Genomic DNA, 57,671 nt, shown 5'->3' with positions numbered 1-57,671 from the left:
CGGAAGAATGAGAATTCTCGTCCAGCACATGAGGAATAACGAACGGCACTCCCCCGTCACTGCGCTGGTCTGCCTTCAGGTCGCGAAGCCATTTGGCGAAAAACGGAGCCACGCCATAATTGAATGCGGCCGTACGGATAAAGACTTGAGCGTCGCCCGTCCAGCCAAGCCGTTCATCGCGCTGCGGGCAGTCCGTCGGAACATCGAGGAAATTGCCGCGTTGTCCCCAGATAATATTTTGCTGAAGCTTGTTTAACAGAGGATGAGAGCACTCGAAAGCACCCGAAGCCTCCATATCCGTATGAAGGACATGTCCGGTGAATTGATCCAGGTTCAGCGCGGCATCCTTCGGCCAGCCCATAATTTTCACGTAACGGAAGCCTTGGAACGAGAAATGCGGCTCGTATTCCTCTTCTCCGCCTTTGCAAATATATCGAACCGTCTGCTTCGCTTTGCGCAAATTGCCGATATAGAAGTTGCCCTCCCGGTCCAGCACCTCGGCATGCTGAATCGACAGCTCCGTACCTGCCGGCAGCTCGATGCGGAAATGCAGGCGTCCGACCATGTTTTGGCCCATATCCAGCACCGTTTCGCCGGAAGGGGTATGAATAAGCGCGATAGGCTTTAGCTTCTCGGTTATGCGGACGGGTTCGTTTTCCTGCATGACCAGGATATCCTTCGATTGGGCAAGCTCCGTTACGCCAGCCCAGGAATGATCATCGAAGTCTGGCTCCGACCAGCCCTGAATTTCCAACCGGGCATCGTAGGTTTCGCCATGATACAGCTCCGACATGAGAATTGGACCGGTAGCCGCGCGCCAAGACGCGTCGCTGGCGACTACTTCCGACGATCCATCGTCATAGTCGATATGAAGCTGAAGGAGCAAAGCGCGAATGTTGCCGTAAATGCTTTTCTGATTGTTCCAAGCCAAGTCGCCTTTGTACCATCCGTTCGCGAGAGAAGCTCCTATTGCATTGTTCCCTGCCGCAAGCTGCTGCGTCACATCATAAGCCTGTACTTGGAGTCTGCTGGAGTAACTCGTCCACCCCGGCGTATATTCCCAATCGCCAACTCGTTTGCCGTTCAGCTCCAATTCGTATAGTCCAAGCGAGGTCGCGTACAAGGTTGCGCGGCAAATGTTGCTGCGTGCCGCAAAGCTTTTGCGGAGCATAAAAATCTCCTCCGACTGCGGATCGATAGCCGTCGCATCTGGCGTAATCCAGGACGCCTCCCAATCCGTGGTTTGGAGAAGGCCCATTTCCCAATATGCAGCGTTGCTCCATTCCGACTCGTTGCCCTTGTTATCCCATACCTTCACCCGGTAATAGTAACGGCCTCGCGCCTGCAGCGACTGCCCGCCGTATTCGATCAGCGTCGATTGCTCCGATTCCACGCAGCCGGTGTCCCAGACCAGCTCCAGATCATCAAATCCTACCAAACCGCAGGATACCTGAATCTGATAAGCGAGCTGCATCACATGGACGTCATCCGATTGAAGCTGCCAGCTGATGCGCGGCGATATCGCTCCGAGTCCAATTGGATTATGCTGATATTCACAACGCAAATGGTTTACTTGCAACAAAGTCATATACGAATTTCCCCTTCCGGCAATCTTGTATGCTATGCAGCATCATTAACTTGATTGTATGGCAAGAGAGATCGACATTCAGGGGATGATCCGGACATTTTCATGGGTGGATCTGGACATCTTGCAAACGGTTTCGTACGATAGAGACAAATAGCTTTAGTCGCTGAAAGGAGTATGGACGATGAGCATCAAACGAAGCTCCTATGTGATGTCAGCCGCGTCTTTTTTCGAGCCCGGCGTACCGCTCTACGTTAACCGCGCCTACGAAAGCTTTGACATGGATGAGCATTCGCATGAATTTGTCGAGATTACGTACGTCAGCGAAGGTGCCGGCGTCCATTATATTGCAGGCGAAGCCGTTCCGGTTGAGCATGGAACGTTATTCTTTATCCCCGTCGGGCAAAGCCATGTCTTCCGGCCGAAAACGCCTAAAAAAGACCGGCCTCTAATCGTCTACAACTGTTTGCTGCCGTCATCTTTCATGAGCGAATTGCGGGATGGCTTCCCTTATGCCTCTGAAATTTTGGACTGCTTTACGGATGAGAGTCTATCCTGGTTCTCAGTCAAGGATTCCACGGGAGAGTATCATGCGATGTTCCGCGAGCTCTATCAGGAGTTTGCCGCCAAGCCGCCGGCATATATGGTTGTGCTTGCCTCACTCGTTATGCGGATATTAACGGGACTCTATCGGCATAAGCAGCAGATTATCGCCCCGGCCGGCGACAGGCCGCAATGGTTAAGCGTGGACGAAGCCATCGCTTATATTGACCGGAATTATTCGTCTGAGCTTAAGCTAGGCGAGCTCGCGGCCCAAGCCAGGCTTAGCGAAAGGCAGTTCAGCCGCCTGTTCCGCCGCCATACCGGGATGAGCCTGATCGAATACGTGCAGAGCATCCGCATGGATGCCGCATGCCGCCTCTTAACCGCCGGTCACGGCAGCGTTGAAGAGATCGCAGGTGCCGTCGGTTATGCGGACCTAAAGTTCTTCTACCGTTTGTTCAAGAAAAAAACCGGGGTTACCCCCCGGCAGTATCGCGATGCTATGTTGAATAAGTAAGCCGTATAGAAACTGAAGCGGAGGTCAAATGAATTGACGCTTCAAATTTCCTTCTTTCTTAAAAGCTCGTTATATATTTCGGTTACTTCCGCGTAACCTATTAATCGGGCACCTTCCTGGAGGTTAATGATTTTCCCGATCCAAAGACTTTCCGGATACACTTCAGGCGTAATAAAGGTAATTGTCCCTTTTACTGTGTCCCCTGGTTCAACGATGTCGGTTTCATACTTGTGAATACCTGTCGTCAAATAATCAGGTCGCACTAAATGGGCTGGCCGGTATCCCGAAGATACCGGTCTATTTTTGCCGATGTTTCCATTCGCACTAAGAATCGTAATAAGAGCTTCTATATCAGCCATAATCTGGACACCTTTAATAGTATTCATTAATTAACGCATGCTACCTAATCCGGAACGTATCCCCATCATCCACCGCATCATACAGCTTGCAGCGGGAATCGGGCATCTTGAACGGAGAGTGAAGGATCAGCTTCCACTCCCCGTCAAAGGTCTGGAAGAGCATGCCATGTCCGCTGTCGTCGAAAACAAGCGGCTCCAGCTGCTCCCACGGTCCTTCCAGCTTGCCGGTTGCCGATCTTGCAATCGTCTGGACATAGCTGCCTTTATCGTAAGTCGACCATAACATGACGAGCCGGTTCTCCTTCGTCCGGTACAGCTGGCAGCCGTCGGTCACATAAACAGACGGCGCCCCGCCATCCTTATGCTCGCCATTATCCCACGGAGCGTCCGAGCCGTTAAACAGATGGATTGGATCCGATGCCCGATCGGATAGATCATCGGTTAACCGCACGGCCTCAACGGTTCCATCCGTCGTCTGCACCCACTCATGGCAATACACCATCCAGGGCTTCCCTTCTTCGTCTATATACAAGGAGCCGTCCAGCGTCATATGCTCTTCGGGCGGAACCGGAGCATCCCGCTTGATGATCTCGAATGGCCCCTCCAAGGAATCAGAAACAGCGATAACGGAGCCGCGCCATTGAAGCGGATAACCGCCGTTCCCCTCTCCTTCCAGCTTCTTGTCGTTATTATGTAACGTAACAAAGAGATAATATCGGCCGTTATAGGCATGAACCTCCGGCGCCCATGCGCCATGCTTCGGATTCGCCCATATTCCGTCGGGAATCGCGAAAACCACATATGGTCCTTCCCACTTGGAGAGATCCTTGCTTTTATATGCGAGAACGCCATAACGGTCCAATCCATGGATTCTCGGGCCGCCGCCCGTATACAAATAATAGGTTTCCGTAGTCTTATCCGCTACTATAAACGGGTCATGCGCCGGAATATCGGCAAGCGAGTGGCCTGTACTCGGGTTTGCAACATCTGAAGCCGTGTTATACGCGTTCATATCAACAATCCCTTCCTATTGGTTGTAATCCCTCTGAACATTTCTGTATCATATCGGCTATTCCTCTAAAGGTACCCAAGTTTAACTCGAACTTTTAGTCCAGATGCCGTCTCCTGTATTCGCCGGGCGGCATCCCCATCTGGTCCGTAAATACGTTCGTAAAATAATGAACGGATTGAAACCCCGAATCCGCCGCTATTTCCTTCAGCGAAGCAATAGAGGTTTTTAATAGAATCTCCGCATGCTTTAACCGCTCATTACGCAAATAAGACAGGAACGTGTCTCCACCGTCCATCTGAAACAAGCGGGATAACTGCCTGGTCGACAGATTCATATAATCCGCAACCTCCTCTATCTTAAGCGGCCGGGAGAGGTTATCTCTAATGTATTGCTTAGACTGGCGCAGAACCGCATAACGGGTTGAATCCGTCGACCTGGCTGGGCTCGGCGCGGAGACATTGCCCTCCTGACCAAACGGCTGGACCAGACTCGTGAGCAGGATGCCTGCCATCATGGTCAGATCCTCGATTTCATTGTATGGCTGGCATGAGGCATGATGGTACAACCCAAGCCAGTAATGGATAGACCTTGTATAGTCCGCATTTTTAAATACCACATTGCCCGTCTCCAGATTACGGCCATAGCGGCGGAAATCTTCTTCGCGCGAACTCTCCGGATCAAGCTCGTAAGCTACATACATGAGCCCCATTCCGTTCTCGCTTCGGATCTGATGCCAGACACCGGGCCGGGATACGAACAATGTCCCCGCCTCAAGTCCGTAAACGGTATCCTCATCCTGGTATTCGCCTACGCCCGACAACACGTAGCAAACTTCGTAGTAAGAATGCTTATGGATGTGATTGCTGTAATGCTGCGGGCGCAAGTCCCAGTAGTGGACTTTAAAGGCAAGTCCGCTTGCCTTGCATTTCGTAAGCATTTCATTCAAAAAACGGCTGCCGTTTTCAATGGCCTCTATGTTCATCTTGTCACATCCTGGCGTAAATTCTTAAAAGGATGGCTTTTTTAGCTAAATACACCCGATGCCAGCAATCCTATAATCAGAGTATAAGTAATCGCTTACCAATCCATCAAGCAGAGGAGCGAATAAAATTGATTACTCAAAACGATGTAGAATTTTACAAAGAAAATGGCTATCTGTTAGTCCAAGGCTTATTCTCGCAGCAAGAGGTTGAAGACATGAGAATAGCCATTGACGGCATTCTGAGCCGTGCCGCACAATCGAAGTTTGACTCTAACGCAGCCTGGCAAGGTGACTACCTTCCGCCGGAGCAGCTGAAAAAGCTTGTCTTGAAAGGCTTCCATGACGTTCAATACCATGATGCGGCATTCATGCGCGCGGCTATTCATCCGAATATGGCTGCTGTTTTGTCCCAATTGATTGGCCCTAACGTTCAGCTTCACCATAGCAAAATGCTTGTTAAGCCGCCTGAAAACGGCGCCGCTTTCCCTTTGCATCAGGACGCGCCATACTTCCCGCATGCAAGCCACACCATGCTGGCGGCAAGCGTTCACCTGGATGACGCCGATATGGAGAACGGCTGTCTCTGCGTTATTCCGGGCACGCATAAGAACGGCATGATGCCGCATGTCGGACGCCATTACCTCGATCACCGGGAATATCCGATCTCGATGGCGACGCCTTGCCCTGCCAAAGCCGGCGACGTTCTGTTCTTCAACTATTTGACGGTTCACGGCTCGGACGTTAACCGCAGTACCCGCAACCGCCGCAACGTTCTGTTCCAATACCGCGATCCGATGGATGTCCCAACTTTAGACACGCATGTCAACTGGGGACAAGGTCTTATGATATGCGGCGAAAATCCGATCTACCGTGAATATCACGCGAACCATACCCTTCAAGCGAAATAAAAATAAAATCGCAAAAAAAGGCAGTCCATCGGACTGCCTTTCCTCTATTCCTCAATTTCTCTATTCCTCTATTCAGCGCTAGGCTGTCCCAATGCTTTACGCACCTCATAAAGAGCCGGATCAATTTCTAGTTCCATCCCTAAAGCGAGCTTCGCAAGCTGGCTGCCGATAAACGGGCCTGCCGTTAGGCCGGAAGCGCCTAATCCGTTGCCCGTCAGTAGATTATCCCAACCCGGAACGGCACCAAACACCGGCAGGAAATCTGCCGTAAACGGCCGGAAGCCCACGCGCATCTCCAGGAATGTACTGTTTGCAAGCTCCGGGGCAAGAGTAAGTCCCTTATCTAATATCTCTTGCATACCTCCGGGCGTTACCCGCGTATCATAACCGGAAATGTCGTTTTCGTGAGTCGCTCCAATGACGATCCTTTGCTCGTCAAAGGCCAGAAGATACTGATCCGTAGGCGGCATAATAACTGGCCAGCTTCCGGTCTGATTCTCTTTGTTCTGCAGCTCTACATGCATGATTTGTGCTTTTTGATAGCTGACTTGGAAATTCAGGCCAAGAGGCTGCAGCAAAGCCCCCGCCCAAGCTCCGGCGCAAACGACAATCTTATCTGCCGGGTAGAAAGTCGATCCTATCGTTACGCCTGTAACCCTGTTCGTCTCGTATTCCATTCTGGCATCACCGACAATAAATTCCGCCCCGTTCCGAATCGCCGACCGGATAAGCGCATCGCGAAGCGCCCGGCCGTCCACCCGCGCAGCTCCGCCAATGTGAACGGAAGAATAGCCTTCCGCCAGCAGCGGGAACCGTTCCCTTGTTGCTTTCTCGTCAAGGGTAGCGATACTGCCGATTTCGGGCGCGTCTTGCCGCTTTGCGTAAGCCCGCTCCGACATTTTTTCGATTTTATCCGGATCCGTATGTATGCTGAGGGCCCCAACCCGGGCGTAGCCGGTATCCGTTTCCCCTTCTGCTTCCAATTCCACAATTAACGCCGGGTAATAACGCGCCCCGCCTTTGACCAGCTCGTACCACGCTTTATTCCGTCTTTGTGACAGCCATGGACAGATAATGCCGGCCGCGGCATCCGTAGCTTGTCCTTTGTCTTTGCGATCTATAATCAGAACCTCGGCGCCGGACTTCGCCAATTGGTAAGCCGTCGATGCCCCAAGAATCCCTGCTCCAATAACGATAACCTTCACGAAAACACTCCTTCCACCTTATCTATTATAACGGTCCGCAACGCAAAAACGACAGCAAAGGCTGCCGTTTCGCACGTCAATTATCGTTTTTGACATTTTACCATTAGAAAATGGAAGGAAGGTTTATCGGGAGCGTGTTTGTTGGGCTCTGCAATTTCGGTTATTTCGAACAGCCCGTAATGCCCGAACTCTTGCCGAATCGAATCAGCATCGTAAAAGAACATCCTGAGACCTTCCATGATCTCGTAATAGTCCTTGTCCAGCTTCTTGCCCTTTCCGTACATCGGAGCATCCTTGGATATGGTAGTGAAAACCATATATCCGCCCGGTCTTAACTGGTTATAGCAGTCCTTGATAAACTTTTCTCTCGCTTCCGGACTTAGCAGATGAATAAGCGCGTAGCTGTATATCCCGTCATACAGCCGGTTATCATAAGGCATTTCCTCTACCGAACCGTGATAGACGGGAACGGGCAGCCCGGCTTCTTTTGCAAGGTTAATGGCCGTTTCGGAAATCTCGATCCCCGTTACCTGAATGCCGTTGTCTATAAATATTTTTGCGTTTCTCCCATACCCGATACCGGGTATCAAGATATCCTTTACGTTCTTTTCAAGGAAAAAGTCCTTGGTCAGGATAGACGAGTCGGAAGGCTCATAGCCCCACATCGCCTGATTCTCCATAAAGCTTGCTTCCCAAAATTCGGTCATTCCTCGATCTCCTTATAGCCTCTAGATTGCCAGCAGCCTCCGGTAAGTCTGCTCATCCGATACGACAAATAATCTGGCATCCTCCGGAATCGGATCGTTTAGTTTACGGTTTATGCCAAGATCCCCCCGATCGGACAAGAGCGTTGCTCCATACTCCAATGCCCCCTGGAAGGCATCCTTATAGGTTTTCCATTCCGGCCTGACCGGAATTTCATAAATATCGTCTCCCACTTCACGCCGGATTAACTGGTTAATAATTTCCGAGCTTCCTTGCTGAAGAGCTGCCCGGACCGCCAGCCTGGAGACGGCATCGTAGGATAGGACAAAATCATTGACATGAACATGCCGGAAATTTTTCGTATTCTTCTCTTGCGTAATCTCCACCGTTGTATGGATGGCGGGATGGAGCCGTTCGATGCTGGAAGCGATCAAGAGCGTCTTGCCGTCCGCAAGCGCCGGCTCGTCGATCCTTGTATCCGCAAATATAATAACGGCTTTCGCCTGTTTGAGCATCGCCTTCTCCAGGATCTCTTCCGAGGAAGGGTCTCCGCTTATAAAATGAATCTCCTGACGATCGGTAACCGGGTGCTTGTCGGATTCATCGATTACAACGATATGGGAGGATGGCGAGAAGGACAAAATTTCTTCAATCGCATATTGGGCTTTCTTGCTCCAATTGATAAGGATGATGTGATCTTTTCCGTGAAAATTCAATTTCCCTGCCTCCCAATGTTTGTATACCGTTGATAAAAGATCGATAATTTTGCCGATAACCAAGCTGAGTAGACCGATGCCGAACACGTAAATAAACAAAGTAAAAATTTTGCCCCATACGGTTTTGGCGAAATAATCGCCATACCCTACCGTCGCCATCGTGGTCATGACCCAATATAGCGCGTTAAACCAAGTATGAAAGGTTGTTGGCTCTATGGCATATGCAATGCTGGCGCTGCCGAGTACAAAGGCGATGACCACGAGAAAGATGGTTCGTTTGGGTACCCGCAGCACCTTCATCATTGTCCTCAAAAAGAAAGGCAAAACGCAGTCCTCCTCCGAATAAATTGGGAATAGTTATCCCGAATGTATTCGGCAAGGACGACAAAAAAACCTTTACAGTCGCTTCCAATTCTCTTCCGTGAGATCCGCCATTACGGCCATGGCCGCCTTGCTGCCCGAAGCTGCGGCATAAATCAATTGCGAAGGCATCACATAAGCGGTATCCCCCGCCGCATACACGCCTTCAGCAGTCGTTTTCCCCATCTCATTCGTAATAATCGCCCCGGTGTCATTCGTTTCGTAACCCAATGCCTTTTTAAAGTCGAGGTTTGGAATCTGGGCCGGATCAATGAAGCCTCCGCTGCGTTTAATCGACGTACCATCCGTAAAATGAACCCGCTCCAGCATGCCGTTGTTACCGGATAAAGCCGAGATTGGCGTATCGATTACGGAGATGCCTCTGGCTGCAAGCTGCTCACGCTGTTCAGCATCCAGGGCTGCTGCTGTTCCATTCGTGCATACGATACAATCGCGGCTCCAGTTCTGAAGCAGCTTGACTTTATGGAAGGCATGCGGTTGATCCGAAATGATAACCAGCGCTTGATCTCTTAACTCCCAGCCGTCGCAGAAGGGGCAAGCGAATAAGCTTTTCCCGTAATAATCCTTGATATCTTTAATCTCGGGCAGTTCTTCTCTTAGTCCTCCCGACAAAATAATTTTGCCCGCTTGAACCTCTTCTCCTGCCGGAGTGTCAATGACGAATCCATCTTCCGTCCTCCGGATATCCGTCACAGCAATCTCCCAATGCTTAACAGTCGGATAACCAAGTACTTCTTCATACGCAATGCGGCGGAATTCCGCAGGTTTAACCCCGTCCCTCGTAATAAATCCATGGGAAGCATGCGTTACTCTATTCCTTGGCTGCGCGTTGTCAAATAGAGCAACCGTCTTTCTTGCCCTGCCCAGCACCAGTGCCGCGTTCAGGCCAGCCGGCCCGCCTCCGATAATGGCAACATCGTATCTCATCATTGAATAATCCTCCTTGTTAACGATTTTCACAGACTTTATAGACTCTTAATATCCGTAATTAAAATAAATAAAGGACATTGCCTCGATAAAAGCCAAGGCAATGCGGCTTTATTTCATCAGATCCACAAGCTTCGTATTTCTCAAATGCTGATCCATGGCATCCTCAGCCGACAGCATCACCTGATGGATACGGCATTCCGGATTCTCGTTGTGGGAGCATTCAAAGATCGAAGTGGTCCCTTCAATCGCTTGAATAACGTCCAGAAAAGAAATGTCTTCCTTTCTCCCTCTCGCGCGGTAACCGCCATTTGCTCCGGAAGCCGACTCAATCAACCCCGCTTTGACAAGCTTGGTCAGAATCTTCGAAAGGTACGTAGGCGATACGCCTTGCTTATCCGCAAGCTGTTGAACCCCAACCGGTCTGTCCGGTGCAGCGGCAATGAGAAAGGCCATGGTGTGCAAGGCGTAGTTCGTCGCTTTTGAATATTTCATGCTGATGAGCTCCTAATCACAGACTTAATGTGTCTATAATAGCTTTGATTAGAATGAACCGTCAAGCGATTTTTTATTCGCCCGCAAACAAATTTCAAACCGTACGGAGTAAATAACCCAAACCAAATACGCTTAGCAGGATGGCCGCCATACTAAGCGCAAGGGCGATAACGAGCATTTTGGAAACGGTTGTTCTCTTCATCTCTACCTCTCCCCGGTAAAACGATTGCCATCCATTACCCTTTTAACGTGAAGCAGGCAGTAATTGTTGCTAGCGGTGCTATACTAGTACTTCTTATTCTTAATGCGATTCATAAACGGTTCACCCCTGATGCCTGAGCGCTGAACATTGACGTGAACGACGACCTCAACGGCAGCACCGGCAAATTCATCGTCCCACCGGTCCTTCACCTCTTTGAACTTCTTGTAATCGGACATTCGCAGCTTCTCGCCAAAGCCGAAAATATCGGATTTATACTTTTTCTGCACTTTATCGATCGTGGAAGCTAATTCCTTTTCGATGGTTTTATCCAATTCCTTGTTGATCCTTATATAGTCCTTGGACTTTCCGGTAAAGTAATTCGCGCATTGTATCGAGTTAATCGTCCCCGTGGCATGCATGTATACCTTGAGAATGGGTTTATCCGTTTGATAAACCACTTTTTTCTTAACGGCAATATACTGCAAAGCAATGCTGATATATTTATTCGGACTGCAGCTGTAATTATAAATCGTGTTTTTTGCTTGATTCTGAAGTACAATCACATTCCTGGCTTCTAGGTCCTTCAGCTCGCCAACCATCTTTTCTTCCCGGAAAACGGCAATGGAATGCAGGTCCATGCTCGTCTGTTTATTAAGTTCCTTGGCATAATCCATCGTCTCGGCCTTCTCGCTTGGATTCTTGATCTGCACGAGCGGAAGGACCGGATTGCTGCCGGTTTCCGTCAGACTCTTCATGAACCGCAGCAAGGTAGTCGGATAGTTGCCTCCCACCTTCTCATGCAGCTCATTAAGCTGCATGAGAATACCAAAGGAGGGAATCGTTAAACCCGGTGAAGTGGTGGAGAAAACATGCCTCAAATCCTTTCCGTTTACGGCAACAAGAGTCAAGTTGTTGCGGATTTGGTCGAAACGATCCATAAAATCCAAATAACCGTAGTCGCCGTTTTGCAGAAGCTCCCGGTCTACAGCCATTAATTGCATATGGCTGAACTCCGGCTTAAGCGGTATTTCCTGCGAGATTGCGCTGATCGCTCCTGACAGGGCATCCGCTTCATTGTCGAACAAAAAGGAATTGGATATGCTCTGCCGCTTGGTTTCCGTAAATTCGGAAGGATTGATTCCTTCGAAATAAAAGTGGTATTTTCCTTTATCGCCCTTTGTCACTCCAACCGCGGTAACAACCAGCAAATGGCCGGGTTCAACCCGGTCACCGCATCCTCCCAACAACGCTACCAATGTCAAGCTAAGCAGGCCGGCCATCATCTTTTTGAATGGGTACATGATTAAGACCTCTTAGCATTCAATTGCAAATAAGGATATCCGTATGAGCGCTGGCTAACGAGATACGCGAATAGAATGATGCATCCCAGAAATACGCCGTAAATCCCCAGCATGCTAGCAACGCCTATGAAGATAAATCGCAGCAATCTGACGCTGAACGCAAAATTATAATACGGAAACGCGTAGCTGCTTAATCCCGTAAAGGCAACGACGATAATCACGACGATTGAAACAATTCCCGCTTGAACGGCCGCATCCCCGATTACCAATGCCCCTACTACGGTTAACGCATTGCCAACAATCTTGGGCATCCGGATCGACCCTTCTCTCATAATTTCGAAAGCGGCTTCAACCAGCAGCAATTCGATGACCGACGGGAACGGCAGGTTGCTGCGAAGGCCCGCAATTTCAATCGCAAGATTAATGGGAATGATCTCGTAATTGTAATTGATCACTCCGATATAAATTCCGGGAAGCAGCAGTGCGATGAAAAACGCGCAATATCTGAGGACTCTCAAAAAAATCATCATCGGCCTAGGCAAATAAGCATCCTCGGACGACCTGAAGAAATCCTGGAAGACGGCCGGCAGGATAATTCCGCTCGGGCTTCCGTCAATAAAAACAACGGCCCTTCCCTCCATTAGCTGGGCGATGCAAGCATCCTGACGTTCGGTAACCATTAAGGTTGGAAAAAAATTCGTCTTTTTATCATCCCTGAGCTCTTTCATCAAATGAGTGGAGGTCGTTACTTTCTTGCCTTCCAAAGACTGAATTCTTCGTTTGGCTTCATTCAGCAAATCCGGTTCGATTACATCCTCCAAGTAGACCAGAACGGTGCCTGTCACCATATCGCTTGAAGTGTCGAAGGATTCCATTTGCAGCGATTTTGTCCGAAGAACTCTTCGCAGGATGCTGATATTGGTCACAATGGATTCCGTAAACGCGATCTTGGGCCCGTAAATGCTAGGCTGAATAACGGGCTCGCTTATGCTGCGCTCCGCATATCCGCCAATTTCAACCGTAAGAGCCTCCTGCTCCCCTTCTGCCAGAATGCAGACGGAGTTTTTGTTCAATTGCCTAGCGATCACGATCCAATCATTAATATACATGTAGTTCAAAGAAGCTAGCGCGGTTGCGCGAAATTGCTCCACATTTTCCGATTTTGCCGCATGCAGATTAAATGGCAGCATCAGAAGGCTGGACAATTCGCTGCTGCCGACGAGGCTGGAATAGTACAGGATCCAGCATTTTCGCCCGTTGAACAAGACGGGTACTTTTACGAAGTCCGTCGTTTTTCCAAAGGTTAGTTCGAACGTTTCCTCCAGCTCATCCCATGTTTCATACAGCGGTTTGGTCATCTCGTTTCCTCCATCGGGATCTCATCTTGATGAAGACAAGCAGTATAGCCGGCACGGCAAATTGAAGCGGGATATGGATATAAATCGGAACAAAGCTCAGTCCGACCATGATATGATCCGACATATTGTTGGATACGTAATAAGAAATTTCGGCAGTCAGCAGCACATAAGGAATTATAAGGCTGTTATAGGATTTTCCCGTATACCAGACAACCCCTTGCAAGGCTGCGTAAGCGAAAATGCACACCTTGACAATGGCGGCGAGCAAAATGGCAAATATGACAATCATCTCAATGCGTTCAATGAAGTTGCCGATGGATATATTCCTCGATGCGCTGACAAGCGGAAACATGGCTCGTTCGCGTATCGAAGGTCCAAACGTCACAAGCTCTACGATAATCGTTACCGTCAAGACCATGCCTGCTGCGAGAACGGAGAGTAGGCTTGCGCGCATCACTTTACCGGAGAGATTCGGATACAGCATGCCTGCAAAAGCAGTGAAGGCAATAAGCTCGCCGAATGGAAATTCGAGCACTTGCGTAAAGGTTGACGGGAGCATGGGACCGATGCCATCGCCCATAATCGGCAGCAGGTTGTGGAAATCAAGCTCGCCATCCGCGATGACGAGAACGAGGAATACGACAAAAATAGCTGCAAACACGTAACCGAAAAGGACAAAAAGATTAACGAAATTTTGAACGCCGCAGCGCAGCACGTAAATAACCGTTACCGTAAAGCATAAAGTGGTCCATTCCAAGGGAATGGACGGAAGCACGGCATTTGTAATCAATTCGGAGAAATCCCTCATATCTCGCGCGCAGATATAGATGAAATAAGTGATATAGACAACACCAACAATCGAACCGCCTATCTTCCCCAGACCTTGCTGGAGGACGGCGTAAATATGTCTCTGATTGGTATTCCGAAGCAGGAAGAAAAACCACCAGATCAGAAACATGCCGATAAAGGTGCAGAAGAGCGTTGCAATCCACGCATCCCGTCCCAGATCGGGTGCCAGATTTATTAGAATTGCCGTTCCTTCTAGAAACAAGAAGATGACAATGAAAATTTGCAAGGGAGAATAACCGTCCATTTTTCTGATCATGTCATTCGCTCCCCTTCGTATGAGAGTTTCTCCCGTCTTTCCAATCCAACACTATGGAATAAACGGTGGCCACCAGAATTAGCAAGCATGCAGCCACCAGCTTTTTGCGTTGCGAATACATCACAAGAAAATTCCATTGCTCGTTATGGAACAAGCACAAAATATCCAATGCGCTCACCATGACTAAAATAAGAATAAAAAAGTACGTTCGTTTCATGTCCGCTCTCCTCGCCTTGATTTCCTTAGGATGCCAATGGCTTGGAAAAAACATGCACAGCCTAAAGAGCCGTGCTAGGGATAGCACGGCTCTTTACCAACCAATTTAAGCGTTTTTCACTTTACCTTCGCCCCATGCGACATCGCAAATAAGACGGTTTGCTCACGATCCATTCGCAAGCCGGCAACCGAGAGTGATTTGAAATCCACACCCTCCATCTTTGCCCCTCTTACGTCGGTATCTTGCAGCTTCGCTTTGGCCAGCACGGCCATCGACAGATCGGAGTCCCGAAGATCGGCTTTCTCCAAATTCGCGCCGGACAGATCGGCCTCATGAAACTTGATCCCCCTCAGATCCTGCTTCGCCAGCCGAACATGACGCAGATTGGTGTATGACCAATCTCCTTGGGTGATGCTGATCCCGTCCATCGTGGAGTTGGTGAAATCCGAGCCCGTCATTTTGCAGGCGTCAAATTTCACGACAAACAAATTTGCCCCGCTGAAATTGCAATTCTCGAACGCGGATTCCTTATGAATCGACCCGTTTAGCATAGCGCCGCGGAAATCGCATTCGACGAACCTGCAGTTTACGGAGCTCAGTTCTTCCAGCGAACCGCTTGCGAACGAGCAGCGGACGAACGTACAGTTGATCAGCTCGCCGAATCTTAAATCTTGCGTGCCAAAATTAACGCTTGTATAGGTTTGATCATTGTATTGGAACATTTTTTCCTCCCATGAAACGTTCATTCGCTTCTTACTATAGCACACGGTTGTCAAGCCCCCGTATGAACGCGGCGGTAAGTCAAGCGATTTATTTTTCTATGCGGAGCAAAACAAAAAAACCGCATGCGCGGTTTCTTTTTAATGGGTTGGGGCTTGATACAGCGTTCTGAAAATATAACTCAACTGCTCGCTCATATGCTCGGGCGTCTGGCTGAAGCCTTCTTCATTCCATTGAATTAGCAGTCCCATGATTGCATTTACCTGATAGGCAACGATAAACGCATTGCTCTGTCCGCTAAGCCCCGTACTTTCAACGATAAGTGCCTTGATCTTCTCGAATAAGGAGTAGTAGTAGGAAATGGAAGATCTTTTGTCAAACACGATTTCATAGAAGGGCTGGTACTTCTTCACATGGTGGAAAATCCGGATGGTTCCAGGATCGATCATGCTGTGATTGAGTTCGCTCACATGCCGGTAAGGCTCGTAATAAGACTCCTCCAGATCCTTGAGCAAGCTATTCAGATGCTCGTCGAATAATGCGCCTACATCGTTGTAATGCAAATAAAAGGTCCCCCGATTCACGCTGGCTTCGCGGCACAGCACGGAGACGGAGATGGACTCCAAAGTCTGCTTTTTAAGCAAGGCTAGCAAACCCTCGTGCAAAGCCCTCTTCGTCTTTATTATTCTAAGATCATTCTCGTTCATTGTCCTACTACACCTCATGACTATCTATTTATCGCAAGTTCCAGTCCTATTAGTATAGCATCATCTCGGCAGAAAAAAAGTTGCAAACCTAACGGATAATAGACAGCTTGTCAAATAATTAGAGCTGACGCTAATACGGGGTAAGCATATCGCGTCACTCCGCGAATGAAATTGTATCCCGCGATCACAGATTTTTCCTCCTTGAGAGAAACCTTTTGCCATTTCATAATAGTCCTGCAAGATAGTTCAGTTTGAATAGGAGGAATTCATGATGAAACATGCTAGCTCCCCTCATCAAGCCTTCACCCGCAGACTACTATTCTTAGTTTTGGCTCTCTCCCTGCTGCTGACGTTTATTCCAACGGCGGCAACCGCCGCAGACCGCGGTACCTGGACTCCGAATGTGTCCTATGCCGTTAACGACACCGTTACATACAACGGCACCACCTACAAATGCATTCAGAGCCACACCTCCCTCACCGGTTGGGAACCGCCTGTTGTTCCTGCCTTATGGAGCCCTGTGCAGGGCGGAGGCGGTGGAGACACCTCTGCACCAACCGTACCGGGCAATGTCAGGGTTACTTCGACTACTTCATCCAGCGTTTCGATCGCCTGGAATGCATCCACCGATAACGTCGGAGTAACCGGCTACGATGTCTACCGCGGATCCGCGCTTGCGGGCAGCACGAACGGCAGCACTCTTACATTTACCAATACGGGACTTAACGCCAATACTTCCTACTCCTATACCGTAAAAGCAAAGGATGCGGCCGGCAACGCCTCGGCAGCCAGCACGGCGGTCAGTGCCACAACCTCAGCCCCGGCGGCCGACCAGACGGCCCCTTCGGCCCCTGCCAGCTTGCGTTCAACGGCAACCTCTTCAACCAGCGTATCGCTTGCATGGAATGCTGCCACCGATAACGTTGGCGTAACCGGCTATGATGTCTATAGAGGAACGACGCTCGCCCTTTCCGTTACAGGCACAGCCGCTACGGTTACGGGTCTCACCGCTTCTACGGCATATAGCTTTACGGTCAAAGCAAAAGACGCGGCCGGCAATGTATCCGCGGCAAGCAACACGTTAAGCGTTACTACAAGCCCAGCCAATACGGGCGGCGGCAGCCTGCCTAAGCATACCTTGACCGGCTACTGGCAGAACTTCGTGAATGGAGCTACTAACGTAAAGCTTGGCGATGTGCCAAGCGAATACGATATTATCGTTGTGTCCTTTGCCGAAATGGACTCAGCCAAACCCGGCGGAGTCACGTTCAGCGTGGATTCGGGCTTGTCCTCGGCGCTTGGCGGCTATACCAACGCCAATCTTATTAACGATATTAGCCAAAAGCATGCGCAAGGAAAAAAAGTCATTTTGTCCGTTGGCGGCGAGAAAGGCAACATTAATTTGAATAGCGCTTCGCCTAACGTAACTAACTTTGTCGACAGCATGTACGGTCTCATTACCCAGTTTGGTTTCGACGGCATCGACATCGATCTGGAGAACGGCATGAATGTAGCGAATCTCACCTCCGCGGTCCGCCAGCTTCAGCAAAAGGTCGGCTCCGGCTTTGTTCTGACCATGGCGCCGCAAACCATTGACATGCAAAATGCGAATACCTCTTATATGCAGCTTTATAACAACCTGAAGGATATCACTTCGGTCATTAATGTTCAGTACTATAACTCCGGCTGCATGCTGGGCCGTGACGGCAAATGTTATTCCCAAGGCACCGTTGATTTCCTGACCGCCCTTTCCGACCTTACGCTGCAATGGGTTGCCCCATCGCAGCTAGGTATAGGCGTACCGGCTACGACATCGGCGGCAGGCGGCGGTTACGTCGCTCCCGCGGTTGTGAACCATGCGGTTAAATGTCTGGCTACTGGAAGCGATTGCGGCACGTATAAGCCGGTTGCGAAATATCCGGATTTCCGCGGCGCGATGACCTGGTCGATTAACTGGGATGCATCAAGCAGTTATTTATTGGCCAGAACCGTGAAGCCGTATCTCACAACTTTGCCATAAACCATAAAGGAGCTTATGCCAACGAGATATCGTCGGTCATAAGCTCCTTTTGCTTTCCCCTATTCAAACCATTCGCTGAAATGCTCGGCTAGATAGGCCAGTTTCACCTCGGTCTGCCTGCCGCCTCCGCCTTCATGCCCGTTAAACGGATAAATGACGATCTCTTTCTCCGTTTGAATGCGATTGTAGGTGGCAAAATACATTTGGGCTGGGCAGGTTTCGTCCTTCAACGCAACCGATGCCAGCACCGGGCAAGCAATCCGATGAGCCAGATTCATCGTATCGAAATAGCTTAAGTTGTCCATGACAAGATCGGTTTGTTCCGGATGCCGCTTCAAATATTCGGCTACCGCGCCAAACGCCCCGTGATTCCCTTCAATGCGGGCTACCAGATTGCTGTTGCTCGGAACATCCACCATGGCAAGCTTCGGACGGTTGTCCAGCGCAACAACTGCCATGCCGAGAGCCCCGCCTTGGCTTCCGCCTTCGATGATCAATTTGTCGGGGTCAATATCCGCCTGCGCGCATGCAAAATCGATAGCTTTCAGACAGTCCATATAAGCATACCGGTAATAATATTCCCATTTGTTATGTACGCCTTTGCTGGCGACATTCGAGAGGAAGCCATGCGTATAGCTCACGCTGTTGCCCGTCGGGCCTCCCTGGTCCCGGCAGTCCACTGCAAGAACAGCCATGCCCATCATCACCCAATGCATATGGCCGGCAGGCTCTCCCCGGCTTCCCGAGAAGCCATGGTAATGGATAAGGCACGGATATTTTTCTTGCTTCAGAAAGGCGGGGACAATTAGCCAGCCGCGGATTCTCGTCTCATCCAAGCCGTTAAACGCGATATCATATACCTTGACATGCTTGCTGGAATAATTAATCTCTGTCCGTTCCGGCTGAAGCGGCACTGACTTTGCCTGTTCAATCGTCGCGCTCCAGAACGAATCGAGGTCATCCTTGCCCGTTAATGGAGGAAGGTAATGATATAAGTCCTTGGTTACTTCTTCGATATAACCCATCTCTTAGGCGAACTCCTTCGTTATTCGTGTGATTAACAATTAACTTCGTTAATTAAAAATTTAACCTATAATTAATGGAGTTAATTAAATTCAATCTCAGATGCTTCGATGAGATTTACTCGTTCGGCAAATGACTGGTTGTACTCGTCAACGATCTGCGCCGCAGTGCGGGAGCCTTGTCCGCATGTGCTGTGAGCATCCTTGACTACCGTCACGTCGTAGCCCAGTTCAACCGCTCGCCGGGATGTCGCGTCAATGCAACAATCCGTCTGCAGACCGGACAGAACCAGCTTATTAATCCCTCTGGTGGTCAGTTCCTCCTGAAGATTAGTCTCGTGGAAAGAATCCGGCACGTATTTCTGAATAACAAGATCTTGAGAAGCCGGCGCGACCGCGGAGTGAATCTCCCATCCCGGTGAATGAGTCTCCAGCGGTGTTCCCAGTTCCTCGTTATGCTGCACATAGATAACCGGAATCTGACTTTCCCGCGCTTTGGCGAGAAGCAGGTTAATACGGTTTAACAGCCTTTCCTCTTCGTGGATGGGATACTCCTCCAGAAACATGCCGTTCTGAACATCGATAACCATTAACGCAGTATCCTTGCTCACTAGCATTTCAGCCCCCTTTAATCGCATTAGGATAATAAGGAGTTCGCTGCAACCCTTCCGGAGTCCTTTTTAAAGGAGCAAAATCGCAGCACCAAGCATTGGCGTCAGCACCATGCAGGTTTTGAGCATAACCGCCGGCACGCGTTTCGTGAATTTCGCTCCGGTATAAGAGCCAAGCATCGTGCCGATCACAACGGCGATAAGCAGTTGAATGTCCAGATAACCGACAGAGTAATATCCGGCTCCCCCCGCTAATGCGATGGGCATAATAACGAGCATTGTCGTTCCTGCCGCGAAACGCATGGACATGCCAAGAAGGAGCATAAGCCCAAGCTGGATAAAGGGCGTTGAGCCAATCCCGAACAGTCCGGACAATGCCCCTGTAACTAATCCGATTGAGACAGCAGATGCATAGTACTTCATGCCGCTGGTTTTCATTTGTGCGGACGAGCTTTTCCCGCCATGCTTAGCCTGATAGACCATTCTGAACCAGAGAGCCAGACCGGAGCTGAACAGCATGCCCGAAGTCATCCAGCCTAACTTGTCCTCCGGAATAAAGGAAGACCAGCCCGAGCTGACCCAGGCGCCTGCCGCGCCTGCCAAGCCAACGATGGCGCCGGTCTTCAGAATCATATTGCCTTCGCGGTAATGGCTGACAGACCCGGATAACGAAGAAAAGAACATAGCCGCAAGAGCCGTGCCAAGCGCCGTATGAATCGGATAACCGAATGCAACCGTTAAGATCGCAATAATAAAACCCGATCCACCTGCCCCAACGAATCCAAGCAATAACCCCAGAAGCAGCATTGCGGCTGTTACTTCAACAAATATCATTTCTTACGTCCTCCAAACCTGATGCTGCACGGAAATCCCCATTGGCGGCGTTAAGTTTTCTTGAACAAAGCTATCCGGTTGAAGCATCATGACGGATTGATTAGGACCATATTCCGGCCACGCAGGCAGCTCAGGGGTGTTAGGGTCACCGCAGCGGATGAACGCGTTCCACGCTGAGCGCATGCCGGAAGCTAGACCTGCGGCTTCATCCGCAATGAAATAAGGATCGTTTGCATCATTGGAGAGAACTCGCGCTTTGTTTTCCGCATAGTTAATCAAGCTGCCTTCGTAACCGTGAGTAGCCCCAAGCCAGCCTCCGTACGTTAGCCTGTACATCCATACCGGAGCACCCGAAGCCGCAACCGCCTGCGCGAGCTGCATGCAGCCAATCGCGTACAAATGCTCGGTCAACGCTTTGCTCCATGCCTTTTCCACGGGTAACGTCTCGGAATGACGGAAGAAGGAATGCCATACTTCCTGCTGATTCTCGCCAAACAGTCTACTTAACGTGTCTGCATCAGGCTTCTGTAAGCCCGGATCATAATAGATAAACATTGCCGCTTCGTCTTCGTTTGATCCGATCAAGAGCGGCGGCAGCTTCTCTGCTTCTTGGAGATAATGGATCGGATCAATTGGAATAAGAACCCCGTCCGCAACGGGGCCAAACATATGAAGATTTCCCGCCGTGTCCGGTCCTACTTTCATTTGAGCCTGGATGAGCTGCTCTGCGGGCAATTCGAGAAGCTGCCTCGCATCTTCCGGCTTCAACCCTAATGCCTTAAGAAGTCGGCTTGCTGTTAAAGCAGCCGTCTTCTTGTCTCTTATGGATTGAGTTGCCCCGCTCTGGGCTACCGCCCGCTGGAACAGTCCTTCGCCAGCCTTCATCGTATACAAGGTTGCCGTACACTTGGCGCCGGCGGAGTTCCCCATCACGGTCACGTTGGAGGGATCGCCGCCAAAGGCAGCGATATTGTTCTGCACCCAGCGCAATGCCGCGATAATGTCCAGCATGCCGTTATTTCCGGATGACGCGTATTCCTCGCCAAGAATCTCTTCCAAGGCAAGAAAGCCTAGCGCTCCAAGCCGGTAGTTCAGCGAGACGAATACGAAATCTTCTTCCGCGGCATAACGGCTGCCGTCACAGTCCGCACCCTTCCCGCCTATAAATCCCCCGCCATGGATATAAACAACAACAGGACGAAGCTGCTCCGCAGGACCGGACGTCCAGACATTCAGATTCAGACAGTCCTCGGAGTACGCAAGCTCCGGGAAAGTACGGTTAGGGTCAACATTCTGATAGGCGATTGGCCCAAAAGAACGGCAGTCCCGAACTCCCTCCCATGCCGGAGGGGCTTGAGGCGGCTTGAACCTCAGCTCCCCGACCGGAGCTTGCGCATACGGAATTCCTCTATATACATAACATCCGTTTAATTGAACGCCTTTTACGTGTCCAGATGACGTTTGAATAATCACTAGAGCCATTCTCCCATTCGTATTGTGATGTGACCATTATAGTCTTGAGAATCCATGAACTCTAATATATATTTAGGCATAGCAACCATAATCTACAGGTTATAACAAATAAGAAAGACAAGGTGAGTCCAATGGAGCTCCTGCAATTAAAATATTTTCAGACGACCGCGCGTTTGCAGCATATGACGCAAGCTGCACGGCATTTGCATATTTCCCAGCCTGCTCTTAGCAAAATGATCGCTTCCCTCGAAGCGGAGCTGGGAGTTAAGCTGTTCGAGCGCACCAACAAATCAATCCGGCTAAATGAGCATGGCATTCATTTTCTGAGCAAGGTGGATATCGCGCTTCAAGCTTTGGAGGATGGAAAGCGGGAGCTGCAGGATCTAGTTGAATCTCCTTCCGAATACATCACGCTGGATGTACGCGTCTCCTCTCATCTCCTGCCGGGTCTCCTTGCCGAATTCCGCAAAAGCAAGCCGGATACGCAATTCCATTTGCTTCAGCACGCGTTGCCAAGCGAACACGCTTTTGACTTTGATTTATGCCTGTCAGACGGCGCCGTTCCTCCTCCCGGCTGCCATTCGGTCGCTTTGCTGCGGGAGAAGATTGTCGTCGCGCTGCCTTCCGAGCATCCTCTTGCGAGGTGCGACCGGATCAGCCTGGAGGAATTGAAAGAGGAACGATTCATCAGCCTTCCTCCCGGCAAATCGCTGCGCGAGACAACGGATGCCTTCTGTCGGCTTACCGGATTTACGCCGCGCATCCAGTTCGAAAGCGACGATCCGGCTACTGTCCGCGGTCTCATACGGGCTGGTCAAGGCCTTGCTTTTCTTCCGGCCATCACCTGGGGAGGTTCAACCGGACCCGATGTGGTCACCATCCCTTTGAAGGAAGGGTACTGCGAAAGATCCATCTCGCTTCATTGGCCCAAGGGACGGTACCTGACTCAAGCGGCCGCATCGTTTCGGGATTGTACCATCCGGTACTTCTCGGAACTGTTCGAGGCTTATTCCAAAGCCTGAAGTTCATACAGCTCTCTGCTCACGGCATTCAGATATGGCGCCCATTCCCCGCAAATATAGAGCTGGAGCTGATGCATCGCGCGAGTACATGCCGTATAGAACAGCTTTCTTTCGCTTTCGCGGTTATAAGACTCCAACGATGCGTCGTAGATTGCGACGGCGTCGAATTCCACTCCTTTGGCCAAATAAGCCGGGATAACCATAATTCCGGACTCGAAGGTCAAGGTTTCCGTCGTTACCAGGCGAATAGCTTCCATTCCGCTTGAGGTTAATGCCTCGTAAGCTTCCTTGCTCTCGGCTGCATTCTTCGCGATAACGGCGATTGAACGGTTCCCTTCCGCCTTGAGCGATTCCAGATCATGAACAAGCTGGCGAAGCAGCGCTTCGCGGCTCCCAGCCGTTGTAATCAACGGCTTTTTGCCATGACGCTCGAACGGAATAATCTCTTCGCCGCCAGGGAGCATCAGCCGCGTGAACTCCACGATCTCTTTCGTCGACCGGTAGCTTTGCAAGAGCGGAATGAGAGTGGTGTTCTCTTCCCCGTACAGCTTAAGCAGCGGAGAATCTCCTCCGCCCAGCTTGGAAGATTGAGTAAAGATCGCCTGGCCGAAATCACCAAGCACGGTCATGCGGGCATTCGGGAAAAGCTTCTTAAGGAACGCATACTGGAATGGCGAATAATCCTGGCCTTCATCCACGAAGATATGGCGGACAATCGTATTCATCCGGGAGCCTTCAATTAATTCCTTCAAGAACAGATAAGGGGTTGCGTCTTCGTAAAACAACTCTTGGTTGCCCAGCTTCTCCTTCGTCTGCCTGCAAATCTCCGGCCAGTTAGCAGGCACATCGGTACCTTCGGTCATTCGGCTGTAAGCCGATCCCTCTTCGTCAAACAGCTGCGCGTAAAGACCGTTCACATCCACGAACTTCATTTTCTTCACCATCCGGCGCAAAGGCTTGAAATGCTCCTTCACGATCATCTGGCGCAGCAGGTCTTCCTGCTGCTCGGAGAAGTCGAAGATTTGATCCTCGCCTTGATTCGTAAACTTGTTGGCGCGATCCAGCGCTTTCGCATAACGCTCGGACACGTCAAACAGCTCTTCGTCCCGCTGGAACTTCTTCAAGATCTCGCTGTAAGCCTCCACGTATTGCTCGTTATCAAGGTAATCAAGCTCTTTATCGACCCATTCCGCGGACAGCTCGTTGCGCGCGAATTTACGCAGCTCCTTCAATACCCATTCCTGCAGCAAGATAATCCGGTTAGCCAGGCGGACAGACGCGTCATAACCGTAAAATTGCTCGTATAATTGCTTCGAGGTAATCAGTTCGCGGTCCCGGAAACGTATACTCTTAAACAACATGCCTTCCTTGCTTAACCATCCCGCGTATTTCTGCAGCGCAATCAGGAAAGCTTCGGATGCTTTGTACCGGATACCGTCAACCCGCGCTTCGTATCCGACCGCCGACTCCTGCGTCAGCACATATTCGATTTGCTCGAACGGATCTTCCAGCTTCATGGCCGCTCCGAGCCAGTAGTCCAAATATTCCTGGAAGGTCGTCTGCTGCATGTTTTCCTCGCCAAGCTCGGGAAGAACGGTAGAAACGTAACTGTTGAACATTGGATTCGGCGAAAAAAGAACGATCTGGTCAGCCGTCAGACGCTCCCTATGTTTATAGAGCAAATACGCGGCCCGCTGAAGAGCTGCCGAGGTTTTCCCGCTTCCGGCGACTCCCTGCACGATCAGCATTCGGCTCGTATCATTACGGATAATCGCGTTTTGCTCCTTCTGAATCGTCGCCACGATGCTTTTCATCTGGTTATTGGCGCCTTGGCCAAGCACCTGCTGCAGCATCGAATCGCCTATCGTGACGCTGGCATCGAAGAAATTAAGCAGCTCGCCGTCTTTAATCTGATACTGCCGTTTAAGCTCCATATTTCCTTTAATCTGTCCGCCTGGCGTAGCGTAGGAAGCCGGTCCCGGAGAATAATCGTAATAAAGGCTGGCGATCGGCGTCCGCCAATCGTAGACCAGGAAGTTCATTCCGTCCGAAGCCAAGAACGACGACAAGCCGATATAGACCTGTTCTGCCTCATTCAAGCCGTCCTCTTTAAAATCAATACGTCCGAAATAGGGAGACTGTTGAAGCCGTTTCAGGCTTTTCCATTGCTGGCGCCGTTTCTCGTGAGTTCGCTCCCGCTCCGATAACAGCGCGGCCTGCTGATTGATGCTGAAGAACGTTTCTTCGAAATCCTCATCCGAGCTTGTGTTGACGGTTACTTCCTCCCAGAAGTGCCTGCGTATATTCGAAGCCTGACCGTACAGCGTATCCACTTCCGGTTCGAGCTCTGCAATCTTTTCTTTAAGCCTAACCTTCACTTCATCTAGACGGTTTTGCTCCTGGTTCCATTCTTTCTGTTTCATAAATATAAACACACTCCTTCTCGATTTTTAAAAAAATCTCGAAAATAAACGTTTGACATTTGACAACCGCATGCGCCGCATGATATTATATAAGTGTAGATAAGATGTTCTAACTACGCCCTTACATAAAATTATCGTGCACAGGTTTTATTACTATAGCATGATTTTTTTTGATACGCAATCGTAAATTACGTCCCGTTGTCCATACGGGGCTTTTATTTTTTATCCGTCATCAAACAAGGCCGTCCTTCGAAACCGAAGGACGGCCTTTTCTTTTTCATTACAGCTCAACGAATTTGGTCGCAATATTTTCGCAGAAAGCCCGGTCATGCTCGACAAACAAAATAGTTGGCGAATGCTCCAGCAGCAGCTCTTCGATCTGCATGCGGGAGATGACATCGATAAAGTTCAGCGGTTCATCCCAAATATGAAGATGAGCTTTTTCGCTTAAGCTTTTCGCAATCAAAACCTTCTTCTTCTGGCCTCCGCTGAAGGAGGAAATATCCTTCTCGAACTGAATTCTGGAGAAATCCAGCTTGCGCAGAATAGCCTTAAAGAGACTTTCGTCAATTCCGTGCTCTCTCGCGTAATCCGTCAGGTTGCCCCGCAAGTGGGAGGTATCCTGGGAGACATAAGAAATCTTGAGGTTGCTTCCCTTGCGGAAGGTCCCGGTATAGGACAGGTCTTCTCCGATGATCAGCTTAAGAAGACTGGATTTGCCGGAGCCGTTACGGCCGGATAGCGCAATCCGTTCCCCCTGCTCGATCGTAAAGCTGACGTCCGTGCATACTTGCTTATCGCCGTAGTACACCGAGACCCGCTCCAGCTCCACAAGCTGAGGCTTATGGTAAACGAGCTGCTCCAGCTTCAGGCTGTCGGAAGACTCAATGTTTTTCAGCAGCGTGGATTTCTCTTCGATTGCCGATTGCTGACGCTGCTCCATCGACTTCGAACGCTTCATCATTTTGGCTGCTTTATGTCCGATATAACCTTTGTCTACCTTGGAGCCGGAGTTTCTCGTGCCGTTCTTAGTCTTCTCAACTTCATGGGACCAGTTATTCGTGCGTTTCGCCGCCTCGGACAACCGCTTAATGTCTTTCTTCAGCTTATCATTCTCCGCCAGCTCGTATTGGTCCTGCCGTTCTTTGTTCTCCCACCAGTCAGAGAAATTGCCCATCTGAATTTCGATATTCGTTCGGTTGATGGAAAGAATATGATCAACGCAATGGTCAAGGAAGGTGCGGTCATGGGAGACGAGAATAAATCCGCTCTTGCTGTTCAAATATTGGCTGACCAGCTTCCGCGCGTTCATATCCAGATGGTTGGTCGGCTCGTCGATCAGCAGGAAGCTATCCTCTTTCAGAAATAAGGCGGCAAGCAGCACCTTCGTCTGTTCCCCGTTCGACAACGTATTAAACGGCCGGTAGAGGACATCGTCGGATACCTGCAGCAGCGTCAATTCGCGCACAAGCTCCCATTGCTGGTAATCCGGACAAATCTCCTCGACGACATCCGTCGTCAGATATTCCGGATGCTCTACACGAAACGGGAAATACTCGAACGTTACGTTGGCCGAAATATGTCCGCTGTATTCGTATTTCCCTAGCAGCAGGTTCATAAAGGTCGTTTTTCCCCGGCCGTTTCGTCCGGTAAAGCCCAGCTTCCAGCTCGTATCAAGCTGAAAGCTTACATTCTCGAATATATTATCGTAGCTGCCCTCATGGGCAAACGTAAGGTTCGATACATTAATCAGTGACATATGAATTCCCCCCGTAATCAAAAAGAGCTGCAAGAAAGTTACCTTTCCCACAGCTCAAATGAATACGGCAAATCCAGCCCTTGGATTACCATCTAACGGGTGGACAAGAATATTCGCCTGAGTGAAAAAGATGCAGTAACTCTCTTGCGCATAGAAAAATAAAACAATCGAAACAGATCGTTATCGCTCGTTTTATTCTCGTATACCGTCGCAAGAAAATCCTACATATCTTTTTCATCCCCAATCCTTAAATTACAGGTATCTTAACATAGCCAATTTTGATTTTCAACCAATGGATTTGAGAAAATCCACCATTTGACCAAAAGCTTCATCTGCCGACGCTTGGACGTAACGCTTCGAATAAGGATCGCCAAAGCCATGGTTTCCGCTGAATTTGCGGATGTGAACCTGCGGTTTAACTCGTAAAACAGCCATTAATTGGTCCACGTCAAACGACGGCTCGGCCTCCGGGTAAAATAACAACACCGGACAGGAAGGATTGAGCTCTGTATAGCTGCGAATTCTGGAGCCATAATAACCCACCACTGCCGAAATGTCCGGACTGGCGCAGCACATCCAGGATGCCGTTGCACCAATACTGAATCCAATCAGGAATATTTGGCGATATTGCGATTTGAGCTCTCCCGCTAATCTTAGTATGGCTGCGGATGCTTGATCGAATCCGACATGTTCCATAAAATATCCGTAAGCCTCTTGCTCTTGCTCATAACCATAAGGCTCCTGTCGATTGAGCAAATCCGGTGCATACACGTCATAGCCCTGCGCCGCAATTGACGCACACAACGCCAAGATATGACGGTTCAAACCGTAGATTTCATGGGCTACGATAATCGCCTTATCCGAATGCTGCTTGATCTCAATCATCGTCATTTTTATCTTTTTTCCCTTTCCCCTTACCTCGATGCTCTTCTCCCGGTCCCTTTTTCTTGTCCTCTTTGTGCTTATCCTTCCCGGGTTTTTCGTGCTTTGGCTTGTCTTTGTCCTTGTCCTTCTTATCTTCTTTCTCTTCCTTAGCTTTTCCGGTCTCTTTTGGTTTCTTGGCAATCGCCGGCATGTTAGCGAATGCCATGACCGGTTCGTCTTGAAGAGCTTCGCTCATCAGCTTCTGGAATACGGCTGCTGCGGCCTTCGAGGTTGTCGTCAAGTAATGGCTGGTATCCGTATGGTCATAGCCAAGCCATACCGCTCCAACCAGCTGCGGCGTATACCCCACAAACCAATTGTCCTTCATCCCTTCTCCGCCGGTTCCAGGCATCTCGGTTGTGCCCGTCTTACCGGCTACCGGCCGATCACCTAGGGATGCAGCATCGCCTGTGCCTTCCTTGACGACACCTTCAAGCATCGCCGTCATCGTCCGTGCAACCACAGGCTCCGTCACTTTCACGCTGACGTTGGAATCGTATTCGGCAATGGTCTCCCCTTCAGCCGAATCGATCCGTGAAATGGAATGTGCCGGGATCCGTGTTCCGTCATTTGCGAATACGCCAAAAGCTTCAGCCATAGCGAGCGGCGAGACTCCTTCCTGCAAGCCGCCTAAAGCAAGCCCCAGCGTCCGGTCCGTATCCGTAAGCTCAATGCCGAACCGCTTGGCGGCTTCCATTCCTGCATCAATCCCCATCTCGTTAAGCAGCGATACCGCAGGCACGTTATACGAATGAATCAAAGCTTCATAAATGGATACTTCGCCATGATAGCTGCCGCCCGCATTTTTAGGCTGATAGCCTCCGAAATTGACCGGTTCGTCCATTAAGGTGCTATCCGGAGTATAACCCCGCTCCAAAGCCGGCGTATACACCGAAATCGGCTTCATAGTAGAGCCAGGCTGGCGTTTCAGCTGCACCGCACGGTTAAAGCCGCGGAACGGCTGCTCGCCTCGGCCTCCGATAAGAGCCCGGATCCCTCCGTCCTTAGGATCTACAAGCACGGCCCCGCTTTGTATCAATTGATCCGAACTGCTCGCCGGAAAGAGGCTGTCCTGCGAATAAACGTCCTCGGCAGCTTCCTGCATCTTCGTATCCATGGTCGTGTAGATCCGGAATCCACCGTGAAGCACTTCATTTTCCGTTAGTCCGTACTTCTGGCTTGCCTCGCGAATGACCTGATCGATGAAATAAGGGTACTTAATGGCATCGCTGCTGCTTGGCTTTGAGCTTTGAATATGAAGCGGCTCCTTCACCGAAGCCTCGTATGCAGCCTGATCAATCTTGCCTTGATCCTTCATAAGCTTCAGCACCACGTTCCTTCTCGCTTTCGCTTCCTCCGGATGGCTGTAAGGCGAGAGTGCCGAAGGCGCCTTGACAATCCCGGCTAGCAGTGCCGATTGCGTAAGCGACAGCTCGTTCACCGGAACGCCAAAGTACAGCTCGGAAGCCTTCTTGATCCCCCAAGCCCCTTCGCCGAAATAGATTTGGTTCAAATAAAAGGTTAGGATCTGCTGCTTATCGTAATTCTTCTCGATTTTCTCGGCGAGCAGAAGCTCCTTCCACTTCCGGGTCCATGTCCGTTCCTGGCTGAGAAAAACGTTTTTCGCCAGCTGCTGGGTAATGGTACTTGCCCCCTGCACCTTCTTGCCGTTTGTCAGATTGGTTACCATCGCCCGGCCAATCCCTTGCAAATCCGTGCCTTTATGCTCGAAGAAACGTTTGTCCTCTACGGCAACTACCGCTTCGATCAGTTCCTCCGGCAAGCTGTCATAGCTGACGGCTTCGGCTTTTTTCGGCGAAATGCGAAGCGCTTCTTCCTTGTTCTGATCGTAAATGATCGTAGCCGCCGGCAGCGGCTCCTCCAGCAAGGATACATCCTGCCGAGCAACCATTAATTTAAAAGCAACCACTCCAATGACAGCGATAATTACGCCGGTAATCATAATAAAAAGGACAAGCTTCTTCCAAAGTCCCCGCTTTTTTGCTTTCTGATGGTGAATTGCTGATCTCATACAAATTCCTCCAAGCTTGGTGCAACAACCCGTTACTTTTGTCTTGGATAATCATTCGTAGAGAAGACCCGTTTTCTGTACGTAGGACCTAATTTTACGATAATAAGCAATAAGGTCTGCGATTTACGCAGACCTACATAATCAATCGAAGCAGCATAACGCTTATTACGCCCGTGATGATTGTGCCGAGAAGACTGCGCGTAAAGATGGCTACCAGGAAGGTAGGCAGAGCGGCAAATAACTCGATGTTTTCCTTCAATGAAGTTAGTTTGCCATCGGTCATCAGCAGTTCGTTGCCTAACAAGGCTGCCATAACCGCAACGGGGATATAGCTTAGCCAACGCATCGCCAGATCGGGAATTTGCAAGCGACTGAGCACAACAAGCGGCAGGACCCGCGGAAGAAAAGTAACGATTGAAGCACCTATTATAATTGCAAGAATATCCCATCTTATTTCCATCGTTCAATCAACACTCCTATTGTTGCCGCACTTACGGTTGCGATAATAACCGCCATGCTTCCCGAAGTGACCATGCTTGCACCCACAACGATAATCACCGCGCTTACGACTACGACTAAATCTCTGAACAGCTTCTGACGACCTAATAATTGCAAAACAAGCAGTCCAATAAACATGGCGGACAACGCGAAATCGAGACCAAACCTTTCCGGATTCGTGATCCATTGCCCCAGAAATGCACCCGCCATCGTAGCAAGAATCCAATTAAGATACGCCGTTATGTTTAGTCCGTTCATCCATGATTCGCTGAGTGCTTTTGTATTGGCCGCTCTGTTAATCGCCACTCCAAACGTCTCATCCGTCAGGAGCGTGCCTATCATCATGGTCTTAAAAGCCGTCAAATGACGGAAATAGGGGGACAATGCCGCGCTAAGCAGCAGATGCCTTAGATTAACGATAAATACGGTAAACACGATTGCTGCTATGGAGCCCTGCGCGGCTACCATTCCCGCGATGATAAACTGTGCGGAGCCTGCGTAAATAAGAATCGACATCAAGGTAATCTCCAGCACGCTTAACCCCGAGGTATGACCAACCACTCCCGCCGCGAACCCGATGCTTAAATAACCCAATAACGTTGGTACGCAGTCCTTCACCCCTTGAAGGAAGCTGTTCTCATCACTTTCCATTCTAAGCTGTACGTTCTCTTGCTGCATATACTTCCCTCTCCTACCATTAAAGCTATCCTCTTATCTTAGCATAAAAAGAAGCCGCGGAACGCGGCTTCACTAATCCTCCTTGAGATGCATTTCCATCCAATCGTTAGCTTCCTGAAATCCAAATTTCTTATAATCCGGTTTTCCAAGCTGTGAAGCCGCAAGCCAAACGGTCTGTACTCCTGCTGACTTAACTTCTTCAACTAAACGGTTCAGCAACTGGGTTGCGATACCGTGCCCACGAAAACGAATATCCGTATACATATTTGTGATATAAGCTTTTTTTCCGCTTTTATTCGTAAATGACGGAGGAAAATCATAAAAGATTACGGCCGCGGTTGCGACTATCTCCGAGTCAGCTTCTACAACCCATTCCATAAGCGAACCGTCCGTTAACTTGTTTGTGAAAAAAGTTCGGAGCTCCTCATCGATATCTTGGTCTGGAGCAATTCCTTCATCAATAAGTTGTTGCTTTCTCAATGACATTAATGCCTCAATATCCTCAATCACTGCTTTACGATAGTTCATGCCGCACCTCTCTATGCTGTTTATTCTCTTTAGGCTTCGACTTGAACAAAAGAATTCCCGCCAGAAGCGCCGCAACTCCAATTGCCTTCTGTGGCGTGAAGGTCACTTGCTCGAGTCCAAACCAACCTGTCGAATCCCACCATAATGCGCAGAGCAGCTGGGAAGCCATTACGATGGTTGTCCCATAGCTCGGGCCTAAGAGCCGTACCCCTTTCACGACGCAAGTGACAACGCCGATCCCAAGCAAGCCGCTGAACCAGAACCAGACGGGCATCGGCTTCCAGCTGAGCAGATCCGCTCCCTCAAACAGCAGCCCCATGCCTAACGAAGCCATAAAGCCCATTCCAAGCACCAGAGCTGTCGTGGTATGCGAGTTCGCAGCCGCATTGACTTTATTGTTAAACAAGTTCTGTACGCTGACAAGCGAGCCCGCCATCAATGCCAGTAATATGCCTGTTAACATCATTTATGCTCCTTCCGGTCTCCATTCTCGTAAATATTTCTTCCGGCTGCTTCTTCAAGCCCCTTGCGGTCTTTCACGACAAGCGTGCCCCGGCTGCGCTCGATCAAGTTCGCACCGGTAAAGCTAAGAATAATCCGGTTCAGATGCCGGTAGCTTGTGCCGATGAGATTCGCCATATCCTTCAAATGAACCGTGCTGACCCTTGCATCCTCCGGGGTCGTTACGGACAGCAAATAACTGGCAAGCCTGATTTCGACCGGGTATAAGAGATTGAAGCTGAGCGACACCGATTTGTTATAAAACTTTTCGGTGACAAGATGCAGCATAAATTGCAGGAACGGCACTTCTTCCCGATATAGCTTCAGCCAACGCTTGTGAAAAGCAACCGTCTCCACCGGCGTAACGGCCGAAACGGTATTCAAATTCTCCAGCTCATTCAGGCATTCGATCTCGCCAAGCACGCCAAGCGGGGACGTAAAATTAACAAGCAGCGTCTTCCCGTCCGCCGAGGCGGTATATACCTTCACTTTTCCGCGCATGAGAAAGAAGATATATTCCGGTATTTCGCCTTGCTTGCATAACGTATCGCCAGGTTCGAACCGATATAACGCCAAGTGCTGCCGCAGCGAGCTTGGGAATACATCGTCTAACGCGTATTGGGCCAGATATTGATCAATCCGGGCATCATCCAAAATTTCTTTCAACTTGACGGCATCCCCTTTCTAATGGATATTTTATCCTGTCAGAACGATAAACATAAGATCCCGGTTATCATCAGGGCTATGCCGATCCATTGCGGCGCTCTTAACCGGATTGCCGCATTCCCGAACCAACCGGCTTTCTCCATTCCCAAAGTAACGAGGATCTGGGCGATCAGCACGGACGATACCGTAATGGCTGCTCCGTTATGATGAAAAGCCGTAATATTGCTGAATATGATAAACGCTGCAAACGCTCCGCCAAACCGGTAGCGCAGCTTCACCTGTTTGAGCTGTTTCCACGATCGGTCGCCCGTCAGCCATACGATTAGCAGAGCGGCTGCAAAACCCGTCCCTTGCGTCAGCACGGCGGCCTGCCAGGTTCCAAGATGCTCGCCAATCACTGCGTTTGCCGTACCTTGCAAGGTCAGAAATACTCCGCCCAGCACCGCATAGAAAATGCCTTTCATTCCTCGTCATCCTCCTCGTTCATTACGCTCTTCTAATTAAACGACAGGAGGGTAAAAACAAAAAGGACATATGTCCTGAATCTATCCATACAAATAAAAAAAGCATCATTGCCTCTTAAGCAGCGATGCTTTCCTTATCTTTTTCCGTATGATTTTCATTCTTGCCCTGCTGCATTTGCTTGTTCATGTCGCGAAGCTCCTGCAGCATCGTATCAAGTTCGCTGCGCAGCTGATGAAGCTCGCTTTTGCAAAGGAATTGCAGCTTATCCAGTTCGCTTGTGCTCATATTGCCCATTCGGATCTGGTAAAGCAGCTTGTATTGCATCGATTCGCTTTCGCTGATCCGGTATTCAGGCATTCTCGCCGGTTCTGTTTTTTGTGCTTTCATTGCTTTATCGGCTCCTTTATCTTTGTTCTACGGTAATAATAAAGGAGCTGTATTAAGGATGTATTTATCGAATGTTAGATTAACATTAATTTTTGAACCGAATGTTATTTCCGTGCTTTTATAATCAGGAACCATGGATTAGTCATTAATCGTTCGTACCAGCGCTTATACCAGTCGCCGGCTCCGGGAAGCTCCCTATATTCCTTAGCCGGCTGCGGCTCGATCATTTGATCAAGTGTAAAATATTCCGTCGTTGCGTTAACAATATCCATCATCGATTTATGATAAAAGGTTACCTCTACGGGACCTGTTTCCTTCTTATTCCATACATCCGTCAATAATTCGCGGGCGAAATAATCCGTACGATCATACTGCCGGAACACCATGAACGGATGATGTACGGAGAATTGCAACGTACCGCCCGGCTTCAGCACGCGCCGCAGCTCGCGGAACACGGTTCCCCAATCTTCAACGTAATGCAGGGTAAGCGAGCTGACGATAAGGTCAAACGATTCGTCCTCAAACGGCAGCGTCTTGCCAAGCTCACAGACCAATACATTTGCTTTATCCCCTACTCTTCTTCTGCAAGCCGCCACCATCTCCGGGCTGAGATCTATAGCCGTCACTTGCGCTCCCCGTTCGGCGAATTGCGATGTATACCAGCCTGCGGCACAGCCCGCATCCAGAACAGCCATTCCGGACATCTCTTCCGGCAGCAGCTTCATCATCGCCGGCCGTTCATAAAAGGCGTTATGCCCGCTGTTATGATCAACGGATTGCTCATACGCGATGGCCAGTCGATCGAACGCCTTCGAGACTCTTTCATTCATTTATGACGCATCCTCTCTTGGACCTTGCTTTCTTAAAAGCGGTATTTCTCGTGTCCTTTATTCACAAAAGCTTGAACGCCTTCCAGATGGAGCAGCTCCTCTTTCAATTGAAGTCCGCCTCTGAAGCCGGTTAGCGTATTATTCTTGCCGATTACCCGGTGACAGGGGACAACGATCGGAATGGGATTCATGCCGTTTGCCGTGCCTACCGCTCGAACAGCCTTCGGATTCCCTACTCTTTCCGCGATTTCCGCATAGCTTCTCATTTCTCCGTATGGAATTTCAAACAAAGCCTGCCAGACGGAGTTTTGAAAAGCGGTGCCGCGAAAATCCAAAGCGAACGTAAAGCTCCTTCGACTGCCGTCCAAATATTCCTGAAGCTGCTGCTTGTACGGAGCTACTTGAGCCAAATCCCGCACCAATATCGCATTCGGTATTTTTTTCTTCACCCATGCCTCAACTCTTTCCATTGTAGACTCATGGGGCAAAGTAACTTGCGCTAATCCGTTGTCCGTTGCAACCAGATAAATAGGCCGATTATGTAACACGGGATGAACCAGCGTATCCCAATAAACCATTGTAGTTTGCAAAGCCTTCATTTCATTCACCTCATTCAAATAAAACAATCTTACCATTCCTCAAACAAAACAAAAAGCCGCGAAATCGCGGCTTTCGGTCAATACCTTTATTCAACAATGATCTTGCCTACCATCTTGCTGTGGCCTGCGCCGCACACCACCGAGCAATGGAATTCATGCTCGCCGGCTTTATCGGCTGTAAATGTCGCAGTTCCGTTATTTTCCTTGATATCGACGTTATAATCCGGAATCGCGAAGCCATGGAAGCCCTCTGCGTTATTTAATGTAATGGTCACTTTATCGCCTTGCTTAACACGAATTTCCGGCTGATCGAATTCAAAGTTTTTCGCTTTGATTGTAATTGCCTTAGATCCGCCGCCGCCTGCAGCATTATTGCCAGCATTGGTCCCAGCGTTTGTACCTGCGTTTGTACCCGCGTTATTGGTTGCTCCTGTATTGGCATTATTGTTGTTCTTCGAGCTTGATCCGCAGCCTGCAGTCGTCCCCATTACGGTTACGGCCAGGGCAGCGATCATAAGCAGCTTATTGATCTTCATAGCAGCTGTCTCCTTTTGATCTTCAATTAATTTTTAGTTTGTTCCAGTTCGATAATGTTCGATTTAACTTCCGGTTCATCATCGGCAATGCCTTTTGTTGAATTCCGGAACTCGCGCAGCGTATCGCCAAAGGCACGTCCCAGCTGAGGCAGCTTTGCCGGTCCAAATACAATCAAAGCGATAGCCAGAATAATGATCAGCCCTGATATTCCTACGTTGTTAAACATATTATCCCTCCACAATTAAGTCGTTTGTACGGCAAACTTCCGCCTATAGTAACGCGCCGAGATAAATGCGCTGATCTCGAAGAGCAGAATGAGTGGAACGGTCACGGACAAATGGGATACAAAATCCGGAGGTGAGATAAGTGTTCCCACAACCGCCAGACCTACATACGCAAATTTTCGAACCTGCTTCATTTTGCCTGGAGTCAGCATCCCGATTCGGGTCAGAAAAGTCATTGCCAGCGGCATTTCGAAAGCAACCCCCATAGGCAGCAGGAAGCTGATCAGAAATGACATGTAATGCTGGATCCCGTATACCTCTTGAGCTCCCATCGATTGATTCAGCTTAATCATGAACCGGATCATCATCGGCAGAGCTACGGTATAACCGAATAACACTCCGCTTACGAACAGCAGGGACGAGGTCGGCACATAGACCAGGGTGCTTTTTGCTTCGGCATCCGTCATGCCCGGTCTTGCAAATGCCCACAGATGGTACATGAGGAACGGAAGCGTCAGGATAATCCCGACGAGCAGCGCGCATTTCATATACACTGCTATTCCGTCCGAAAGCGCAAACACGCTCCACTCTACTTCAATGGCACCCAGATGTCCTTTGACGAAGGTCAAAATTTTAGGCGCTGCATAGAGGCCAACGCACAAGGAGGCCAGAAACCAGCCCGCCACATAAATGAGGCGTTTACGGAGCTCGGTCAGATGACTGATCAGATCGCTGCCGACAGTCTCAGCCGCTTCGCCATTCTGATTGCTCACACGAGTGAACCGCCTTTATCCAAATATTTCTGCACGCCTTCAGCCGTCCGGTATGCCAATGCGCCAACGGTGGCCGTCGGATTGTATCCGCTGTTATGCGGGAAGTTGGACGCGCCGCAGATGAATACGTTTTCCGCGTCCCACATTTGCAGATAGTTGTTAACGACGGAGGTCTTGGGATCGGATCCCATAATCGTCCCGCCCGTGTTATGGGTAGACTGATAAGGAACGATGTTGTATTGCTTGATCGAATCATGGATCTCCGTCTTGGTTCCGCCCATCTGATCCGCGATTTCCTTCGTCTTCTGGGCAATAAACTTCACGAGCTCGCGATCCTGGTCTTCGAAGTCAAAGGTCATTCGGATAAGCGGCTGTCCGAACGCGTCCTTGTACTCCGGATCAAGATCGAGATAATGATACCGGTTCGGCATGCTTGCTCCTTGTCCGGCAACGGATAATACGCGGTTCGAATTATGGATCGTCGCTTTCTTGAACTCCGCGCCCCACTTCGGCGTACCTGCCGGAACCGGCTGATACTGAATCGGCCGGAGCCCCGTCTGCGTGAACCGGATATTCGCGCCGTGCAAAAACTTCAGATCGCTATGGTCAAAGTTATCGCCGTTAAAATCATCGATGCTGCTGCCGAGTGCCCCCGCCCCCATTGCCAGGTTGAATTCGCGGTCCTCGTAGAAGGCGCTGGTGCTGGCACCGTTCACCTGATATGCATAATTCCGGCCAACCGCGCCGGTATCGGTCTCTGGATTATAAGGCTTGCCTAGCTTGGAGAGCAGCAGAAGCCTGACATTGGTGAACAGATAACCTGCAAGAATAACGATATCGGCAGGCTGCGTGTATTCTTCTCCGGTTGGCGTATGTACATAGGTGACGCCGGTTGCTTTCTTGCCGTCATGAATGATTTGGGTCACGTTGGAATGCATCCGAAGATCAAGCTTGCCCGTTTGCTTCGCAACCGGCAGGACGGTAACGACCGGATCCGCTTTGGCACCGTATTCGCAGCCGAACCGCTCGCAGTAACCGCAATATTGACATGGCGCTCTTTCGACACCGTCCGGATTTTTGTATGGCTCGGACAAATTGGCCGAAGGAATAACGTAAGGATGGTAACCCAGTTTTTTGGCAGCATCCTCAAACAGCTTCATGCCCGGAGACTTTTTCATCGGCCCCGTTGCAAACGGCTTGGACATTTTGCCGATATTCGGAGGCAGCTCGGTTTCGCCGGAAATACCCGCCATCTGCTCATACTTCACGAAATACGGTTCTAGCTCCTCATACGTGATGCCCCAGTCCCGAATCGTCATGTTCTCCGGAATCTTCTTCTTGCCGTAACGTTCAACCGTCTTGCTGTAAATCTCAAAATCATATGGAAGGAACCGGTAATATTGACCGTTCCAGTGAACCCCCGCGCCGCCCAAGCCTTCGCCCAGCAAGAACGACCCGTACGTCCGCATCGGCAATGCTCTCATTTTCATCGTGTTGCGGAAGGAAACCGTTTCTTTGGACAAGTCCTGCATCAGCTCATAGCGGGATGCATAGCGGAGCTCGTCGTGAACATGGTAATAATCCTGCGTATCCCTGCTTTTGCCCCGCTCCAGACCCACAACGGAAATACCGGCTTTCGTCAGCTCGGAAGCGATAATGCCGCCAACCCAGCCCATCCCGACAATTACAACGGGAACCTTTGGAAGTTTAGTTGCCATTTTGCTTCACCCCTTATCTACCCAAGCTCAAGATGATCATGCAAGCTTAATGGTTCTAGTTTTACGAACTCTTCTTTCTCGATGTAATCGGTATAGCTCATTTGATTGCCAGGGAAATTCCTCATCTTCCAGCCCGCCATATTCCGGTTGCCGCCGTACAGTGGGTCAGCGTAAGCTCCCTCAAGCGTCAGATTAAGGAACATGGCGAAAAAGTTGGAGGAAGGCACATCCTTGATCTCCGTCTTATCCGTCTCAAATGCGGTCAATACCGCATCCTGCTCTTCCGGCGCGATTTCCACGAAAGGCTTCTGATATTTCGTATTGCTGTATTGATTCATGGCGTCAAGCCCAAGCGCAATAAGTTCTCTGCGTTTAAAAACCAACTGATAGCCCTGCGTGGCTTCCGCTTTGTAATAGGGCGGCTGCATATAGTCCCGGGCATTGGTGCCAAAAGCGCTTGCCATCTGATGGTCGATAAAAAAGGCAACCCCCAGCTCTTTCGCGCCGGGTCCCAGATCATCCTTTGGAAACAGCCTTTCGGCAGCAGCTTCCGCCGTGAGGAATTGATCTTGGTTGAAGAACATCAACGCTTGGTTATAGTCTTTATTCTCCGGTGCGGTCCCCGACTTGCCGGGTTCAGGAGCTGTTTCCTTCTCCGTCTGTTTCAGATTCGAGCCTACAAGTCCTCCGATGACCCCGCCTAGTACGACCCCGCCAAGAGCCGTACCGGAATATTTAAGGAACCTTCTGCGCGATTCGTCCTGCGGCTGATTCGGTTTGTCATTCGCCATTATCATTCTCTCCTTGCTACCCCGATTTAGTAGGTTTTCTAATTTTCTTCCAATAGGTGAAATTTTATTCATGAAGCGAACGCTTCGCTTCTACAGAATCATTCGAATGCTCCGGTTGCCTTAACCTATTTGGGAACCAAAAAAGCCTATCCGATAAACAGGATAGGCTTTAATGAGATAACAGATATTCAAATACACTAAATACGAGGTACAAGAACGTTCACCGGCGAGCCGGCCAAATAAGCTTCTATATCTTCCACAATCCCTTTGTAAAATCCCCGGTACGCCGCTTCCGTTACGTAACCGATATGCGGGGTTGCTAGGACGTTCGGGAGCAAGCGGAAAGGATCATCTTGAGGCAGCGGTTCCTGCTCGAATACGTCAATTCCGGCTCCGGCGATTGTGCCGCTGCGAAGAGCTTCCAGCAAGGCATCGCGATCAACAATAGGGCCTCGCGAGGTGTTAATGAGAAAAGCGGTCGGCCGCATCCGCTCTAGCTCTCGCGCGCCAATCAAGCCCCGAGTACGATCTCCGAGCACCAAGTGTACGGATACGATATCGCTGCTCTCCAGCAGCTCTTCCTTGGAGCTCGCCAGCGTAACGCCGGCTGCTGCCGCTTTCTCGGCGGTCAGGTTCTGGCTCCACGCCATCACTTCCATACCGAAGGCTTGTCCGATTCTTGCCACGTTGGTTCCGATATGGCCAAGCCCCAACAATCCGAGCCTCTTGCCATGAAGGTCCACTCCGATCGTGCTCTGCCAGCCGCCGTCTCGGACCGATTCATTCTCGAGTACCAGCTTTCTGGCTAAACCCAGAATCAGCGCCCAGGTCAGTTCGGTAGTCCCCTCGCCTCCGCCTTTCGTGCCGCATACCGTAATCCCCTGTTCCGCAGCTGCGGCCAGATCAATGGATGCATTGCGCATTCCGCTGGTAACAAGAAGCTTCAGGTTAGGCAGCCGCTGCAGAAGCTCCTTCCGAAATGGCGTTCTTTCCCGCATGATGACAATAATCTCGCAATCCTGCAAGGCAGAGACAAGCTCGTCCCGATCCTCGAAATGATGGTTGTATACTTGCAGCTCAACACGCTCCTGAACAGACGACCAGTCGGCCATGCTTAAGGCAACATTCTGATAATCATCCAATACGGCACATTTCATTTGCTGTTCTCCTCCTTGTCTTAGAAAGCAAAACAGCAAGCTCCTTACCCGCTATTCTGGGGGAGCTTGCTGCAACATCTCAATTATTTCGGTTGAATATAGCCTTCCGCTTTGAGCAGTTCGGCGATCAATACGGCACCGCCGGCTGCGCCGCGAAGCGTGTTATGCGACAAGCCAACGAATTTGAAATCGTACAGGGAATCTTCGCGCAGACGGCCAGCCGATACGCCCATGCCTTTTTCAATGTCGCGGTCGAGCTTCGTTTGCGGTCTGTTCTCTTCTTCGAAGTACGTAATGAATTGTTTAGGCGCGCTTGGCAGACCCAGCTCTTGCGGACGGCCTTTGTATTCGGACCAGCGTGCAAGAATCTCTTCCTTCGAAGGTTTGTTCTCGAAGTTCACGAACACCGTTGCAAGGTGACCGTCCGTTACGGGAACGCGGATACATTGCGTTGTGATCAGCGGAGCGCTTGCTTTCACGACTTCGCCGTTCTCAACGCTGCCCCAGATGCGGAGCGGCTCCTGTTCGCTCTTCTCTTCTTCGCCGCCGATGTAAGGAATAACGTTATCCAGCATATCCGGCCAGTCCGTAAAGTTCTTGCCGGCACCGGAGATCGCTTGATACGTCGAAGCTACAACCGTCGTAGGTTTGAAATCGCGCAAAGCATGAAGAGCAGGTACATAGCTTTGAATCGAGCAGTTCGGTTTTACCGCGATAAAGCCGGTTGTTGTACCCAGACGTTTTCTTTGAGCCTCAATAACTTCAAGATGCTCCGGATTGATCTCGGGAATAACCATAGGAACGTCCGCCGTCCAGCGATGCGCCGAGTTGTTGGACACGACCGGCGTGCCTGTTTTTGCGTAAGCCTCTTCGAGCGCCTGAATTTCTTTCTTAGGCATATCCACCGCGCAGAATACAAAATCAACGCCAGCAGCAACCTCTTCGACCTTCGAAGCGTCCTGCACCACGATATTCTTAACCGCTTCAGGGATTGGTGTGTCAAGCTTCCATCTGTTCTGAACAGATTCCACGTATGTTTTGCCTGCCGAGCCTGCGCTTGCGGCAATAACCGTTACTTCAAACCAAGGATGCTGATCCAGCAATTGTACGAAGCGCTGGCCAACCATGCCTGTTCCACCAACAATACCAACTTTAAGTTTTTGTGACATTTATTCTTCAAATCCTCTCAGTCTGATTTTGTATGCCGACCTTATACCTTACATGTATGCGGTATAAATCCCTTTGCTTGCTGCGAAAATAAAAAAATCCCACCCCCAAGACCGTAGTCTCAGGGACGAGATTTGAATACCCGTGGTACCACCCTAAATTCGCGGATATGTCGCCATATCAGCCTCTTCAAGTACGGCATTGCCATCGAATGCTTATACTCTAGCTCTATAACAGGAGCTCCTGTCACACCATCCCCGGCCAGACCGGTTCCGATGCGCTGCTCGGAGTCTTTCTTCGATAAATAACTCTTTACTCCTTTTCAGCATACCGGAGCTCTCTGGAAAAGAATTGATTTACCTACTCGTCTCGTCATTGCATTTCATATTGCAGTTATAATAACAAAAAACGAATCCGAGGTAAACCCATTTTCGCAAAAAAATTAACGGCCTTCAGCCGCTCTCAGATTAAGCCTCTTATACGCTTTCGCGTAGACCCACAAGGCGTTGAGCAGCAGGATGGCTCCCGTCGTCAAAAAAACGGCCCGGATGCCTAACCAAGCCGATATTTGCCCGCCAAGAATCGAACCGATAAAGACGCCGAGGTACCCCGCCGACATCGTAAAACCAAACACTCTGCCCGTGAGAGCATCCGGCGTAATTTTTTTGATTAGAATATTAACAGACGGGTTAAGTCCCCCTGCCGCCAGACCCAGCAAGAATCGAAGCACCATAAGCTCCCAAGGCTGATGGACCAATGCCTGCGGTATAAACAACAGCCCCGCAACAATCAAAGCGATAAGCATCACCTTGTGCGCGCCAATCTTATCCGACAGACTGCCGAGCCTTGGCGCCGCGATCATATTGGCCAGTCCGGAGGCGGAGAATATAAACCCGGCCAGCAGTGCAACATGCTCGGTGCTGCTCGTTAAGCTTGTGACATACACCGTTAAGACCGGTTCAATGGAATACATGGCAAGCGTTAAGGCAAAATACGTCACGAACAAAGTGATCGTCAGATTCTTCTCGGGGATACTGTCCCACACTTCCTTCATTCTCTGCGCTTTTTTATCCACGCGGGTGAAATTCTCTTTCACGAACAGCAAGGTTGTAATAAAAGCGAACAATAACAATACTCCGGTAATAAAAAACACATTCCGCATACCGAAATGCAATTCAATAAATCCGCCGATGGACGGACCTAACAAGGAACCCGCGATTCCCGCCGTGGACAAGGTTCCGAGCGCCCACCCGGCGTGGGCTTTCTCGGTCTGCGTTGCGATAAGCGCCGTGCAAGCGGAGGCGTAACCCGTAATGATCCCCTGCAGCAGGCGAAGGCCAATCAGCTCATACACATTTTGGGCGAAGCCCATGCTGAAAATAACGATGGCCATGCCGAGACTAGCCCGGAGCAGCATCGGCTTCCGCCCGTATTTATCCGCCGCGATTCCCCATATCGGAGAAAACACGGCGGACAATATAAAGGTAATCCCAAACGCTAAACCGGAATACTGCTCTACCATTCGGGTATCGGAAACGCCCAGATGATTGATGTACAAAGGCAATACCGGGGCGATCTGGCTCATGCCGATGCTTGCGACAAATACGCCAAACCAACAGACGAACAGGTTTCTTTTCCATATTGGCATACCTGTCATCCTCCTTCATTCTGTTCCTTCCGGGTGCTTTAAGCTAAGGATTCAATCCAGTCTTCCACCGTTTTAACGTCCGCCTGGCGCGGGAACACCTTCTCGGTAAGGACGCGGTGCACTTCGGGATCCGCATCCAGGCAGGCATCCTTTAATACGGTAATGGCATAATCCTTGTCAGCCGCCTCGCGCACCGTGGATAACACAACTCCGCTTGTCGAAATGCCGCAGAGAATAAGATTCTCGACCTGCTTCGCGCGAAGGATAACCTCCAGGTTGCTGCCGGCAAAAGCACTGATCCGGAACTTCGTTACTACCGGCTCGCCTGGCAATGGCTTCACCGATTCGTGAATTTGCGTGGCTTCGTCATGAATCGTCATGCCGCCATGCTGCGCAACGACCGAAAAGGATTTATTGCGGGGGCTTACTTCCGGATATCCTTCATTAAAGCCGACACGGACAAAAATCACCGGGATCTCGTGCTTTCGCGCAGCCTCTAAAGCCTTCCGAAAAGGTTGAATGACTTCGGGGTTATTCGCAAAACGGGATACAATGCCGTTCTGCAAGTCCATGATTACGAATGCGCTTCTTTTCGCGTTCAACATCGGTTTTACACACTCCTTACGGTTATGATAACATTAAGCGGAGAACTCTCCTCTTGATATTAAGCGGAGATCTCTCCGTTTGTCAACCAAACCTAAAAACATGCTTTGAAGATAGGAAGTGATCCGGTCATGAATGAAGATTCAACAACTACTCCGTCTAAGCCCGAGCGCCGGGATGCTGCCGAGAACCGTCAGCGTATCCTTAACGCCGCTCTCCAATTGTTTGAACAGCATGGCGTGGAACAGGTCAGCATGAATCAGATAGCGGCTGAAGCCCAGATCGGACCGGGCACTCTTTACCGCCGGTACCGTAATAAGAGCGAATTGTGTCTGGACCTCATGAAGGACAATCTGGTCATTCTGTTTGAGGATATTTACGCCTACCTGGAAGATAACCATGCTGACTCTCCAAGCTCCAGACTGAAAGGAATTCTTGGCCTGTTTATCAAGTTTCGGGAAAAGAAATCCCAGCTGCTCCGGGGCGTAGAGGATTCTTCGCAAGCCAACCGGCCGAGCACCCGGCAAAAAGGTCCGCTCTACCATGAGCTGCATGAAATTCTTGTTCAGCTGTTTGACGAGATGCTTGCCGCTTCGGGAAAATCTGAACCAAACAGCGTATTCCGTGCCGATATGCTGCTCAACGGCGTAAGCAGCGAATCCTATCTATTCCAGCGGGAGGTCCGCGGTTATTCGCCGGAAGTGATTCTCGAGCATCTTTGCGCTACTTTTATCGCAGACAAATAGACGGCACGAAAAAACCAGCCCTATCCCTTTAACAAGGAATGCAAGCTGGTTTTCGTTTGTTTTATAAGCGAACTAAAGGCTTTTCCGCCGGACCCTCAATAACTTCGCCGGTGATCGAGAAGCGCGAGCCGTGGCAAGGGCAATCCCAGGTCCGTTCCCCGTTATTCCATTCCACCTCGCAGCCCATATGGGTGCAGGTCGTGTCGATAAGAAAGAGTTGACCGTCTTTATCCCGATATCCCCCTGCCCGGCGGCCTTGAATTTGAACAACGCTGCCTTCGTCCTTCTCAAGGTGCTCCGGACGTTTCTTGACATACTCCAGCTTCCCGGAAATCAAGTGCTTCGCAACATCCGCGTTATCCGTTATCAGCTTGCCAACGGTTTTCCAGGACAGAGAACGGGAAGGCGTAAACAGCTCCGCATACGGATTATCCCTTTCCAGAATAAGATCCCGGATAAGGAGGGCAGCCGCGGTACCGTTCGTCATCCCCCATTTGCGGAAGCCCGTTGCGATAAAGACGTCGGGATGCGAAGCCGTAATGCGCCCGATAAACGGTATTTTGTCTCCCGTAACAAGGTCCTGCGCGGACCATCTGTAGGAAATTTCTTTTATCTCGAACTGATTCTCCGCAAACTTCCGCAGCTCGTCGTAATGGTTGATCGTGCAGATCCCTTGTCCCGTCTTATGGCTCTGTCCGCCTAGAATAATCAGCTTATTCCCGTCATCGAGCGGAGCGTAACGCACGGAACGCTTCGGGTCCTCGGCACTCAGATACATCCCGCCCGGATATTCGTCCTCCACCCGTAAGCCAAGTACATAGGAACGATCGGCGTGCATTCTTGCAAAATAAAAGCCTTGACCGTCGTAAAAAGGAAAATGGGTGCAGGAAACAACGTATTTGCAGCCAATCCGATGGCCGTCGCCGGTCATGACTTTTGGCGAATCGTCTACGCGTTCCACGTCTACGGCCGTTGTCTGTTCATGGATTTTGCCGCCAGCCTTCAAAAACTCCTCAACCAGCTTCAATAAATAATTGAGCGGGTGAAACTGTGCTTGTCCGTCCATCCGGACAGCTCCAAAGAGCGGCAGGTTAAGCGGAATGGTGTCCAGATAGGCCCCTGGAATGCCAAGCTCTTGATAGGCTTTCGCTTCCTTTTCCACCTTGAGGATATAATCCACATGATGGGTGTAAACATAAGCGTCCTGCTCCGTATAACCGCATTCGATCTGATGCTTGCCGATCGTCTCATGGATGAAATTCATGGCCTCTTTCGCGGCTTCGTAATAAAGCGAAGCCTTTTCCTTGCCTTCCGAGCTAATGAGCTCGTCAAAGATCAGATCATGCTGCGCCGTGATTTTGGCGGTCGTGTGAGCCGTCGTACCATTCAGTATTTCTCCCGCTTCGAGCAGAACTACCCGAAGACCCTCCTGACTCAGCAGATACGCCGTTGTTATACCGGAGATCCCGCCGCCTACTACAACAACATCGGCTTCCGAGTCCTGGTCTAGCTTCGGAAACTTGCCCTTTTCATGCTGGGAGGCAGTCCAATAAGACTCGGGAAACTGTGGCAGATCTTTATGATATGGCATGGTTATACTGTAACCCCTCTCAACGGCAATTGGATTTCCTTAATTTGCACGTTAATAAGGAATTTATGTGTCTGCCTTCCCTATTTGCCCGATTGACGTTCCCGGAGCTTCAGCAGGATTAGAACGCCAGCCATGATGAGGAGACCGCTTAAGCCATAGACGGCGAATAACGACAATGCACCTTTCAAATAGCCCGACAGAGACATGCCGATAACCATCATCCCCATAAACACTGGCATAATCGCTCCGGAGACGCGGCCTATATAAGCCATCTCCGTGTTCCGTACGATGAGCGTTTGAATGCCTCCTTGAATAGCCGGATATACCAACCCGCTGATGATCAATAAGAGAATGGTCAGCCAAATCATCTTAGATGCGCCGATCCCGGTCGTGCAGACTGCCGTAATGAGCAGCCCCGCTACGAATAGACGCTGCGGCGGTATTTTTTTCGCTGCGCTCATAATCGCAACTCCTCCAATCAGCATGGCTGCGCCGTTTGTCATGACAAGCCATTGCAGAAAGCTCTTCGCTTGTCCAAGCTGCTCCACCGCAATAAAGATTTGAAGCGGCTGCGTTAGACCGGAAGCAAACCCGACAACCGCAAAGCTGAGGCATAAGGTTCGAAGAGCCTGATTCGACCAGACGTACCGGATGCCGGCTGTCATCTCGCTCATAAAGCTGGATTTGAGGTTTGAATGCTGCTCGCTTGCGTCACGGGGCAGCGTTGCCAAAATAAGCGAGGAGCCCAGGAATAAGACGGCCGTCAAAATAAGGGATACCTGGATACCAAGCTTCAGGAAAATAAGCGTGCCGATAACCGGCCCAAGAACCATAAAGACTGCGACAAGCGTTTGGGACATTGCCATCACGCCCTGCAGCTGTTCGCCGGGTACATGGCGTTTGTATAGCTTCATTGCGGAAGGCTGGGAAAACTGGGACAGGCTCGCCGATAGAAAAGTTCCGATCAGCAGGGCTATCCATCCGCCGTTAATGAGTGCCAGCAATACGCCTGCGACGGAGACCGCCGAGAGCAAATCGCTCCCTGCCATCGTCCGCTTCGGCCGCCATCTATCGGCGAAGGTCCCGCCGATTAAGGCGAATAGGAAGATCGGCGCAAATTCCGCCACCGAAATAAGCGAGACGTATACCGGATCGTTGCCGGTTAGATCGGTCACATACAGCAACACCGCGTAATTCCGGATCCATATTCCTAGGTGTAGCAGCACCCGGGAACAAATGATCGTACGTACATAACGATTGGAAAACATAATAGATACCTCGTGATTAGTAAGATTTTTTGATTTTGGCGGCAAGACCGTTGTCACGATCTCGCAGTGTCATTGCGGCGGTTAAACGGAGCTGCTGTCCTCACCTCTTTCAGCATGGTTGATTCTAATGAAGCCAACTAATTGAAAGCATCAAGCTTTACACTAAATTTCCGCTTGAAATAAATTAATCGGCTGATCTCGTTTACTTATTTACTAATTTACTAATTTACTAATTTACTAAATGACTGGTGCTAGTGTAATCCGAAATAGCGATCCACGTCAATGCATTTTTTCTATAATGACCCGCAACCGGGGCAGCACACTGCCTTGTCATGCTTCCTGTTTCACCGTCTGCAGCATGTTTTTTTCCTCCTATTTGGCCATCGGCACCATCACGTTCTCCGCTCCACCGTCTGCAGCACGGTTTTTTCCTCTTATTGGACACTCCCCCCCATCACATTCTCCGCTCCACCGTGTGCAACACGTTTTGTTCCTCTTATTGGACACTCCGCCCCATCACGTTCTCCGCTCCACAGTCCACAGCACGGTTTTTTCCTCCTATTTGGCCATCGGCATGCTCCGTCACTGTGTGCGAAGATGAGGATCAAAATAATTAAATCTTTTTTTCTTATCACCTGTCACAAATCCGGCTGCTGCATTGTCTTAAATAACGAAACCGACGCCATACGAGCTGCGCATTCTGTCTCGACATGCACACGGCCGATGCCCGTAAGCTTGGCGAATCCGAGCAGCGGATCAACCTGGGTGCGGTATGGAAGGAAGCTCCGCAATTCACGGAACGGGAACGTGCCGCGCTTGCTCTTACAGAGGCAGTGACGCTGATCTCGAATGCCGGCGTGCCGCAGGACGTCTACGATGAGGCCTGCAAGCATTTTACCGAAGAAGAATATGTGGCACTTATCTTAGCCGTTAACGCAATCAACAGCCGGAACCGCGTAGCGATTGCAACCGGTATGTTCCCTGGCTGTTTCGAGTCTTAGGCGCCTCTTTCAATAGCCAAAGAAACCACTCCTCGGGATGAGGGTGGTTTCTTGCGGTTCGTTACGGTATGATCAAAACAGTTAAATTTTGGAGGTCGATAGGACTTGACGGCAAGCGATACAGCTTTGGAAATTGAACAGCTCTACCGGGAGTATAAGCCGCTCCTAACTTCGATCGCCTACCGGATGCTGGGCTCGATGAGCGAAGCGGAAGACGCGGTCCAGGATGTGTTCGTTACCGTCAGCAGGCTTGATGGCATCGAGATCTCGCACCCAAAGGCGTATCTGGTCAAACTGCTCACCAACCGGGTCTTAAACGTGATGAAGTCGGCTCCGCGCAAACGCGAAAGCTACCCGGGCCAATGGCTGCCCGAACCGGTCAGTGACGGGGCTCCGGAATCTTCGCCGCTCGACAATGTTATTCAGCATGAACAGCTCGGTTACGCCCTTCTCGTTCTGCTTCAGAGCTGTACGCCGCCCGAGCGCGCCGTATTTGTCCTGCGGGAATCCTTCGGCTATGAATATGCGGAAATCGCGGCTATGCTGGATAAATCCGAAGCGGCTTGCCGGAAAATTTTCAGCCGCGCTTCCGCCAAGATCGGTCACTCCTCCTCCCTTAACGAGGAAAATAAAGCGACGCTGGATGAGTCCATGACCCGCTTTGTGCAGTCCTTCTCCGAAGCGATCTACACGGGACGACTGGAAAGCTTCATCCATCTTCTTACCGACGACGCAGTAATGCTGTCGGATGGCGGCGGTATCGTACGCTCTGCACTTAATCCGATCCTTGGTCCGCACAGAATTATTGCCTTTTTGGAGGGTATTGCGAGGAAGGGTGCCTTTGAAGGAAGCTGGCAGCCTATAGTCGTCAGCGGACAACAAGGCTTGATGCAAATCCAGGATAACAAGCCCGTCAAAGTCTATCTCTTCGAGCCCGATGAACAAACGGGAAAAATACGTTCCGTGTACGCCATCTCCAATCCGGAGAAGCTTACAAGAATTCATTAAATGCCAGACCGTTTTCCGCAAATCCGGGAAATGGTCTTTTTTTATTGCAAATGTATCACTTTAGGGGTAAAATAACCAAACATCCTACGTTTGAACGTTTGGAAAGGAGAAACGCTATGCTAAAGCAAACAAAACGGCTAACGCTGGTTGAACAAGTGGCGGAGCAGATCGAAGGTCTGATTGCTTCCGGTCAATGGGCGGTTGGCACAAAAGTCCCCCCGGAGCCTGAACTGATGGAGCAGCTTCAAGTCAGCCGCAACACCTTGCGGGAAGCCATCCGCGCCTTAACCCATGCGGGATTGCTGAAAACAAGGCAAGGAGACGGTACGTATGTCAGCTCTTCCAGCGCGCTTGGCCCCGTACTTAAGAAGCGGATCCAACGAGCAAGCTGGCTGGAAACGCTAGAGGTTCGGCATGCCTTGGAAAAGGAAGCCGCGAGTCTTTCCGCCCAGCGGCGGGACGAGGAGGATTTGGAGCGGATGGCTTATTGCCTGGATCAAAGTAAAGAGGCTATTCAAAAGGCGGATGCCGACAGTTATGCCCGCTGGGATATGGAGTTCCATCTGGCCGTAATTGCTTCCTCCCGCAACGGGCTGCTTATCGAGCTGTACGATTATATTTACGACAGCGTGCCGCCTATTCTTGTGGACATGTTTAACAAGGATCGGTTCCACGGCTTCCATGATAACCACGTACGGCTGATGGAGGCGATTAGGGAGCAGAACAGCGCCAAAGCAGTAGAGATGGTTCAGCAGTACATCGGGGAAACACAGCAGCATTTTCAGAATGAAGACATCACCGGAGGACTAGACCAACATGGAACAAATCAGCAAAATAGCGAAAGCTGACCTTAAGAAAGCATCCGGTCTGCTGCTCGCTTTAAGCATTATTTTCGTAGCCGCCAATCTTAGGGCGCCTATCACGTCGGTTGGACCGTTAGTCAGCTACATCCGCGAATCGACCGGAATATCCAATTCCGTTGCCGGGCTCCTGACAACCGTTCCTTTGCTCGCCTTTACGTTTATGTCTCCCTTCGCCCCGCAGCTCGCGCGGCGTTACGGAGTCGAACGCGTCATTTTTATCGCTTTGATTTTTATCGGGATCGGTACCTTATGCCGCTCGATCTCCAGCTCCGTTGCCCTGTTTGGCGGAACGATCCTGATCGGGTTATCCATTGCCGTCTGCAACGTTCTTATTCCCAGCCTTGTAAAACGAGATTTTTCTAGCAAAATCGGCTTAATGACCGGGATTTATTCGGTATCGATGAACCTTTGCGGCGCTCTTGCCTCCGGCATTAGCGTACCGCTTGCCCGCGATGCGGGCTTTGGCTGGCAAGGCGCCTTAAGCTGCTGGCTTGTGCTGACAGCCGTGGGCATCGTCTTCTGGCTGCCCCGAATGAGTCAAACCCGTCAAGCGGCAGCAGCCGTATCCCAAGTGAGCACGGCTGCGGGTGAGCCTTGGCGTTCCTCTCTTGCTTGGCAGGTTACTTTATTTATGGGACTGCAATCCTTTATCTTCTATAATCTTGTCGCTTGGCTTCCGGAAATCTTGAATAGCAGAGGCATGACGGACGATACGGCCGGCTGGATGCTGTCGCTTATCCAATTCTCGATGCTGCCGTTTACGTTTGTGATCCCCATCATTGCAAGCCGGATGAAAAGCCAACGGATACTCGTGATTATTACAACGGTTCTTTACCTGATCGGCATAGGAGGATTGCTGCTGGACGGGAACGGCTTGGTTCCGTTATGGTCGGTGTTTATCGGGATTGCCGGCGCGGGCTCGTTTAGTCTCGCGATGCTGTTTTTCACGCTCCGTACCCGCACTTCCCATGCCGCCGCGCAGCTTTCCGGAATGGCGCAATCGGTTGGTTACCTGCTGGCGGCAATTGGTCCGCTCGTATTCGGCATATTACACGACATGACCCATCACTGGACGGTATCGATTGGCATGCTGATTGCCGCAAGCCTGCTCATTTTTATTTTTGGCATGGGTGCTGCAAGAAACCGTTACGTAGGCGATGCGCAAGCTTGAATCAATAAAAAAACCAACTCCAATGCAAGAGTTGGTTTTTTTATTGATTTTTCGCTATCTCATTAACCTTCCACAATATCCGCTTCAAGCTCGCTCGCAATTTCGATCATTTTCGGAACGACCGCCTCATTGCTCACTGCCACATAGAGATCGCCGCTGTACAGCCGGAAAGGGATTTTAGCTTCCCCGCAGCTCCACATAAAGAAATCGCCTTCGATGGACATCGTGCTCTCCGGGCCTTTTACGGTAAAGACCGAGGTGTATTCGAAATCCGGCTTGGACGCAAATAGCTGCTTGCACTCGTCCAAGGTCATATCCTGAACATTGCCTGTTTCCTTCAAAGATCTAGTAATGCGGTAACGCTGACTCATCGTAATAGGCCTCCCAATAATCATTTGCAAGTGCCTACTAGTATACATGACTTCCGACCCGCCTTCAAAACGAAAAACCGGGCTACCCGCTTAGCGGCGGCAGCCCGGTTCATTAATAACTATAGAATAACGCCGTCTTTAAAAATCGCAATTTCGCGGAAGCCGTTACGTTCGTTGTTCGTCTCCCTCTTGCCTGAAGCAAGCTCGGCAATCTGATGAAGCAGCTCTTCCTGAAGCTCCTCCATCCTCTTCCCTTCAATCAGCTGACCCGCGTTGTAATCGATCCAGTTCTTTTTTCGTTCCGCCAGCTGCGTATTTGTCGCAATCTTGACGGTTGGAACCGGACCGCCAAAAGGCGTGCCTCGTCCCGTCGTAAATAATACAATATGGGCCCCGGCCGCCGATAAAGCCGTAACCGACACCAAGTCGTTGCCCGGTGCTTGAACAAGGTTGAGGCCCGGTTTTCTCGACGGTTCCCCGTACGGAAGAACGTCGGTTACCGTTGCATGGCCGCCCTTTTGCGTGCACCCAAGCGACTTTTCCTCAAGCGTCGTAATCCCGCCGTCCTTGTTGCCTGGGGATGGATTCTCATAGATCTCCTGTCCGTGACGGATAAAATAACCTTTAAAATCATTAATGAGGTTAACTATCCCGTTAAATACCTGCTCATCCGCCGCCCGGTCCATCAGAATCGTCTCCGCGCCAAACATCTCCGGCACTTCCGTCAGCAGCGCCGTACCGCCGGCACCCGTAATCGCATCAGCGATACGGCCCACTAGAGGGTTCGCCGTAATGCCGGAAAAACCGTCCGAACCGCCGCATTTCAGGCCAATCCGCAGCTTCGCAAGAGGCAGCTCCTGACGTTTGAATCCTCCGGCGTACCGGACAAGCTCTTCGATCAGCTTCAACCCTTCCTCCAGCTCATCCTCCACCTCTTGGGATTTCAGGAACTTGACGCGGTCCGGATTGTAATCGCCAATCGCTTTCTTGAAGGCCTCAATCTGGTTATTCTCGCAGCCAAGTCCGATAACGAGCACGCCCGCCGCATTTCCGTGCCGGACAAGGGCGGAAAGCAGCTTCTGCGTCGCCGTCAAATCATCGCCGAGCTGGGAGCAGCCATACGGATGCGGGAAATGGTATACGCCGTCGATCCCTTGCCCCTCGAACTGACGTCCGGCAAGCTTGGCGAGCGTCTCGCAGGTCTTGTTAATGCAGCCAACCGTATTAATTATCCAGATTTCATTCCGGATCCCGATTTCCCCATCTTCCCGGACATAACCTTGGAAGGTTGCGGGCCAAGACGGACTGACCACAGCTTCGGTTGAAGCCGAATCCGTCTTAGGCTTGTATTCATACTCCAGGACCTCTCCTAATCCGGTTCGGAGATTATGGGTATGAACCCAGCTGCCTGGCGTTATGTCTTCTTTGGCGACTCCGATCGAGTAACCGAATTTATGGACATGCACGCCGGCCGCAACGGGATGAATCAAAATTTTATGGCCGCGCGGCACCGCTTTATCTACCGCTACCGACTGCTCGCTTCCATCGGCCGACGGCCATCTGACGATCTCGCCCGGTTCGATATCCCGCAGAGCGATAACGACATCGTCTTGCGGGTGAAGCAGCGTTGCGTTCGTAATCGTTGCATTTCTCATGCTTGTTCCTCCAATTGAGCAATTTCGGCCGTTAACCGGTCAGCCAGGCCGGCTATTCCGTTTAGATCCGTTCCCCACCAAACGTCGCGTCCGAGAACATCCTCCAGCAGCTCCTTCAAGCCAAGCTCGCCGTTATCCGCTTTGTTCCAAAGGGAGGCAAGCTCTCCCAGCATAACCGCATCGTCTCGAATGAGCAGCTGGCTTCCATCCAGACGCGTGCCTGCATAAGCGCCTTCCTCGGTTAGCTTTACGCGGTACAGTTTAAGCAAGGAGGCAAACGCCTTCACGATAAATGGCGGCAAATCGCCTGTACGCTCGTAATAGGCTATAAGAGTCGGCAGCAAGCGCGCCTTGAATTTGGATAAACTATTCATCGCGATATCCGTAAGCTTATGCCGCACGTACGGATTCGCGAACCGTTCGATAACCTGCCCGGCATACGCTTTCATTTCCCCTTCCGGAAGCGGTACGGACGGTACAATCTCTTTAAAAACAACTTCGCGCAAATGCGCTCCATAGACCGGGTGCTCAACGACTTCGCGTACTTCATTTAATCCGTTCAGCAGCCCGTATGCCGCCATCCAGCTATGAGCACCGTTCAGGATCCGTACCTTGCGAAGCTGATAGGACTGCAGATCGTTTGTCCATACGACATTTAATCCGGCTTTTACAAACGGAAGGCGCTCGTCTAACTCCTCTTCCCCTTCTATCGCCCAGATATGATAAGGCTCAGCCGCGTTTAAGAGACGGTCCTTGATCCCCCATTCCGCAAAACGCTCATTCGCTTCTTCGGCCGGGAAGCCCGTGACAATCCGGTCCACCAGCGAATTCAGGAACCGGTTATGCTCCCGGATCCAGTCCGCGAACGCCTCAGGCAGCTTCCAGTCCGAAGCATGCTGCAGCACGATGTCGCGAAGCTTATCGCCGTTGCGCTCAACAAGCTCGCATGGCAGCAGGAGAAGACCTTTGCCCGGATCACCGCCAAAATGCTCGAACCTGCGGTATAAGAGCAGCGTCAGCTTGCCCGGGTACGATAGGATCGGCTGATCCGGCGCCCAGTCCGATGCCTGGTAGACCAGACCCGCTTCCGTCGTATTCGACACAACCAGCTCCAAATCCGGATTTGCCGCTTGCGCAAGGAAACGGTCCCATTCCTGATACGGATCGATAAAGGCTGAGAATACCGAGATCAGCTCGCGCCGATCGACAAGCTCCCCTTCATGCAAGCCTCTAATCCATTGATAGTACAGACCGTCCTGCTCCTTAAGCTCCCGCAGCTTCGCCGCGCCCGTTGGGCGAGGCTGGGATACCGCAATGCTCCCGTTAAAAAGCCCTTGCTCATTGCAGCGGTGAATCATCCAATCCACAAAGCCGCGGAGGAAATTGCCTTCGCCGATTTGCAGCGCCTTGACCGGATAAGACTTCATCCGGTTATAAGATGAAGCCTCTCCTTCCCGCAGGATGGCAGAATTCAAGTTAGGTAAATTATTCGTCATAGAACTCATTGGGTAACCTCCGCTTGAACCTTAATGCTCGCCGAGTCTGATCCAAAACGGAAGTATTGCTCTGCGTTACGGTAGCAGATGCCTTCTACGATAGAGCCAAGAAGCTCCATATCCGCGGGAACTTGGCCGGATTCCACCCAGTCGCCAAGCAAATTGCACAGAATCCGGCGGAAGTATTCATGCCGCGGATAAGACAGGAAGCTCCGCGAATCGGTCAGCATGCCGACAAACCGGCTGATCAGGCCCATATTCGCAAGAGATTTCATTTGGGCCAGCATGCCGTCAATCGTATCGTTGAACCACCATGCCGAGCCAAGCTGGATTTTACCCGGGATCGTGCCGTCCTGGAAGCTGCCGATTATGGAAGCAAGCACGTCATTATCCGAAGCATTCAAGGAATATAGAATCGTACGCGGTAGGTTATTTTCCATGCTGTCAAGCAGCCGGACAAGCGGTCCTGCCAATGAACCCGTGTTAATGGAGTCATAGCCGGTATCCGGACCTAGACGTCCCATCATTGCAGTATTGTTGTTGCGATGGGCATGAATATGAAGCTGCATCGCCCAGCCATGATCGGCATACAGACGGGACAGGTAAACCAGCGTAAAGGTCTTGTATTGCGCTTCTTCCTCCAGGCTTACCGGTTCGCCGCGGAGAGCTTTCGCAAAGATCACCGCCGCCTGCTCTTCCGTCGCGTCCGCATACAGAACCGTATCGATGGCATGGTCGGACAGCAGACAACCGGTCTTGTGGAAGAAGTCCACTCTCTCCTTCAGCGCTTTCAGCAGCAGGCTGTAATCGGATACCTCATAACCGCTTGCTTCCCCCAGACGATTGATCCACGGAAGGAATGTCGCACGGTTAATCTCAAGCACCTTGTCCGGACGGAACGAAGGACGTACCTGGAAGCCATGCCTGTCTTCTTCCATCAGCTTGATATGATATTCCAGCGAATCCGCCGGGTCATCCGTCGTGCATACGACGCGGACATTCGATACCCGCACCAGCTCCTGCGGCGTCATCCCGCTGCCTTCAAATACTTGATTCGCTTTCTCCCAAATAACCGGAGCATTCTTCTCGTTAATAATGTCCTCAATACCGAACAAACGTTTAAGCTCCAGATGGGACCAATGATACAGCGGGTTGCCGATCGCCATCGGAACGGTACGCGCATAAGCGAGGAACCGGTCATAATCGCTGACGCCTTCGCCGCCGGTCACATACTCCTCTGCTATGCCGTTAGCCCGCATCGCGCGCCATTTGTAATGATCGCCGTACAACCATACCTCGGTTAAGTTGCTGAACGGCTTATTCTCGTAGATTTCCTTCGGATCCAGGTGGCAATGGTAGTCGATAATCGGCATCGGCTTCGCAAACTGCTCGTATAACAAGGCAGCGGTATCGCTGTTCAATAGAAATTGATCATCCATAAAAGCCTTCATCCAAAATTCCTCCTATTCGTAAAAGCGTACCAGGTCATCGACTTTCACCGATTGGCCCGTGCGGATCGATTTGTTGGCTGCAATGCCCGTCAGGATTGAACGCGCGCCGTCAATGTGGTTAGCCGCGCGATTAAAGCGGTCTTCCACCGGTACGCCGAAAATATCGTTGAGCAGAACCGGATCGCCGCCGCCATGACCGCCTTCGCCTTCTTCGAACTCCGCCGTGTAGGCTTCGCCAAACATCGGGAATACGATGATGTTAACGCCTTGAACCGCCCCTTCCAAGGCTTTGTCCCCGCCGGAGTTGACGTAGGACTGTTCGATTACCGTCATTTCGATGCGGCCTTTTGTACCGTTGAACGCAATCCGGTAGCCTTCCCAAGGCAGGTATGCATTAAGCGAATACGTCAGCAGAGCTTTATTCTTGTAGCGGACCAACACGCTCATCGTGTCTTCGATCGAGATGCCGTCGCCGAATACGCTTTGGTCGCGGCGGTAGCCGTCTTCTTTCTCCGCGTCGTAATACATCGCTTTCAAATGCTCGTTGTTGTCGAGCGGCAACGCAAACGGATCGTTCTCCGCGTTTGGATTGCCGGTCGCGCGGTCGTAGAACTTGGTAACGCCGCGCTTCTCGGCATTTTCACGGCCGTAGAACAGCAGGTCGCCCATCGCGAATACCGTATCCGGCTCGGAGCCAATCCAGAAGTTCACGAGATCGAAGTGATGGGTCGACTTGTGGACAAGAAGTCCGCCGCTGTTGCGTTTGTCGCGGTGCCATCTGCGGAAGTAATCCGCGCCGTGCTGCGTATTGAGCAGCCATTCGAAGTGCACGGAGGTTACGTCGCCGATGGTACCGTTTTCAATAAGCTCGCGGGCTTTGGTATGATGCGGAGCATAGCGGTAGTTAAACGTTACGCGCACCTGACGGCCCGTCCGCTCAACCGCATCCAGAATTTCTTGGCATTTGTCCTCGTCGACCGTCATCGGCTTCTCCGTAATCACATCGCAGCCAAGCTCGAGAGCACGGATAATATATTGATGATGCGTGCGGTCAACGGACGTAACGATGACAAACTGCGGCTTGATCTCCTCGATCATGCGTTCGAACTCGTCGCTCTTGTATGTCTTCACGGCCGGGTAATCGTACTTGTCCTTCAGGAGCTTGTTCGCATAGTCCATGCGGGTCTGGTTAATATCGCAAAAGGCAAGCAGCTC

Annotated in this window: 56 protein-coding genes, 1 pseudogene and 1 other annotated feature (2 of these 58 cut by a window edge); of the genes and pseudogenes, 9 read left to right on the top strand and 48 right to left on the bottom strand. The window is 50.6% G+C overall.

What is annotated here, in order from left to right:
- Window positions 1-1,588: the 5' portion of a family 78 glycoside hydrolase catalytic domain gene (locus tag PGL01S_RS05505; protein ID WP_127492246.1), read on the bottom strand. 1,100 nt of this gene lie to the left of the window's left edge; 1,588 of the gene's 2,688 nt are visible here — the first part of the coding sequence; its start codon is at window positions 1,586-1,588; the stop codon falls past the left edge of the window.
- A gap of 181 nt (window positions 1,589-1,769) precedes the next feature.
- Between PGL01S_RS05505 and PGL01S_RS05500 the strand changes: the two genes are divergently transcribed.
- Window positions 1,770-2,645, top strand: coding sequence for an AraC family transcriptional regulator (locus PGL01S_RS05500; protein WP_127492244.1), 876 nt, complete (start codon window positions 1,770-1,772; stop codon window positions 2,643-2,645).
- 41 nt (window positions 2,646-2,686) lie between these two features.
- Here PGL01S_RS05500 and PGL01S_RS05495 read toward each other — a convergent pair whose 3' ends face one another.
- From PGL01S_RS05495 to PGL01S_RS05485, 3 genes are all read right to left on the bottom strand, one after another.
- A complete protein-coding gene (locus tag PGL01S_RS05495; RefSeq protein ID WP_244935516.1) occupies window positions 2,687-3,004 on the bottom strand; it encodes a hypothetical protein in 318 nt (105 codons plus the stop codon).
- Between the two features lie 40 nt (window positions 3,005-3,044).
- The gene (locus tag PGL01S_RS05490; protein WP_127492239.1) at window positions 3,045-4,016 is read right to left on the bottom strand and encodes a glycoside hydrolase family 43 protein; all 972 of its coding nucleotides are present in this window, start codon (window positions 4,014-4,016) and stop codon (window positions 3,045-3,047) included.
- A 94-nt stretch (window positions 4,017-4,110) separates the two neighbouring features.
- Window positions 4,111-4,998, bottom strand: a complete 888-nt coding sequence (locus tag PGL01S_RS05485; protein ID WP_127492237.1) for an AraC family transcriptional regulator — start codon at window positions 4,996-4,998, stop codon at window positions 4,111-4,113.
- A gap of 128 nt (window positions 4,999-5,126) precedes the next feature.
- Here PGL01S_RS05485 and PGL01S_RS05480 point away from each other — a divergent pair, with 128 nt between their 5' ends.
- Entirely contained in the window at window positions 5,127-5,906 is a 780-nt protein-coding gene (locus PGL01S_RS05480) for a phytanoyl-CoA dioxygenase family protein (protein ID WP_127492235.1), read from the top strand.
- A 68-nt stretch (window positions 5,907-5,974) separates the two neighbouring features.
- On the opposite strand, the gene PGL01S_RS05475 is transcribed toward PGL01S_RS05480, so the two are convergent.
- The 11 genes from PGL01S_RS05475 to PGL01S_RS05425 form a co-directional block, all read right to left on the bottom strand.
- Window positions 5,975-7,111 (bottom strand): NAD(P)/FAD-dependent oxidoreductase, encoded by a 1,137-nt coding sequence (locus tag PGL01S_RS05475; protein WP_127492233.1) that lies wholly within the window; start codon window positions 7,109-7,111, stop codon window positions 5,975-5,977.
- An 80-nt stretch (window positions 7,112-7,191) separates the two neighbouring features.
- Window positions 7,192-7,818 (bottom strand): class I SAM-dependent methyltransferase, encoded by a 627-nt coding sequence (locus PGL01S_RS05470; RefSeq protein WP_127492231.1) that lies wholly within the window; start codon window positions 7,816-7,818, stop codon window positions 7,192-7,194.
- Between the two features lie 21 nt (window positions 7,819-7,839).
- Window positions 7,840-8,856, bottom strand: a complete 1,017-nt coding sequence (locus tag PGL01S_RS05465; RefSeq protein ID WP_127492229.1) for a potassium channel family protein — start codon at window positions 8,854-8,856, stop codon at window positions 7,840-7,842.
- 72 nt (window positions 8,857-8,928) lie between these two features.
- A complete protein-coding gene (locus PGL01S_RS05460) occupies window positions 8,929-9,840 on the bottom strand; it encodes an NAD(P)/FAD-dependent oxidoreductase (protein WP_127492395.1) in 912 nt (303 codons plus the stop codon).
- Between the two features lie 111 nt (window positions 9,841-9,951).
- Window positions 9,952-10,335: an Rrf2 family transcriptional regulator gene (locus PGL01S_RS05455; RefSeq protein WP_127492227.1), complete on the bottom strand. Its 384-nt coding sequence runs from the start codon at window positions 10,333-10,335 to the stop codon at window positions 9,952-9,954.
- A 285-nt stretch (window positions 10,336-10,620) separates the two neighbouring features.
- On the bottom strand, window positions 10,621-11,838 hold the full coding sequence (locus PGL01S_RS05450) for a Ger(x)C family spore germination protein (protein WP_127492225.1): 1,218 nt from the start codon (window positions 11,836-11,838) through the stop codon (window positions 10,621-10,623).
- 2 nt (window positions 11,839-11,840) lie between these two features.
- Complete coding sequence (locus tag PGL01S_RS05445; protein ID WP_127492223.1) at window positions 11,841-13,196, bottom strand: spore germination protein; 1,356 nt, start codon at window positions 13,194-13,196, stop codon at window positions 11,841-11,843.
- Window positions 13,177-14,301, bottom strand: coding sequence for a GerAB/ArcD/ProY family transporter (locus PGL01S_RS05440; protein ID WP_127492221.1), 1,125 nt, complete (start codon window positions 14,299-14,301; stop codon window positions 13,177-13,179). The genes PGL01S_RS05445 and PGL01S_RS05440 overlap by 20 nt, the downstream gene beginning before the upstream one ends.
- 1 nt (window position 14,302) lies before the next feature.
- Window positions 14,303-14,518 carry a hypothetical protein gene (locus PGL01S_RS05435; protein WP_127492219.1) on the bottom strand — a complete coding sequence of 72 codons (216 nt, stop codon included), beginning with the start codon at window positions 14,516-14,518 and terminating at the stop codon, window positions 14,303-14,305.
- Window positions 14,519-14,634: 116 nt separating this feature from the next.
- Window positions 14,635-15,240, bottom strand: a complete 606-nt coding sequence (locus PGL01S_RS05430) for a pentapeptide repeat-containing protein (RefSeq protein ID WP_127492217.1) — start codon at window positions 15,238-15,240, stop codon at window positions 14,635-14,637.
- Window positions 15,241-15,378: 138 nt separating this feature from the next.
- The gene (locus PGL01S_RS05425; protein WP_307719630.1) at window positions 15,379-15,882 is read right to left on the bottom strand and encodes a TetR/AcrR family transcriptional regulator; all 504 of its coding nucleotides are present in this window, start codon (window positions 15,880-15,882) and stop codon (window positions 15,379-15,381) included.
- 331 nt (window positions 15,883-16,213) lie between these two features.
- Between PGL01S_RS05425 and PGL01S_RS05420 the strand changes: the two genes are divergently transcribed.
- Window positions 16,214-17,965 (top strand): fibronectin type III domain-containing protein, encoded by a 1,752-nt coding sequence (locus PGL01S_RS05420; protein ID WP_127492213.1) that lies wholly within the window; start codon window positions 16,214-16,216, stop codon window positions 17,963-17,965.
- Between the two features lie 59 nt (window positions 17,966-18,024).
- Here the strand turns inward: PGL01S_RS05420 and PGL01S_RS05415 are convergent, their stop codons facing one another.
- The 4 genes from PGL01S_RS05415 to PGL01S_RS05400 form a co-directional block, all read right to left on the bottom strand.
- A complete protein-coding gene (locus PGL01S_RS05415) occupies window positions 18,025-18,990 on the bottom strand; it encodes an acetylxylan esterase (protein WP_127492211.1) in 966 nt (321 codons plus the stop codon).
- An 80-nt stretch (window positions 18,991-19,070) separates the two neighbouring features.
- Complete coding sequence (locus PGL01S_RS05410; RefSeq protein ID WP_244935515.1) at window positions 19,071-19,604, bottom strand: cysteine hydrolase family protein; 534 nt, start codon at window positions 19,602-19,604, stop codon at window positions 19,071-19,073.
- 63 nt (window positions 19,605-19,667) lie between these two features.
- A complete protein-coding gene (locus tag PGL01S_RS05405) occupies window positions 19,668-20,432 on the bottom strand; it encodes a sulfite exporter TauE/SafE family protein (protein ID WP_127492207.1) in 765 nt (254 codons plus the stop codon).
- Window positions 20,433-20,435: 3 nt separating this feature from the next.
- Complete coding sequence (locus PGL01S_RS05400; protein WP_244935514.1) at window positions 20,436-21,914, bottom strand: carboxylesterase/lipase family protein; 1,479 nt, start codon at window positions 21,912-21,914, stop codon at window positions 20,436-20,438.
- Window positions 21,915-22,036: 122 nt separating this feature from the next.
- On the opposite strand from PGL01S_RS05400, the gene PGL01S_RS05395 reads away from it, so the two are divergent.
- Entirely contained in the window at window positions 22,037-22,927 is an 891-nt protein-coding gene (locus PGL01S_RS05395) for a LysR family transcriptional regulator (RefSeq protein WP_127492203.1), read from the top strand.
- On the opposite strand, the gene helD is transcribed toward PGL01S_RS05395, so the two are convergent.
- The 22 genes from helD to PGL01S_RS05285 form a co-directional block, all read right to left on the bottom strand.
- Window positions 22,912-25,350 carry an RNA polymerase recycling motor HelD gene (gene helD / locus PGL01S_RS05390; protein ID WP_127492201.1) on the bottom strand — a complete coding sequence of 813 codons (2,439 nt, stop codon included), beginning with the start codon at window positions 25,348-25,350 and terminating at the stop codon, window positions 22,912-22,914. The genes PGL01S_RS05395 and helD overlap by 16 nt on opposite strands.
- A 280-nt stretch (window positions 25,351-25,630) precedes the next feature.
- Window positions 25,631-27,109: an Lsa family ABC-F type ribosomal protection protein gene (locus PGL01S_RS05385; protein WP_127492199.1), complete on the bottom strand. Its 1,479-nt coding sequence runs from the start codon at window positions 27,107-27,109 to the stop codon at window positions 25,631-25,633.
- Window positions 27,110-27,394: 285 nt separating this feature from the next.
- Entirely contained in the window at window positions 27,395-28,000 is a 606-nt protein-coding gene (locus tag PGL01S_RS05380) for a dienelactone hydrolase family protein (RefSeq protein WP_127492197.1), read from the bottom strand.
- Window positions 27,987-30,065, bottom strand: a complete 2,079-nt coding sequence (locus PGL01S_RS05375; RefSeq protein ID WP_127492195.1) for a transglycosylase domain-containing protein — start codon at window positions 30,063-30,065, stop codon at window positions 27,987-27,989. The genes PGL01S_RS05380 and PGL01S_RS05375 overlap by 14 nt, the downstream gene beginning before the upstream one ends.
- Window positions 30,066-30,198: 133 nt before the next feature.
- Window positions 30,199-30,525, bottom strand: coding sequence for an AzlD domain-containing protein (locus PGL01S_RS05370; RefSeq protein ID WP_127492193.1), 327 nt, complete (start codon window positions 30,523-30,525; stop codon window positions 30,199-30,201).
- On the bottom strand, window positions 30,516-31,241 hold the full coding sequence (locus PGL01S_RS05365) for an AzlC family ABC transporter permease (RefSeq protein ID WP_127492191.1): 726 nt from the start codon (window positions 31,239-31,241) through the stop codon (window positions 30,516-30,518). Before PGL01S_RS05365 ends, PGL01S_RS05370 begins: the two co-directional genes overlap by 10 nt.
- Before the next feature lie 72 nt (window positions 31,242-31,313).
- Window positions 31,314-31,769 carry a GNAT family N-acetyltransferase gene (locus PGL01S_RS05360; protein ID WP_127492189.1) on the bottom strand — a complete coding sequence of 152 codons (456 nt, stop codon included), beginning with the start codon at window positions 31,767-31,769 and terminating at the stop codon, window positions 31,314-31,316.
- Window positions 31,756-32,232 carry a DMT family transporter gene (locus PGL01S_RS05355; protein ID WP_127492393.1) on the bottom strand — a complete coding sequence of 159 codons (477 nt, stop codon included), beginning with the start codon at window positions 32,230-32,232 and terminating at the stop codon, window positions 31,756-31,758. The genes PGL01S_RS05360 and PGL01S_RS05355 overlap by 14 nt, the downstream gene beginning before the upstream one ends.
- Window positions 32,232-32,936 carry a Crp/Fnr family transcriptional regulator gene (locus tag PGL01S_RS05350; RefSeq protein ID WP_127492187.1) on the bottom strand — a complete coding sequence of 235 codons (705 nt, stop codon included), beginning with the start codon at window positions 32,934-32,936 and terminating at the stop codon, window positions 32,232-32,234. The genes PGL01S_RS05355 and PGL01S_RS05350 overlap by 1 nt, the downstream gene beginning before the upstream one ends.
- A 38-nt stretch (window positions 32,937-32,974) precedes the next feature.
- Complete coding sequence (locus tag PGL01S_RS05345) at window positions 32,975-33,400, bottom strand: DMT family transporter (protein ID WP_127492186.1); 426 nt, start codon at window positions 33,398-33,400, stop codon at window positions 32,975-32,977.
- 115 nt (window positions 33,401-33,515) lie between these two features.
- Window positions 33,516-33,788 (bottom strand): hypothetical protein, encoded by a 273-nt coding sequence (locus PGL01S_RS05340; RefSeq protein ID WP_127492184.1) that lies wholly within the window; start codon window positions 33,786-33,788, stop codon window positions 33,516-33,518.
- A gap of 104 nt (window positions 33,789-33,892) precedes the next feature.
- Complete coding sequence (locus PGL01S_RS05335) at window positions 33,893-34,618, bottom strand: class I SAM-dependent methyltransferase (RefSeq protein WP_127492182.1); 726 nt, start codon at window positions 34,616-34,618, stop codon at window positions 33,893-33,895.
- 32 nt (window positions 34,619-34,650) lie between these two features.
- Complete coding sequence (locus tag PGL01S_RS05330; RefSeq protein ID WP_127492180.1) at window positions 34,651-35,217, bottom strand: methylated-DNA--[protein]-cysteine S-methyltransferase; 567 nt, start codon at window positions 35,215-35,217, stop codon at window positions 34,651-34,653.
- An 86-nt stretch (window positions 35,218-35,303) separates the two neighbouring features.
- Complete coding sequence (locus PGL01S_RS05325) at window positions 35,304-35,753, bottom strand: cupredoxin domain-containing protein (RefSeq protein ID WP_127492178.1); 450 nt, start codon at window positions 35,751-35,753, stop codon at window positions 35,304-35,306.
- Window positions 35,754-35,779: 26 nt separating this feature from the next.
- Entirely contained in the window at window positions 35,780-35,980 is a 201-nt protein-coding gene (gene tatA, locus PGL01S_RS05320; RefSeq protein WP_015844534.1) for a twin-arginine translocase TatA/TatE family subunit, read from the bottom strand.
- Between the two features lie 15 nt (window positions 35,981-35,995).
- Complete coding sequence (gene tatC, locus PGL01S_RS05315) at window positions 35,996-36,751, bottom strand: twin-arginine translocase subunit TatC (protein WP_127492176.1); 756 nt, start codon at window positions 36,749-36,751, stop codon at window positions 35,996-35,998.
- The gene (locus tag PGL01S_RS05310) at window positions 36,748-38,469 is read right to left on the bottom strand and encodes a GMC family oxidoreductase (protein ID WP_127492174.1); all 1,722 of its coding nucleotides are present in this window, start codon (window positions 38,467-38,469) and stop codon (window positions 36,748-36,750) included. The genes tatC and PGL01S_RS05310 overlap by 4 nt, the downstream gene beginning before the upstream one ends.
- A 17-nt stretch (window positions 38,470-38,486) precedes the next feature.
- Window positions 38,487-39,260 carry a gluconate 2-dehydrogenase subunit 3 family protein gene (locus PGL01S_RS05305; RefSeq protein ID WP_127492172.1) on the bottom strand — a complete coding sequence of 258 codons (774 nt, stop codon included), beginning with the start codon at window positions 39,258-39,260 and terminating at the stop codon, window positions 38,487-38,489.
- Window positions 39,261-39,457: 197 nt separating this feature from the next.
- Entirely contained in the window at window positions 39,458-40,417 is a 960-nt protein-coding gene (locus PGL01S_RS05300; RefSeq protein ID WP_127492169.1) for a D-2-hydroxyacid dehydrogenase family protein, read from the bottom strand.
- Window positions 40,418-40,500: 83 nt separating this feature from the next.
- A complete protein-coding gene (gene asd, locus PGL01S_RS05295) occupies window positions 40,501-41,586 on the bottom strand; it encodes an aspartate-semialdehyde dehydrogenase (protein ID WP_127492167.1) in 1,086 nt (361 codons plus the stop codon).
- 118 nt (window positions 41,587-41,704) lie between these two features.
- Window positions 41,705-41,969: a binding site (T-box leader), on the bottom strand.
- A 57-nt stretch (window positions 41,970-42,026) separates the two neighbouring features.
- Window positions 42,027-43,232, bottom strand: a complete 1,206-nt coding sequence (locus tag PGL01S_RS05290; RefSeq protein ID WP_127492165.1) for a multidrug efflux MFS transporter — start codon at window positions 43,230-43,232, stop codon at window positions 42,027-42,029.
- A gap of 38 nt (window positions 43,233-43,270) precedes the next feature.
- Window positions 43,271-43,837, bottom strand: coding sequence for a cysteine hydrolase family protein (locus PGL01S_RS05285; RefSeq protein WP_127492162.1), 567 nt, complete (start codon window positions 43,835-43,837; stop codon window positions 43,271-43,273).
- Between the two features lie 129 nt (window positions 43,838-43,966).
- On the opposite strand from PGL01S_RS05285, the gene PGL01S_RS05280 reads away from it, so the two are divergent.
- Window positions 43,967-44,581 (top strand): TetR/AcrR family transcriptional regulator, encoded by a 615-nt coding sequence (locus PGL01S_RS05280; RefSeq protein ID WP_127492160.1) that lies wholly within the window; start codon window positions 43,967-43,969, stop codon window positions 44,579-44,581.
- Between the two features lie 61 nt (window positions 44,582-44,642).
- Here PGL01S_RS05280 and PGL01S_RS05275 read toward each other — a convergent pair whose 3' ends face one another.
- Both PGL01S_RS05275 and PGL01S_RS05270 read right to left on the bottom strand, forming a co-directional pair.
- Window positions 44,643-46,172 carry an FAD-dependent oxidoreductase gene (locus tag PGL01S_RS05275; RefSeq protein ID WP_164775385.1) on the bottom strand — a complete coding sequence of 510 codons (1,530 nt, stop codon included), beginning with the start codon at window positions 46,170-46,172 and terminating at the stop codon, window positions 44,643-44,645.
- A gap of 80 nt (window positions 46,173-46,252) precedes the next feature.
- Window positions 46,253-47,440, bottom strand: a complete 1,188-nt coding sequence (locus PGL01S_RS05270; RefSeq protein WP_127492156.1) for an MFS transporter — start codon at window positions 47,438-47,440, stop codon at window positions 46,253-46,255.
- 692 nt (window positions 47,441-48,132) lie between these two features.
- Here PGL01S_RS05270 and PGL01S_RS05265 point away from each other — a divergent pair.
- The 4 genes and pseudogenes from PGL01S_RS05265 to PGL01S_RS05250 all read left to right on the top strand — a co-directional run.
- Window positions 48,133-48,441 (top strand): annotated as a pseudogene (locus PGL01S_RS05265) (carboxymuconolactone decarboxylase family protein); the annotation flags it as partial.
- Window positions 48,442-48,546: 105 nt separating this feature from the next.
- Entirely contained in the window at window positions 48,547-49,449 is a 903-nt protein-coding gene (locus tag PGL01S_RS05260; protein ID WP_127492154.1) for a sigma-70 family RNA polymerase sigma factor, read from the top strand.
- A gap of 116 nt (window positions 49,450-49,565) precedes the next feature.
- On the top strand, window positions 49,566-50,297 hold the full coding sequence (locus tag PGL01S_RS05255; RefSeq protein ID WP_127492151.1) for a FadR/GntR family transcriptional regulator: 732 nt from the start codon (window positions 49,566-49,568) through the stop codon (window positions 50,295-50,297).
- Window positions 50,266-51,483, top strand: coding sequence for a CynX/NimT family MFS transporter (locus PGL01S_RS05250; protein ID WP_127492149.1), 1,218 nt, complete (start codon window positions 50,266-50,268; stop codon window positions 51,481-51,483). Before PGL01S_RS05255 ends, PGL01S_RS05250 begins: the two co-directional genes overlap by 32 nt.
- A 62-nt stretch (window positions 51,484-51,545) precedes the next feature.
- On the opposite strand, the gene PGL01S_RS05245 is transcribed toward PGL01S_RS05250, so the two are convergent.
- The 5 genes from PGL01S_RS05245 to PGL01S_RS05225 all read right to left on the bottom strand — a co-directional run.
- Entirely contained in the window at window positions 51,546-51,854 is a 309-nt protein-coding gene (locus PGL01S_RS05245; RefSeq protein WP_127492147.1) for a hypothetical protein, read from the bottom strand.
- 119 nt (window positions 51,855-51,973) lie between these two features.
- Entirely contained in the window at window positions 51,974-53,509 is a 1,536-nt protein-coding gene (locus PGL01S_RS05240) for a UxaA family hydrolase (protein ID WP_174806529.1), read from the bottom strand.
- Window positions 53,506-55,014, bottom strand: a complete 1,509-nt coding sequence (locus PGL01S_RS05235; RefSeq protein WP_127492144.1) for a tagaturonate reductase — start codon at window positions 55,012-55,014, stop codon at window positions 53,506-53,508. Before PGL01S_RS05235 ends, PGL01S_RS05240 begins: the two co-directional genes overlap by 4 nt.
- Window positions 55,011-56,456, bottom strand: a complete 1,446-nt coding sequence (gene uxaC, locus PGL01S_RS05230; protein ID WP_127492141.1) for a glucuronate isomerase — start codon at window positions 56,454-56,456, stop codon at window positions 55,011-55,013. Before uxaC ends, PGL01S_RS05235 begins: the two co-directional genes overlap by 4 nt.
- A 12-nt stretch (window positions 56,457-56,468) precedes the next feature.
- On the bottom strand, window positions 56,469-57,671 hold the 3' portion of the coding sequence (locus PGL01S_RS05225) for a Gfo/Idh/MocA family protein (RefSeq protein WP_127492139.1). Its footprint extends 93 nt past the window's final position; 1,203 of the gene's 1,296 nt are visible here — the last part of the coding sequence; its start codon lies off the right edge, out of view; the stop codon is at window positions 56,469-56,471.

The sequence above is a fragment of the Paenibacillus glycanilyticus NBRC 16618 genome, from assembly GCF_004000805.1.
GTDB classification, from domain to species: Bacteria; Bacillota; Bacilli; order Paenibacillales; family Paenibacillaceae; genus Pristimantibacillus; species Pristimantibacillus glycanilyticus.
This window is presented reverse-complemented; position numbering and strand designations above follow the sequence as displayed.

Excerpts from the sequence above, each read along its gene's own strand:
- PGL01S_RS05270 (WP_127492156.1), bottom strand. The coding sequence starts at position 47,440 with ATGTTTTCCAATCGTTATGTACGTACGATCATTTGTTCCCGGGTGCTG.
- PGL01S_RS05495 (WP_244935516.1), bottom strand. The coding sequence starts at position 3,004 with ATGGCTGATATAGAAGCTCTTATTACGATTCTTAGTGCGAATGGAAAC.
- PGL01S_RS05500 (WP_127492244.1), top strand. The coding sequence starts at position 1,770 with ATGAGCATCAAACGAAGCTCCTATGTGATGTCAGCCGCGTCTTTTTTC.
- PGL01S_RS05255 (WP_127492151.1), top strand. The coding sequence starts at position 49,566 with ATGCTAAAGCAAACAAAACGGCTAACGCTGGTTGAACAAGTGGCGGAG.
- PGL01S_RS05355 (WP_127492393.1), bottom strand. The coding sequence starts at position 32,232 with ATGTTAACAGGCATATTACTGGCATTGATGGCGGGCTCGCTTGTCAGC.
- PGL01S_RS05420 (WP_127492213.1), top strand. The coding sequence starts at position 16,214 with ATGATGAAACATGCTAGCTCCCCTCATCAAGCCTTCACCCGCAGACTA.
- PGL01S_RS05360 (WP_127492189.1), bottom strand. The coding sequence starts at position 31,769 with ATGAACTATCGTAAAGCAGTGATTGAGGATATTGAGGCATTAATGTCA.
- PGL01S_RS05310 (WP_127492174.1), bottom strand. The coding sequence starts at position 38,469 with ATGGCAACTAAACTTCCAAAGGTTCCCGTTGTAATTGTCGGGATGGGC.
- PGL01S_RS05280 (WP_127492160.1), top strand. The coding sequence starts at position 43,967 with ATGAATGAAGATTCAACAACTACTCCGTCTAAGCCCGAGCGCCGGGAT.
- PGL01S_RS05430 (WP_127492217.1), bottom strand. The coding sequence starts at position 15,240 with ATGTTCCAATACAATGATCAAACCTATACAAGCGTTAATTTTGGCACG.
- PGL01S_RS05300 (WP_127492169.1), bottom strand. The coding sequence starts at position 40,417 with ATGAAATGTGCCGTATTGGATGATTATCAGAATGTTGCCTTAAGCATG.
- PGL01S_RS05410 (WP_244935515.1), bottom strand. The coding sequence starts at position 19,604 with ATGCTAGTGAGCAAGGATACTGCGTTAATGGTTATCGATGTTCAGAAC.
- PGL01S_RS05240 (WP_174806529.1), bottom strand. The coding sequence starts at position 53,509 with ATGAGAAATGCAACGATTACGAACGCAACGCTGCTTCACCCGCAAGAC.
- PGL01S_RS05445 (WP_127492223.1), bottom strand. The coding sequence starts at position 13,196 with ATGACCAAACCGCTGTATGAAACATGGGATGAGCTGGAGGAAACGTTC.
- PGL01S_RS05335 (WP_127492182.1), bottom strand. The coding sequence starts at position 34,618 with ATGAATGAAAGAGTCTCGAAGGCGTTCGATCGACTGGCCATCGCGTAT.
- PGL01S_RS05395 (WP_127492203.1), top strand. The coding sequence starts at position 22,037 with ATGGAGCTCCTGCAATTAAAATATTTTCAGACGACCGCGCGTTTGCAG.
- PGL01S_RS05385 (WP_127492199.1), bottom strand. The coding sequence starts at position 27,109 with ATGTCACTGATTAATGTATCGAACCTTACGTTTGCCCATGAGGGCAGC.
- PGL01S_RS05325 (WP_127492178.1), bottom strand. The coding sequence starts at position 35,753 with ATGAAGATCAATAAGCTGCTTATGATCGCTGCCCTGGCCGTAACCGTA.
- PGL01S_RS05415 (WP_127492211.1), bottom strand. The coding sequence starts at position 18,990 with ATGGGTTATATCGAAGAAGTAACCAAGGACTTATATCATTACCTTCCT.
- PGL01S_RS05460 (WP_127492395.1), bottom strand. The coding sequence starts at position 9,840 with ATGAGATACGATGTTGCCATTATCGGAGGCGGGCCGGCTGGCCTGAAC.
- PGL01S_RS05380 (WP_127492197.1), bottom strand. The coding sequence starts at position 28,000 with ATGACGATGATTGAGATCAAGCAGCATTCGGATAAGGCGATTATCGTA.
- PGL01S_RS05285 (WP_127492162.1), bottom strand. The coding sequence starts at position 43,837 with ATGTTGAACGCGAAAAGAAGCGCATTCGTAATCATGGACTTGCAGAAC.
- PGL01S_RS05405 (WP_127492207.1), bottom strand. The coding sequence starts at position 20,432 with ATGATATTTGTTGAAGTAACAGCCGCAATGCTGCTTCTGGGGTTATTG.
- PGL01S_RS05345 (WP_127492186.1), bottom strand. The coding sequence starts at position 33,400 with ATGAAAGGCATTTTCTATGCGGTGCTGGGCGGAGTATTTCTGACCTTG.
- tatA (WP_015844534.1), bottom strand. The coding sequence starts at position 35,980 with ATGTTTAACAACGTAGGAATATCAGGGCTGATCATTATTCTGGCTATC.
- PGL01S_RS05290 (WP_127492165.1), bottom strand. The coding sequence starts at position 43,232 with ATGCCAATATGGAAAAGAAACCTGTTCGTCTGTTGGTTTGGCGTATTT.
- PGL01S_RS05490 (WP_127492239.1), bottom strand. The coding sequence starts at position 4,016 with ATGAACGCGTATAACACGGCTTCAGATGTTGCAAACCCGAGTACAGGC.
- PGL01S_RS05470 (WP_127492231.1), bottom strand. The coding sequence starts at position 7,818 with ATGACCGAATTTTGGGAAGCAAGCTTTATGGAGAATCAGGCGATGTGG.
- PGL01S_RS05440 (WP_127492221.1), bottom strand. The coding sequence starts at position 14,301 with ATGATCAGAAAAATGGACGGTTATTCTCCCTTGCAAATTTTCATTGTC.
- PGL01S_RS05375 (WP_127492195.1), bottom strand. The coding sequence starts at position 30,065 with ATGAGATCAGCAATTCACCATCAGAAAGCAAAAAAGCGGGGACTTTGG.
- uxaC (WP_127492141.1), bottom strand. The coding sequence starts at position 56,456 with ATGAAGGCTTTTATGGATGATCAATTTCTATTGAACAGCGATACCGCT.
- PGL01S_RS05340 (WP_127492184.1), bottom strand. The coding sequence starts at position 33,788 with ATGAAAGCACAAAAAACAGAACCGGCGAGAATGCCTGAATACCGGATC.
- PGL01S_RS05245 (WP_127492147.1), bottom strand. The coding sequence starts at position 51,854 with ATGAGTCAGCGTTACCGCATTACTAGATCTTTGAAGGAAACAGGCAAT.
- PGL01S_RS05435 (WP_127492219.1), bottom strand. The coding sequence starts at position 14,518 with ATGAAACGAACGTACTTTTTTATTCTTATTTTAGTCATGGTGAGCGCA.
- PGL01S_RS05235 (WP_127492144.1), bottom strand. The coding sequence starts at position 55,014 with ATGAGTTCTATGACGAATAATTTACCTAACTTGAATTCTGCCATCCTG.
- PGL01S_RS05330 (WP_127492180.1), bottom strand. The coding sequence starts at position 35,217 with ATGAAGGCTTTGCAAACTACAATGGTTTATTGGGATACGCTGGTTCAT.
- PGL01S_RS05250 (WP_127492149.1), top strand. The coding sequence starts at position 50,266 with ATGGAACAAATCAGCAAAATAGCGAAAGCTGACCTTAAGAAAGCATCC.
- PGL01S_RS05400 (WP_244935514.1), bottom strand. The coding sequence starts at position 21,914 with ATGGCTCTAGTGATTATTCAAACGTCATCTGGACACGTAAAAGGCGTT.
- helD (WP_127492201.1), bottom strand. The coding sequence starts at position 25,350 with ATGAAACAGAAAGAATGGAACCAGGAGCAAAACCGTCTAGATGAAGTG.
- PGL01S_RS05365 (WP_127492191.1), bottom strand. The coding sequence starts at position 31,241 with ATGCAGCAAGAGAACGTACAGCTTAGAATGGAAAGTGATGAGAACAGC.
- PGL01S_RS05370 (WP_127492193.1), bottom strand. The coding sequence starts at position 30,525 with ATGGAAATAAGATGGGATATTCTTGCAATTATAATAGGTGCTTCAATC.
- PGL01S_RS05485 (WP_127492237.1), bottom strand. The coding sequence starts at position 4,998 with ATGAACATAGAGGCCATTGAAAACGGCAGCCGTTTTTTGAATGAAATG.
- PGL01S_RS05305 (WP_127492172.1), bottom strand. The coding sequence starts at position 39,260 with ATGGCGAATGACAAACCGAATCAGCCGCAGGACGAATCGCGCAGAAGG.
- PGL01S_RS05275 (WP_164775385.1), bottom strand. The coding sequence starts at position 46,172 with ATGCCATATCATAAAGATCTGCCACAGTTTCCCGAGTCTTATTGGACT.
- PGL01S_RS05450 (WP_127492225.1), bottom strand. The coding sequence starts at position 11,838 with ATGTACCCATTCAAAAAGATGATGGCCGGCCTGCTTAGCTTGACATTG.
- asd (WP_127492167.1), bottom strand. The coding sequence starts at position 41,586 with ATGTCACAAAAACTTAAAGTTGGTATTGTTGGTGGAACAGGCATGGTT.
- PGL01S_RS05455 (WP_127492227.1), bottom strand. The coding sequence starts at position 10,335 with ATGAAATATTCAAAAGCGACGAACTACGCCTTGCACACCATGGCCTTT.